This window comes from Thalassobacterium maritimum, from assembly GCF_031127805.1.
Classification (GTDB): Bacteria; Verrucomicrobiota; Verrucomicrobiia; order Opitutales; family Coraliomargaritaceae; genus Thalassobacterium; species Thalassobacterium maritimum.
The window spans coordinates 1-57671 of sequence record NZ_JARXHW010000022.1 but is presented as its reverse complement, the minus strand read 5'-3'; the positions used below and the strand labels follow the sequence as shown (position 1 = coordinate 57671).

48 protein-coding genes, 2 tRNA genes and 1 riboswitch (1 of these 51 running past the window's edge) are annotated in these 57671 nt (G+C 51.5%); of the genes, 27 read left to right on the top strand and 23 right to left on the bottom strand.

What is annotated here, in order from left to right; all coding sequences use genetic code 11:
- Positions 1-414 carry the 5' end (the start) of a glycoside hydrolase family 5 protein gene (locus QEH52_RS10725; protein WP_308950368.1) on the bottom strand. The gene continues 657 nt to the left of window position 1, outside the view, so only the first 414 of its 1071 coding nucleotides appear in the window; it begins with the start codon at positions 412-414; its stop codon lies off the left edge, out of view.
- Positions 415-683: 269 nt separating this feature from the next.
- Here QEH52_RS10725 and QEH52_RS10720 point away from each other — a divergent pair, with 269 nt between their 5' ends.
- Entirely contained in the window at positions 684-1265 is a 582-nt protein-coding gene (locus tag QEH52_RS10720; protein ID WP_308950366.1) for a hypothetical protein, read from the top strand.
- 61 nt (positions 1266-1326) lie between these two features.
- On the top strand, positions 1327-3558 hold the full coding sequence (locus QEH52_RS10715; RefSeq protein WP_308950364.1) for a glycoside hydrolase family 5 protein: 2232 nt from the start codon (positions 1327-1329) through the stop codon (positions 3556-3558).
- 201 nt (positions 3559-3759) lie between these two features.
- Here QEH52_RS10715 and QEH52_RS10710 read toward each other — a convergent pair whose 3' ends face one another.
- The 3 genes from QEH52_RS10710 to QEH52_RS10700 form a co-directional block, all read right to left on the bottom strand.
- Positions 3760-5295: an FAD-dependent oxidoreductase gene (locus QEH52_RS10710; protein ID WP_308950362.1), complete on the bottom strand. Its 1536-nt coding sequence runs from the start codon at positions 5293-5295 to the stop codon at positions 3760-3762.
- Between the two features lie 104 nt (positions 5296-5399).
- Positions 5400-8090, bottom strand: a complete 2691-nt coding sequence (locus QEH52_RS10705; RefSeq protein ID WP_308950360.1) for a golvesin C-terminal-like domain-containing protein — start codon at positions 8088-8090, stop codon at positions 5400-5402.
- Positions 8091-8245: 155 nt separating this feature from the next.
- Positions 8246-9115: a helix-turn-helix domain-containing protein gene (locus QEH52_RS10700; protein WP_308950358.1), complete on the bottom strand. Its 870-nt coding sequence runs from the start codon at positions 9113-9115 to the stop codon at positions 8246-8248.
- 116 nt (positions 9116-9231) lie between these two features.
- Between QEH52_RS10700 and QEH52_RS10695 the strand changes: the two genes are divergently transcribed.
- The gene (locus QEH52_RS10695; RefSeq protein ID WP_308950357.1) at positions 9232-10062 is read left to right on the top strand and encodes a LamG domain-containing protein; all 831 of its coding nucleotides are present in this window, start codon (positions 9232-9234) and stop codon (positions 10060-10062) included.
- 397 nt (positions 10063-10459) lie between these two features.
- On the opposite strand, the gene QEH52_RS10690 is transcribed toward QEH52_RS10695, so the two are convergent.
- Positions 10460-12241, bottom strand: a complete 1782-nt coding sequence (locus tag QEH52_RS10690) for an SGNH/GDSL hydrolase family protein (protein ID WP_308950355.1) — start codon at positions 12239-12241, stop codon at positions 10460-10462.
- 236 nt (positions 12242-12477) lie between these two features.
- Here QEH52_RS10690 and QEH52_RS10685 point away from each other — a divergent pair, with 236 nt between their 5' ends.
- The 7 genes from QEH52_RS10685 to QEH52_RS10655 all read left to right on the top strand — a co-directional run bounded on the left by QEH52_RS10685 (position 12478) and on the right by QEH52_RS10655 (position 20064).
- Positions 12478-13515, top strand: a complete 1038-nt coding sequence (locus QEH52_RS10685; RefSeq protein ID WP_308950353.1) for a hypothetical protein — start codon at positions 12478-12480, stop codon at positions 13513-13515.
- A gap of 177 nt (positions 13516-13692) precedes the next feature.
- The gene (locus QEH52_RS10680) at positions 13693-14805 is read left to right on the top strand and encodes a LacI family DNA-binding transcriptional regulator (protein ID WP_308950351.1); all 1113 of its coding nucleotides are present in this window, start codon (positions 13693-13695) and stop codon (positions 14803-14805) included.
- 136 nt (positions 14806-14941) lie between these two features.
- The gene (locus QEH52_RS10675) at positions 14942-15682 is read left to right on the top strand and encodes a MotA/TolQ/ExbB proton channel family protein (protein WP_308950350.1); all 741 of its coding nucleotides are present in this window, start codon (positions 14942-14944) and stop codon (positions 15680-15682) included.
- A 63-nt stretch (positions 15683-15745) separates the two neighbouring features.
- Entirely contained in the window at positions 15746-16258 is a 513-nt protein-coding gene (locus tag QEH52_RS10670; RefSeq protein WP_308950349.1) for an ExbD/TolR family protein, read from the top strand.
- On the top strand, positions 16258-16686 hold the full coding sequence (locus tag QEH52_RS10665) for an ExbD/TolR family protein (protein ID WP_308950348.1): 429 nt from the start codon (positions 16258-16260) through the stop codon (positions 16684-16686). Before QEH52_RS10670 ends, QEH52_RS10665 begins: the two co-directional genes overlap by 1 nt.
- Positions 16683-18728, top strand: a complete 2046-nt coding sequence (locus QEH52_RS10660; protein ID WP_308950347.1) for a hypothetical protein — start codon at positions 16683-16685, stop codon at positions 18726-18728. The genes QEH52_RS10665 and QEH52_RS10660 overlap by 4 nt, the downstream gene beginning before the upstream one ends.
- 133 nt (positions 18729-18861) lie before the next feature.
- Entirely contained in the window at positions 18862-20064 is a 1203-nt protein-coding gene (locus QEH52_RS10655; RefSeq protein ID WP_308950345.1) for a PEP-CTERM sorting domain-containing protein, read from the top strand.
- Between the two features lie 234 nt (positions 20065-20298).
- Here QEH52_RS10655 and QEH52_RS10650 read toward each other — a convergent pair whose 3' ends face one another.
- The 3 genes from QEH52_RS10650 to QEH52_RS10640 all read right to left on the bottom strand — a co-directional run bounded on the left by QEH52_RS10650 (position 20299) and on the right by QEH52_RS10640 (position 24570).
- Positions 20299-22398 (bottom strand): TonB-dependent receptor, encoded by a 2100-nt coding sequence (locus QEH52_RS10650; protein ID WP_308950344.1) that lies wholly within the window; start codon positions 22396-22398, stop codon positions 20299-20301.
- A gap of 66 nt (positions 22399-22464) precedes the next feature.
- Positions 22465-22578: riboswitch (TPP riboswitch) on the bottom strand.
- 145 nt (positions 22579-22723) lie between these two features.
- A complete protein-coding gene (locus QEH52_RS10645; RefSeq protein WP_308950342.1) occupies positions 22724-23071 on the bottom strand; it encodes a DUF779 domain-containing protein in 348 nt (115 codons plus the stop codon).
- Positions 23072-23073: 2 nt separating this feature from the next.
- Positions 23074-24570 (bottom strand): aldehyde dehydrogenase family protein, encoded by a 1497-nt coding sequence (locus QEH52_RS10640; RefSeq protein WP_308950341.1) that lies wholly within the window; start codon positions 24568-24570, stop codon positions 23074-23076.
- Positions 24571-24733: 163 nt separating this feature from the next.
- Between QEH52_RS10640 and QEH52_RS10635 the strand changes: the two genes are divergently transcribed.
- The 7 genes from QEH52_RS10635 (at position 24734) to QEH52_RS10605 (ending at position 29442) form a co-directional block, all read left to right on the top strand.
- A complete protein-coding gene (locus QEH52_RS10635; RefSeq protein ID WP_308950340.1) occupies positions 24734-25075 on the top strand; it encodes a zinc ribbon domain-containing protein YjdM in 342 nt (113 codons plus the stop codon).
- A 36-nt stretch (positions 25076-25111) separates the two neighbouring features.
- Positions 25112-25912: a nitrilase-related carbon-nitrogen hydrolase gene (locus QEH52_RS10630; RefSeq protein WP_308950339.1), complete on the top strand. Its 801-nt coding sequence runs from the start codon at positions 25112-25114 to the stop codon at positions 25910-25912.
- 165 nt (positions 25913-26077) lie between these two features.
- Entirely contained in the window at positions 26078-26533 is a 456-nt protein-coding gene (locus QEH52_RS10625; RefSeq protein ID WP_308950338.1) for a SecDF P1 head subdomain-containing protein, read from the top strand.
- A gap of 9 nt (positions 26534-26542) precedes the next feature.
- A complete protein-coding gene (locus QEH52_RS10620) occupies positions 26543-26950 on the top strand; it encodes a hypothetical protein (protein WP_308950337.1) in 408 nt (135 codons plus the stop codon).
- 134 nt (positions 26951-27084) lie between these two features.
- The gene (locus QEH52_RS10615; protein WP_308950336.1) at positions 27085-27501 is read left to right on the top strand and encodes an RrF2 family transcriptional regulator; all 417 of its coding nucleotides are present in this window, start codon (positions 27085-27087) and stop codon (positions 27499-27501) included.
- Between the two features lie 143 nt (positions 27502-27644).
- Positions 27645-28868, top strand: a complete 1224-nt coding sequence (locus QEH52_RS10610; protein ID WP_308950333.1) for an alginate export family protein — start codon at positions 27645-27647, stop codon at positions 28866-28868.
- Positions 28869-28944: 76 nt separating this feature from the next.
- Positions 28945-29442 (top strand): hypothetical protein, encoded by a 498-nt coding sequence (locus tag QEH52_RS10605; RefSeq protein ID WP_308950332.1) that lies wholly within the window; start codon positions 28945-28947, stop codon positions 29440-29442.
- Here the strand turns inward: QEH52_RS10605 and QEH52_RS10600 are convergent.
- From QEH52_RS10600 to QEH52_RS10590, 3 genes are read right to left on the bottom strand one after another with little or no spacing between them, the layout of a single operon-like run.
- On the bottom strand, positions 29439-30572 hold the full coding sequence (locus tag QEH52_RS10600) for a hemolysin family protein (RefSeq protein WP_308950331.1): 1134 nt from the start codon (positions 30570-30572) through the stop codon (positions 29439-29441). The genes QEH52_RS10605 and QEH52_RS10600 overlap by 4 nt on opposite strands.
- A 16-nt stretch (positions 30573-30588) precedes the next feature.
- A complete protein-coding gene (ispG, locus tag QEH52_RS10595) occupies positions 30589-32637 on the bottom strand; it encodes a (E)-4-hydroxy-3-methylbut-2-enyl-diphosphate synthase (protein WP_308950330.1) in 2049 nt (682 codons plus the stop codon).
- Positions 32638-32670: 33 nt separating this feature from the next.
- Entirely contained in the window at positions 32671-33291 is a 621-nt protein-coding gene (locus QEH52_RS10590; RefSeq protein ID WP_308950329.1) for a DUF445 domain-containing protein, read from the bottom strand.
- A 165-nt stretch (positions 33292-33456) separates the two neighbouring features.
- On the opposite strand from QEH52_RS10590, the gene QEH52_RS10585 reads away from it, so the two are divergent.
- The 3 genes from QEH52_RS10585 to cimA all read left to right on the top strand — a co-directional run bounded on the left by QEH52_RS10585 (position 33457) and on the right by cimA (position 35516).
- Positions 33457-33530, top strand: a tRNA-Gln gene (locus tag QEH52_RS10585).
- A 92-nt stretch (positions 33531-33622) separates the two neighbouring features.
- A tRNA-Gln gene (locus QEH52_RS10580) sits at positions 33623-33696 on the top strand.
- 242 nt (positions 33697-33938) lie between these two features.
- Positions 33939-35516 (top strand): citramalate synthase, encoded by a 1578-nt coding sequence (gene cimA, locus QEH52_RS10575; protein WP_308950328.1) that lies wholly within the window; start codon positions 33939-33941, stop codon positions 35514-35516.
- Positions 35517-35551: 35 nt separating this feature from the next.
- Here cimA and QEH52_RS10570 read toward each other — a convergent pair whose 3' ends face one another.
- The 7 genes from QEH52_RS10570 to QEH52_RS10540 all read right to left on the bottom strand — a co-directional run bounded on the left by QEH52_RS10570 (position 35552) and on the right by QEH52_RS10540 (position 45040).
- Positions 35552-36538, bottom strand: a complete 987-nt coding sequence (locus tag QEH52_RS10570; protein WP_308950326.1) for a fatty acid desaturase family protein — start codon at positions 36536-36538, stop codon at positions 35552-35554.
- 122 nt (positions 36539-36660) lie between these two features.
- Complete coding sequence (locus QEH52_RS10565; protein WP_308950324.1) at positions 36661-37047, bottom strand: VOC family protein; 387 nt, start codon at positions 37045-37047, stop codon at positions 36661-36663.
- A gap of 83 nt (positions 37048-37130) precedes the next feature.
- Positions 37131-37772, bottom strand: coding sequence for a transcriptional repressor LexA (gene lexA / locus QEH52_RS10560; protein ID WP_308950323.1), 642 nt, complete (start codon positions 37770-37772; stop codon positions 37131-37133).
- 57 nt (positions 37773-37829) lie between these two features.
- Positions 37830-39215: an MATE family efflux transporter gene (locus QEH52_RS10555; RefSeq protein ID WP_308950322.1), complete on the bottom strand. Its 1386-nt coding sequence runs from the start codon at positions 39213-39215 to the stop codon at positions 37830-37832.
- A gap of 7 nt (positions 39216-39222) precedes the next feature.
- Entirely contained in the window at positions 39223-40626 is a 1404-nt protein-coding gene (locus tag QEH52_RS10550) for an efflux transporter outer membrane subunit (protein WP_308950321.1), read from the bottom strand.
- 36 nt (positions 40627-40662) lie between these two features.
- Positions 40663-43794: an efflux RND transporter permease subunit gene (locus tag QEH52_RS10545; RefSeq protein ID WP_308950320.1), complete on the bottom strand. Its 3132-nt coding sequence runs from the start codon at positions 43792-43794 to the stop codon at positions 40663-40665.
- A 37-nt stretch (positions 43795-43831) separates the two neighbouring features.
- The gene (locus tag QEH52_RS10540; protein WP_308950319.1) at positions 43832-45040 is read right to left on the bottom strand and encodes an efflux RND transporter periplasmic adaptor subunit; all 1209 of its coding nucleotides are present in this window, start codon (positions 45038-45040) and stop codon (positions 43832-43834) included.
- 143 nt (positions 45041-45183) lie between these two features.
- Here QEH52_RS10540 and QEH52_RS10535 point away from each other — a divergent pair, with 143 nt between their 5' ends.
- On the top strand, positions 45184-46110 hold the full coding sequence (locus QEH52_RS10535) for a LysR family transcriptional regulator (protein ID WP_308950318.1): 927 nt from the start codon (positions 45184-45186) through the stop codon (positions 46108-46110).
- Positions 46111-46218: 108 nt separating this feature from the next.
- Positions 46219-46800 (top strand): hypothetical protein, encoded by a 582-nt coding sequence (locus QEH52_RS10530; protein WP_308950316.1) that lies wholly within the window; start codon positions 46219-46221, stop codon positions 46798-46800.
- A gap of 101 nt (positions 46801-46901) precedes the next feature.
- Here the strand turns inward: QEH52_RS10530 and QEH52_RS10525 are convergent, their stop codons facing one another.
- Positions 46902-48686 (bottom strand): L-fucose isomerase, encoded by a 1785-nt coding sequence (locus QEH52_RS10525; protein WP_308950314.1) that lies wholly within the window; start codon positions 48684-48686, stop codon positions 46902-46904.
- 190 nt (positions 48687-48876) lie between these two features.
- Here QEH52_RS10525 and QEH52_RS10520 point away from each other — a divergent pair, with 190 nt between their 5' ends.
- From QEH52_RS10520 to QEH52_RS10510, 3 genes are all read left to right on the top strand, one after another.
- Positions 48877-49743, top strand: a complete 867-nt coding sequence (locus QEH52_RS10520) for a helix-turn-helix domain-containing protein (RefSeq protein ID WP_308950313.1) — start codon at positions 48877-48879, stop codon at positions 49741-49743.
- 127 nt (positions 49744-49870) lie between these two features.
- A complete protein-coding gene (locus QEH52_RS10515; RefSeq protein WP_308950312.1) occupies positions 49871-50137 on the top strand; it encodes a DUF4212 domain-containing protein in 267 nt (88 codons plus the stop codon).
- Between the two features lie 17 nt (positions 50138-50154).
- The gene (locus tag QEH52_RS10510) at positions 50155-51987 is read left to right on the top strand and encodes a sodium:solute symporter family protein (RefSeq protein WP_308950311.1); all 1833 of its coding nucleotides are present in this window, start codon (positions 50155-50157) and stop codon (positions 51985-51987) included.
- 96 nt (positions 51988-52083) lie between these two features.
- Here QEH52_RS10510 and QEH52_RS10505 read toward each other — a convergent pair whose 3' ends face one another.
- The 4 genes from QEH52_RS10505 to QEH52_RS10490 all read right to left on the bottom strand — a co-directional run bounded on the left by QEH52_RS10505 (position 52084) and on the right by QEH52_RS10490 (position 55632).
- Positions 52084-52977, bottom strand: coding sequence for a hypothetical protein (locus QEH52_RS10505; RefSeq protein ID WP_308950310.1), 894 nt, complete (start codon positions 52975-52977; stop codon positions 52084-52086).
- Between the two features lie 56 nt (positions 52978-53033).
- Complete coding sequence (locus QEH52_RS10500) at positions 53034-53411, bottom strand: DUF983 domain-containing protein (RefSeq protein WP_308950309.1); 378 nt, start codon at positions 53409-53411, stop codon at positions 53034-53036.
- A 44-nt stretch (positions 53412-53455) separates the two neighbouring features.
- Positions 53456-53674 (bottom strand): hypothetical protein, encoded by a 219-nt coding sequence (locus QEH52_RS10495; protein ID WP_308950307.1) that lies wholly within the window; start codon positions 53672-53674, stop codon positions 53456-53458.
- A 92-nt stretch (positions 53675-53766) separates the two neighbouring features.
- Entirely contained in the window at positions 53767-55632 is a 1866-nt protein-coding gene (locus QEH52_RS10490) for an ATP-binding protein (protein WP_308950305.1), read from the bottom strand.
- Between the two features lie 320 nt (positions 55633-55952).
- On the opposite strand from QEH52_RS10490, the gene QEH52_RS20720 reads away from it, so the two are divergent.
- Together QEH52_RS20720 and QEH52_RS10480 are read left to right on the top strand one after the other, a co-directional pair.
- Positions 55953-56822: an FKBP-type peptidyl-prolyl cis-trans isomerase gene (locus tag QEH52_RS20720; protein WP_308950304.1), complete on the top strand. Its 870-nt coding sequence runs from the start codon at positions 55953-55955 to the stop codon at positions 56820-56822.
- Between the two features lie 37 nt (positions 56823-56859).
- Positions 56860-57501 carry a phosphoribosylanthranilate isomerase gene (locus tag QEH52_RS10480; RefSeq protein ID WP_308950303.1) on the top strand — a complete coding sequence of 214 codons (642 nt, stop codon included), beginning with the start codon at positions 56860-56862 and terminating at the stop codon, positions 57499-57501.
- Positions 57502-57671 lie beyond the last annotated feature (170 nt).

The window sequence follows — 57671 nt, the reverse complement described above, 5'->3', positions numbered from 1 at the left end:
TTGCCAGAAGGGGAGGTGTTCTGCTTTGACCGCACGAAAGCGGTGGTTGTCGAGCACGATATAGGCACCGCGATTGGCGACTGCGTTGACCGCCGCATCGATGGTGGCACGGTAGGCGAGTCCGCCGTCGCTTTGTCCTTTGCCGAGGCCATACCAGAACTCATCTTTAATGGCCAGACGCACCACATTGGCCTTCCACTCTTCGATCGCCACGATGGCTGAGTGAACTACACCATGACCGGCCGGCACGATTTCCAGTCCGGGGATCGCGACGCCTTGAAGCCAGACCTCTTCGCCGTTCGCATTGGTCAAGCGATTGCCGGAGACTTTGATGGGCGCGGGCCAGTTACCAGCTTTTGCGCTCTCGGTGGGTGGGTCGTTGGGGTAGTTGCGATCAATGTTGTCGGCGAACATAGATTGGACAGTGCTCCATGTGAGTGCGATTAAACATAGTAAAGTAAGTCGTGGTGACTGCTGCATTGGATAATGGGGCTTTAATAGTTGGGTGGGATCATTGAGGGATTTGAACGGTGATTCGAGCAATGTATCGTTCCTATTGCTGATACAATGCTGGCTCTGTGCAACTTATTGCGGAGAGCTTTGATTGTGGTTTAGATGATCTTATGTAGCGTTGTTTTATAGATCTTCGACGGTCTGTCTTTAACCTCATTATTCTTATTACAATGCGATACTCCACCTGTTTACTCTGTCTTCAATCTGTTCTGCTACTTGCGTGGACTGGTAGTTCTGCTGTTGCGCAAATGACCGCAGCGGCGGATTCACTTATTACGAATTCCGGCTTTGAGTTGGATGCGGACCTTGACCAATGGCCGGATCGTTGGCCGAAGGGCGAACACCTCCAGTGGGGGGAGGAAGCAGGAAATCGTTTTCTTCGGATTGAAGCAACGGCTCCAGGGAAACTGTTAATGGCTTATCGCGAAATTGGGGTGCCCGCCGATGCACGCGCTTTGAAATTTACGTGGAAGCAGCGCATTACCAATCTGCAACCAGGTGAGAAAATGTGGTTCAACGCACGCATCTTGATTGAGTTTATGGATGCAGGTCGCGCAAAGCTTACGCCGAGTCCGAAGCCATTTGCCTATGGTAAAAATCACCCCGAGTGGGAGGCGAAAGAAGCGAGTTTCTTGGTTCCTGAGGGGGCGCGAATTATTAAGTTCATGCCCTGCCTATTTAATGTTAATGCGGGCACTTACGATTTAGATGACCTGGTGATTACTCCGATCGACCCTGCATCTTTACTATAATTTACGCTTCATTTTAATCAGATCGTTTTTCAATTTTCTTCCTATCAATTAACTCAATCGTATGCGATTTTCTCTTCATCTTCTATGCCTTCAATCGATCTTCCTGCTTTGGGCAGGTAGCGTGTCGTCGGCCCAGGCTGCGTCACTGCAGGATTCTATATTATCCAACCCAGGCGTCGAACTCGATGCCAACATGGATCAATGGCCAGACGCTTGGCCCAAAGGCACGGGCATCCTGTGGGGCGAAGAAGGTGGGAACCGCTATCTGCGTATGCAATCTACCACGCCTGGAAAACTGGTCATGGCTTATCGTGAGATTGCGGTGCCTGAGGGGGTGCGCGCTTTGAAATTCAGCTGGAAGCAGCGCATTACGAATCTGCAACGCGGCGAGAAGGCGTGGTTCAATGCGCGTATCTTGTTTGAGTTTATGGATGGGGATCGCAAGAAGCTTACGCAGAGTCCGAAGCCATTTGCCTATGGCAAAGATCAACCCGAGTGGGTGACAAAAGAAGCGAGTTTCTTAGTTCCAGAGGGGGCGCGTATTATTAAGTTCATGCCTTGCTTGTTTAACGTAAAGGCGGGCACCTATGATTTAGATGATCTGGTACTGACACCGATTGATCCCACGGCATTACTCGAAGCGGCTGCATTAAAAGAATCGGAGCAGGCCTTACAGCAACAGTCTGATATTGAAAAACGACAGGCTAAAGCGAAGGCCTTGTTGGATGCGACAGGTTCGCTGATTTCTAATGGTAACTTTGAGTCGACTCAAAAGAATCCAGCATGGCCCGATCATTGGGGGCAGCTCAAGGAAAACGGTAGCTACGAGAACGAAGCGGGCGATCACTTTGTGCGCATGAAGTCGACCGAACCCGGGAAGTTGATTATGTTGTATCGTGAGATTGATTTGCCCAGCGATGTTAAGGCGCTGAAGTTGTCTTGGCGCTGGCGTGTGACGGATTTGAAGGTGGGGGAAAAGCCTTGGTTTGATGCGCGCGTCATCGCAGAGATTCTCGATGCCGATGGTAAGAAGTTGAAGCCGCAGCCAAGCCCATCCTATTCGCGTGGCACCGATGGGTGGGTGCATGTGAGCCGGGATTTTCTCGTGCCAGAAGGCGCTGTGAGTATTAAGTTAATGCCTGCATTGTTTAGTGTGGCGAGTGGCACCATGGATATTGATGATATCAAGTTGGAGCCGACCGACACACAAGCCTTAGAAGCTGCGGCTGCTAAACGAGCGGAAGAAGCACGTATGCGCTACGTGGCGCCTGAGGAGCCGCAAAAAGAAAATTGGCCCTTGGAACTACATACTGAAGGGAATCGTCTGGTGGATTCCAATGGCGAAGAAGTATGGTTGCAGGGCTTGAATGCCGGTAATCTGGAGACGCTGCCACACGATACACAGGTGATTAAGTCGGCCGTAGTTGGTATCGAAGAGTGGAATGCCAATGTCATTCGTCTACCAGTTAAAGAAGAGTTTTGGTATGGCACTAGCGTTTACCAGAAAGATGGTGGACAAGGCTATCGCGATACGATCGATCAGATCGTGACGCTCGTCGCCAATCGCGGGGCCTATCTTGTGTTGGATCTGCACCGTTATCGCGCACCAAAGCCGATCCACGCACAGTTCTGGGTCGATGCGGCGACACACTTCAAGAATCACCCCGCTGTCTTGTTTGATCTGATGAATGAGCCGCACGGAATCTCCTGGGAGGTCTGGCGCAATGGCGGCTGGGTCGGCACCAAGACAGGTGTAGATGAATCCGGTTTTTTAACTGATGCTGAGAAGAAAGCCAATCAAGGCTACGAGTCTGTAGGTATGCAGGGCCTGTTGGATGCGGTGCGCTCGACGGGGGCGAGAAACATCGTCGTTGTCGGTGGCATCGGATGGTCGGGAGACTTATCTGGTGTGGTCCAAGGCTATGCGCTTGATGAGCACGAAGGGGGCAATGGTATTATGTATTCATGGCATCAATACAACTGGCATACGGGATGGGCGAAGACTGTGCTTCCAGTGGCCGAGCAGTATCCGATCCTTGTCGGTGAAGTGGGGGCCGATACGAATAAAATGGACTTTATTCCGCATGAAATTCAGGAGTCGCCTTATACTTGGGTGCCGGATATGTTGGGCTTTATTCAAAAATACCGCCTCAACTGGACCGCCTGGTGCTTTCATCCCCGAGCGACGCCGGTGTTGATCAAAGACTGGACTTACGAGCCCACCGAGTTTTGGGGCGTGTTTGCCAAGGAGGCCTTGCATGGCAAGCAGTTTGAAATGAAGCGGATGCGCTAAAGGTAGGGACGCCTGCCCTCAGGCGTCGGAGGCTTCGTTTGTTCGGTAGAGCATAGCAAGCTTCGTGCGGCGGTCGCGTCTCGCGGACGGTTGGGGCAACAGTTCCTGCCTCAGGCGTCCGGGATATGTGCGAGGGGTGTTGTGAAATCGGCAAGCTAGGTTTGCCGGGCCGCGTGGTCGGTTAGAGGATGGCACGGTAATTTATTCAGTCTGTATATTTTCCAGAATCTGCCCATCAACGAGGAGTTGTTCACGTAGTTGCTCGTAGGAGATATTCTGAACTGTGTCTTTTGTCCGGAGGGCGATTACTGCGGCGGTGGCCGCGCTTTGTCCTAGTACCATGAAAGTCCATTCCAGACGAACGGCTCCGTAGCCGACATAGGAGGATGACAGGGCTGAGGGTACGAGTAGATTGGTACATTCATTTGCCTTGGGACGAATGGCCCGGTAGCTGATTCCAAAGGGGCGCCACTGGATGTCGCTACCGAAAACAAAGCCTTCGTTCCATACTTGCCCGTCTTTGACGATGCGGCGGGCATGATGCATGTCGGGAGGCCAAAAGGCGAGTGCGACCGGGTCCTCGGCGACTTTGGGATTCCCTTGTGTGAGATCTGCTTCGGTGATGATCCAGTCGCTGAGCATACGTCGTCCGTTGCGCACGTAGAGTTGATGCGGCCAGTGCTCATTGTCTTGAAACTCATCCGCAGGTAGGCCCCAGTTGGCCCATTTTTGGCGAATGCATATTGGCACGGAAGGATCGTTTTGCAGGAACCAGATGAGCCCGATCGTAAAGTCGCGATGCCTCTGGTAGATACTCTCTCGTTCTGCATAGTTGCCATCGGGCCAGCCGTGGCTGTATCCGTAGTGATTGGCCGAGAGGTCGTGCCAACTACCGATATCGGATTTCTGATTCGGGATGCGCGCATCGGGTGCAAAAAAGTTGTCACCCGCGCCCGCAGCAAAGTAGCGTCGATAGATCTCATATTGCTCCGCCTGATAATTGTCTGGCTGGGGGATTGGAATACGTATCTGTGAATTGCAAGTCAGACAGATGCGAAAGCAGAAAGCCATGCTGGCCCGGTCACCACTGCCGTTTTCCGCCAGCGGTTCCGCCTGGACGCTGGCGATGAGTCCCGAATCCGGATTTCCGGCTTCGATGTAAGGATCCACTTTAACTGTGAACTGGCGATAATTGGAATGGTGAACTACGCCGTTAAGCGTTTCGTCATATGCCGCATTCCCTTCGCGGCCATAGGTGTAGCGAACGCCGGCAAAGGCCATTAAATCACCTTCGACAGTGCCATCGATAAATTGACGGGCTAGAATGCTAGCTCCGTTTTCGAAGTGGATCGCGGTTATGCGATGTTGATGCATCGTAACACCACCATTTTCCCGCAGTCGTCGGTCAAAGAGGATGTCGACACCGGCCTCTTCGAGCAGGCTCAGGAAGATTGACTCTGCAACATGAGGTTCGAAGCGATAGCCTAAACCTCCGCCGTAGAAGTCTGCTATACGTTGATAAAACTCCCGGGCGATCCCGCCGACAGCAACTGAGTTTTTGAAGTTATGATTGTCCAGATCATTAGAACCCAGTCCATTGACGAGGATGCCTCCGACATGGTTACCCGGGACAGTTAATACTGTGCGAACGCCCATTCTCCCTCCCTGAGTCGCGGCCGCGATGGCGGATGGGGAGTCTCCGTAGACACAAAGATCGTATGTGGGTGTCGGGGGCATATTATTGGGAAAGCTCAAATATGGATTCTTATATCCAGGATATGGTTTGGCCTAGGGATAGGTCGAGTAGGCCGCTTAGCCATGTGAGCGATTGCACTGGACATTTATTGTTCGACGAGGCGCACAGCATCCACGATGACATAGCCGTTGGTGCCGTCGTTGCGGAAAGTGATGGTGCCTGCGGTTCCGGCGCTAAAACTGTAGCTGCCGAGGCTGATCCACTGGTTGTGATTCTGTTTTTGATCGATCGTGACGGTCGTGTTTCCGCCATTGTAGTTGATATCCACAGGGACATTGCTCGCGCGGTTTGTATAGGCAGTCCAGCGTGCGAATACTTCGTAGGTTGCCGCCTTGGCGAGGTTGGGTGTGAACTGAACCGATTTACTTCCTTTGCCGCTGTTAGTATCATGTAGGTAGTTGCTTCCGAAGTAGCCGGAAGTGCTGGTGCTGCTACTCCAACTTCCGTTTAGTGTGACGTAGGTGGATTCCGTATTGTCAATGATGTATTCAGTCGCAGTGTCGCGGATGAAGCGGACCGCATCTGCGATGACGTATCCGTTAGTGTTATTCGTGCGAATCAGGACGCTGTTGCCTGTGCCGGTACCTAACGGGTAGGTGCCGAGTGAGTGCCAGATGTCGCCATTTTGTTGTTGGTTAATCGTTACAGTCGTTGTTCCTGTTTGAGAGGAAATGATGTCGACCGGGACATTGCTTGCGCGATTAGGATGCGCGGTCCATCGTAGGAAGACTTCGTAATCGTCGGCAATGGATATGTCCGGTGTGAAGCGCATGCTCTTATTGCCTTTATCTGTGTTTTCATCGTGACGCGCATAGCCATTGTAGCCAGAACCAGAAGAGATACGCCAGTTTCCGACAGCATGTAATCCGTATGCATTACTGTTATCGATGATAATGTCGTCTGTGATTTTAACGAAGCGAACTGCATCTGCGACCACATAGCCATCGGTATTGGTGTTACCCATCAATAGGCTCGCGCTGGTTCCTGCGCCGAAAGGGAAGACACCGAGCGAAATCCAATCCCCGCCATTGATTTTTTGATCGATTTGATCGAACGCGGTACCGTGGCCATGGATAATATCGACGGGGACATTGCTGGCACGGTTGGCGCTGGCTGTCCAGCGAGCGAAGACTTCGTAGTCGCCATAGCTGGCCAGGTTTGGAGTAAAGCGAACACTCTTTTGTCCTTTATATGAATTATTGTCATGCAAGTAGTTACTGGCGTTGTAACCACTGGTTCCTGTGCTACTGAGCCATGTACCGACTGTATGGAGTCCGCTGCCATCGGCATTATCCACGATAACATCTTCGCCAGCGCTTGTATCGGCAATGCCATCGCCGGTATAGAATAGGAGGGCAGAGACGTTGCAATAAGCGCCATCGGGACCGACATAGCGAATGTAACGAAAAGTGTTGGTATTGTTGATTATTGCAGATGTGTAAATGAGGCCAGAGTCGTCTGGACTGTTGGTAATCGTGTAGAGTGTGGTGACGTCTGAACTGAAGTCGGCGGTGTTAGACGCTTCAAAAACACCGCCGACCATACGACTGCCGTAAGCTTCACGCGGCATGTATTCGATACGGGTGATGCGTTGGGGAGTAATCAGATCGAGTCCGGTCCAGGCTCCATCGGCGGTGGCCGCATCGAAGTAAGTACTGAATCCTCCGTTGAAAGGGGTGACTGCGCCATATTTCCAATCAGTTAGAACACCGGAGAGTGGTTCGGTTCGTGTGCCCGTTGTGCCGATGACGGTGCCACCTATGACGCGTTCGGCTGATGGATTCGAATTCGCGTGCATGTGGGCGATCGCCGCCGCTCCCCAGAAACTGGTCGGAGTGAAGTCCCAGCTGTTGATCATATTTGGGCTAGCGGTCGGGTGGAGTGACCAAGCTGTCCAGTGAAAGTTGTGCGAGTTCACCCAATCCATCGCTTGTGGTACCCAGCTGAATTCGTCATCGATGGAATAGCCGAGAAAGGAGGTACCACCCGGGTGGCCGATTTCACCTAGCAAAATTGGGTGCTCTTGTCCGATATTACCTACGCGCGATTGCCAATAGCTTTTTAAGGGGTAGAGGTGTGCGTCATAGACGACACCGTTTCCATTTGTTGTATCTGTGAGCACGTAGCCATCGAAGACACCGCTTAGATCATAGGCGTAGTCACTGCCGCCGACTAGAACGATGTTGTTGGCGCCCGTAGAACGAACGGTATCGAGTAAGTCTTGCATGCCCGGCTGATTGGTCGTGCCGTTGAGCCAGGCATCCCAACCACCGAGGTTGTTCGGTTCATTGAACAATCCGAACAAAACCGCAGGATTATTTTTGTAGCGATCGGCAGCATCTAGCCAAAAGGTGAGGTTCGTGTTGGTGGGCTTATGAAATTCATGTAAGTCGAAGATCACATACATGTTGTAGTCCGAAATTTGTTGAATGACATCGTCGACGATCTCGCGGTAGGTGACTTGATTGGGGCCTAGCCAATGACTTTGGCTGATGGGAAGTCGTATAATATTTGCTCGCCATTCCCAGTAGGCTGCATCGACGGATTCGCTTAGATATTCTCCGTTCCCCCAGCCGAGGCTCGGGATATTGACGCCGACCAGTCGGATGGGTTCACCGGTGGATTTGACTACGATTTGGTTCCCTTGTGTTTGGAGTTCCGGCGGTGCGGCTTCTACTGTGAGGCAGAGTAGGAGGGGGAGGCCAGTCAGAGCGCCGAGACGTTTAAACCAGTGATGTAAGCGCAGCGTAACAGATCGCGATATGTGTCGAATCATAATGTTTAGGGGTAGGAGTGGGTAAGATGGTCCCCAAATGGGAACTCGACCAGGGGTAGTCGATCTTAGGAGAACCCAATCTACGATTCTTCACAAGGTCCGCGAATTGCAATTGGTTGCACGTGGGCGGGAACGACTGCTCACTTGTTGAGCCGTCACTGCATGGCTTGTTGGCGAAAGGCCTTGGGGCTGTGTTTTGACTTTGAGTAGAACCAGTTAGTAAAGTTGGAGGGATTATTGAACCCGAGTTCGTAGCCAATTTGTTTGATGGGGGCGGGGGAGTTAATTAGCATTTGTTTGGCTTTGCGGTATTTTCGTTCGCTGTAGTATGCGGTGGGGGTGATCCCCATATCTTTGACGAAGATACGGTTGAGCTGCGCGACGCTAATACCGACTTTATCTGCGAGTATCTTTTCTCGAAATCTGGTGTTCAAGTCTATGGTATCGATGTAAGTTTTGGCCACATGAACACGTTCATCGGTGATTTTTACTCGATGGAATTGTGCGCCTATTTTTTGCATAGTTCGCAAGTATACCTCGATCCAATCCATGAAGCCCCGGTGTGTTTTAGTGTATTTGTAGATGTCGATCGACTGAAATTTCATCTCACTTCTATGATGTGTGAGGTGTGGGCCTGCTGTCTTGAGTAAAGATCGAGCGAGCCGTTCTAACCTTGGGAAATCCTTCGAGCTGCAAGTCAGTGGATTGGCTTCTTTAAAAAGTTCATGGTCGGCGCTCCAACTCGCTTCGAAGCGTAGGGAGAGTATTTCTAGGTCGTTGCTGAAAATGCGCTCATCTTTTTTGGCCGGTGGGAAGACCCAGTCACCTGCCTCTGCTTCGACTGAGTAAGTTTCACCGACCACTTTGATGCTGCCTTTGTTTATTAGCCATGCAGATAGTCCAGGGAAGCTGTGGTAGCTGCGGCAGCTTCTTTGGGCAGGCTTGCCTTCGTATATCCATTCCAGCGCAAAGTGCAGATTATTCCAGTCAATATAGCGCAGTTGATCTTTGTCCTCAGTGAGCATGCTGAAATCTAGTAATTTTTTGAGCAATTATGGCAACTAAATTGAATTGTCTCGATCTGAGGAATTAAAAGGCTAGGCGAGCACCTCAGTTTTCATTCTAACTAATTAATATTATTATGTACTCATTTCGATTTTTACCTCTATCTATCTTCACTAAAGCAGCTGTTTTACTTACTTTAGCCGCAACTGGATCTCAAGGGCAGACCTTGCTATCGCATTACACGATGGACAATAGTCTGGAAGATTCGGGTACGCTGGAGATCGATGGTGAATTAATTAACAGTGCAAGTTTTCAGGCCGGAGGTGCTGGGACTTTTGATTACGCTTTGTCGACTGCCGATGGTACGCAGGATTTTTTTAGAGCTGATACTTCCAATAATGCTGCGTTTGCTTTGAACGCGATTACCATTAGCATGTGGGTGAATGTGAGTGCTTTTGGTGATAGTGATCGTTTGATTTCGAATATTGGTGGTAGTGCCAGTGGTTTTGAAATGAATTTAAAAACAGGCGCGCTAACGGATGGTGACTACCGCATTTCTTTTGGTTTTAATAGTACTTCCGGGGCGGTGCAATCTTCCGATAATGTCGGCTATCAACTTGATGAATGGGTTTTTCTTGCTGTTACTTATGATAGTAGCATTGGCACTGGGGATAACGTCTCTTTCTATTTGGGGAGCGAAACAGACTCGGTCGTGATGAACGATTCGGATGCGAAGTCTGGAGCGATCGTTGCGAGCTCATCAGATCTTGAAATCGGTGGCACTCCGGCAACGAGCTCTGATCGTACGCCGACTGCATTGTTTAATGATGTTCGTATTTATAACGGAGTTTTGGATACTGCAGCATTGGAGTCGATTCGTGCTTCTGCGATTCCAGAGCCTGCTCATACTGGCGTGTTTGTTGGGGCTTTATTGATGGGATTAGTTGTGATCCGGCGCCGTTGCTAATTGAGTTTTCATCTACTCTTCAAATTTCATAGACATCAGGTGGGCTACGTTGTGTGGCCCACCTTTTTTTGTTTATTGTCGATCATCGGCGCTGCTGCTGATCATACGCCATGGCCCTGAAATGCGCAGTTGAAGCTTAACATCACTCCGGTTCAACCATGGCAATCTTACTATCTAGCGTTGCGCTGCTTTCACTGGCTCGACCGCTGACTGGAGTCATCCGAGTGCCAGCACGCCAAGGTGGTGATCGGCTCGGAAATGGATGTCTGTTTGATTGGTGGGTGTATGATGAATTTTTATACACTCATGGGAGTGCTCACGAAGAGAACTTGAGGGCAATAGACGATTGCCTCATTGAGAGCAGTTGAGCTCAGGCATACTATTGAGCCCAGGTATACTAGAGTGTGAGTTCCAATTTGAGGAAACGTTGCGTGTCTTCAGATGCGAGTTTGATGCGTAGCTTTTTGAGCACTGCGCTGCCGTCACCGTCGGGGTCGGGATCTATAGTTTCTTCGATGATTTCAATGTCGTCGGTGACCAGAGTGGACCAATTATCTTTTAGATTCGTGGTGGAGAGGTAGTTGAAAATGACATCCTCGGCGTTGACGTTTTGTCGAAAGATAAAGTTTAGCCATGGGCCATTCTCGCTCGTGCTGTCGTAGGTGGCGTAGGGCCTAGCAGATGCGGGGATGGTTGCCAATGGGGGGAGGTCGAGGGCATAAGCCATGGCATTGGGAATGCCGTCATGATTAGGGTCCGCTTCAGGGGAGTCATCTTCGCCGGCCCAATCGATCGCTTCGGCCCAGCTGCTATAGCGTGGGGCGTTCTCCTCGACGGTGAGTGAGAGTAAGGCCTCGCGTAGGATGACCGCAATAATGGCATTGGATGTGCCGTTTAGGTGGGTTCCATCCTTTGTCATGTAATCACCGGTGCCGTTGGTGAACCAATAGTGGTCGTCAGTGGGGTCCGCCAATGGCGTGAGTGTGTCGAGTAGCAGGTCGATGTCGCCGTTATTGAATGAGGTTTGCAGAGCGGCGTTGAGCGCGTCGCGCTTCCCGCTGTCTCCTTGACTGGCGTCGCCCCATCCTGTGTTGGGGGTTTGGTCTGCCAGGCTGACCCAGTTATAGGATGCCGAAACGGTTCGGGGCATGAGCTTGGTGCGAATGATTTTTTGAATGCCTTCATTGCGGCAGAGTGTCCAAATGTCTTCGAGTCGGCTTAGAATCTCGCTGACGTCCCCCGTCCCGTTGCTTCCCAGATCATTGGTGCCATATTCTTCCACTGCGACATTGGCATACTTCAGAAAGTGAGCCTGACGAGGATTGCTTGCTTTGAGCAGCGCGGTGGTGGTGGCTCCATGGCGGGTGAGGTTAAAAGTGGCGATGGTGTTTTTGCCGTCCTCATCGACCGCCGCACGGCAGAAGAAGCCGAAGCCGGAAATGGTGCTGTAGGAACTCGTGGCATCGCCTGAGCCGTCGAGAATACTATCGCCGATCCCGATCACGGAGGGATATCCTGGCTCGGTGAAGCGTCCGAGGAACATGGTGGGTAAGCCACGGGTGCGTGCGTATTGACCGGTGATCGACGGGACTGGACCTGTCGTGTCGTAGCTGCCGGGCCCGTTGGCTGGATCGTAGAGGATGAACTTGGAGCCGCTGTAGCCTGTTGGATTGCCTTGGCAAACTTTGCCGCTAGCGGGGATGCTGCCTTTGATATTGAGCCAAAAGACTTCGTCTCGTTGCGGAGTGCCGCTGGTCCATACACTGGAATCGATTGGGTCGGCCAGCCAGTAAGGTTCTGTATCGTTGGCCGGCATGACCAGACTGCGGGAACCGCTAAAGGTAATGGGGACGACTTGCCCATCGGAAGCGCGCTCCAACCAGGCGTATTCGATGGTGACTTCGCTGCTGTTGGCGGCTTCAACAGAATAGCTGAGTAACCAGTTCATGAAACCAATTTGCATTTCAGAAACCGGGCCCCCCAGTTGGTGAGGTGTGCGGTGCCAGTAGGCAGTTTTCTCGGTATCTGTGTTTTGGGTGTAGACGCCGATACGTGCTCCCGTCGCCACGTAGCGGATGGGCTCAAGGGCATGGCTTGAGATCGAGCCGATGAGGCCGGCAATGATGGTCAGGACTACGATATTCTTTCTGAAATACGAAGGGCATTGGGGAAGCAACATAGCATTAATTAAATATCTTTGGAGTCATCATTCGCAAGGTTGCCGCCACGCAATTAATTGCGTAGCTGTGGTGTGCTGTGATACCGCAGTCGTTCACCGCCAAGTTAAGCTAAGTCTCTTTTGTATGTGCAACTAATTGCGTGGAGGGGCTGTTGATCCACACCAAGCATTCGCCACATGTTAGTCGGAGTGGGCATGTTGCCCGTATTTATTTCTACAAACAACCCCTTCGTATAATGCAGATTGAAAACGATTTTATGCTTGGTGTCGCTGCGCGACTTCCTGAATTAACTAGTCAAGACTTGGAGATGATGCGGTCCGTCGGCATTCGCTGGTTACGCTTTGGGGACTTTCAATTTGATGCAGCTGCATTTATGAAGAATGAGCCACAGTCTTCAGGTTTTGAGGAAGCTTGTCAGCGGGTGCAGGATTTGAGAGATTCAGGATTTCAATTAATGGGACTGTCACCCGGGCCGCGCGAGATGGCTAAGCTTGGACTGACTCCCGGCAGTGATGAATACTATGAGGCTTATGCGGCGGTGAGTCGTTTTTTTGCTCTGAAGTTTGAAGGTTTAATCGAGTGGTGGCAGGTTGCGAATGAATTGGATATCTGGATCTTTCGCGATAACCTGGACATGGATCAATCGGTCGAGTTTCTGAAGGTAGGGATTCGTGCGATGAAGGAGGCAGTTCCCTCGTTGAAGGTGGGCATCAATATCACCTTGTTTCCTTCTTTACCCGGTGAGGTCGACGGGAATACGGATGCGCATGAGGGCTTGATTCTAGCGAAAGGCATTTATGGGGACCCCTCTTTGCCAGTCGATTATGCGGGGTTTGATAGTTATCCTGGGTCTTGGCGCAAAGGCGGCCCGGAAAGTTGGCACGAGTATTTGGACGGATTTTACGCACTCACAGGCAAGCCGATTTTTATTCAAGAGTTTGGCTATGCCTCTGCAGGCGGAAATATGACCCCAGCGGACATTGATGCAGGTGCCTATCCTTGCGATGTGAAGCGTTGGAAGTTCAACTGGAGAGGCGAGCATAGTGAGGCGGTGCAAGCTGAGTATATCAAAGAGTCGATGAAGATATTTCTCGAGAAGCCCTTTGTCATTGGAGCAACCTACTATAATTGGCGTGATGCTGCGAATTGCTGGCAATGTCAGGAGCCGGATTGCCCTGCAGAGACCGCATGGGGACTGCTTAATCAGCAGGGACTACCCAAGCCTTCATTTTATGCATTGGAATCCTGCGCGCGAGCGATTGAGTTGACTTAATCGCTTGCAGGCGCGTCGCAAACTTCAATATGTGTGATTGTCAAAGTGTGCGCAATAGATTGCGCTTAAGGGTTGATTTCTCAGCGATGTGAGCCAGTTTTGGGATGTTCGCCTTCATCATAATTCGTGGTAATTTATACAGCAATCTACGGATTTAACCCTTAAAATATTTTGCCTGTGTCGACTTCAACTAAGCATTCAATGGACGGTGGTCGTGTGACGATGAAGGAAGTGGCGGAGGCGGCTGGTGTGTCTGCGTCCACTGTTTGTCGCGCCTTAAATTCGAATCCACAAATCCCCGAAGCGACCCGTCAGCGTATTCAGGCGGTTGCGGATCAGTTAGGATATCGGCCCGATCCCTTGCTTTCTGCCTTTGCGGCACGCCGTCGTGGTAGCTCAACAGGTTCTAGTGTCACGACGATCGCCTATATTACCAACTTTAAGAGCCGTGACATCTGGCTGAAGAATCCGTTTTATCTGCGTTGCTATGAAGGGGCGAAAAGGAGATTGGAGGGGCAGGGGTATAAATTAGAGCACTTTTGGTTGGGGGAACCCAATATGACGCCGGGGCGCCTCAGTCGAATACTCTATGCCCGAGGTATTTTGGGGCTCTTTCTCGCGCCGACGCCGAATGTGCATAAACCACTCGATTTGGATTGGGAGAAATTCAGTTGTGCGACGGTTGGGTATTCGCACATGTCGCCTATATTGCATCGTAGCACGCCGCATCATTTTCACGCGATGCAGGAAGCGCTTAAACGCTTGTATTACTTGGGGTATAAGCGTGTAGGCTTGTGTGTGTTTACAGATACCAGTCGACGGGTGGATGAATTGTGGTTGTCAGCCGTGCTCTTGGCACAGTATGATCGGTTGAAGGGCATTGGTAAAAAGGATAGAGAGTTTAATATTAGCACTTTTCTATTTAACGATACGACATTGAAGGACACGCCAGCCTGGTGTCGTCAAGAAAAGCTGGATGTGGTGATTAGCGACAATTTGGAAGTGATGGAAGAGCTGACTGGTGCAGGTATCCATATGCCCGGTGAAGTGGACTTTGTCAGTTTAGGCTGGTTCGAAGGGCAGTCTGATATTGCTGGAGTGGATCAACGCCCTGCCGATATCGGCGCGGCCGCGACGGACTTGATTGTGGGGGCCTTGCAGCGTGGGGAACGCGGGGTGCCGGCCGTTCCTTTGACCACCATGGTGGAAGGTGTGTGGGTGGATGGTCCGAGTCTGACGAAAAAAATACCTACTAGCCCATCATTTGCTTCTCCGTTAGATACGCAATGATTGCGTGGTTGGGTACTTGTTTTGTGCGGCAATATTCTACTTATTGGAATCGTTTGGATTTCTTATAGGCACTGGCTGCGCTCCATGTCTTTAATTTCTCGAAATACTATTGTTTAAGATTGTCTATCCATATCATATGAAACGCCTCTCTCTAATCCTATTACCCTTCCTCTTCGTTCAGATATTAATGGCTCAACCCGCGTCCATTGAATTGGAATCCGATGCCGTGGGCACCATCGACTGGGTGGCCGAAGTGCTCAAGGGTGGGGCGACTTCGATCGTCCTCTTACTGGTGGGCTTTGTCGGGCTGGTCTTTTTTATCGAGCGTATGATCGTCGTGCGGCGTGCGAACTTTATTCCCAAGCACTTGGAGCTGCAATTGCGGGAGTGTGCGGAGCGCTCAGATTTTGATGGAATGAGTGCCGCTTGTAAGGGAAATATGAGTGTGCTTTCATCGGTGGGAAACTACATTGCCTCGCACAAACATATACCTTTTGAGATCTTGGCGTTAGGGGGATCCGATCTTATTTCCAGAGCGGTCAGCCGCCAGCAGTTGCGTAATTATCCTTTGGCAGTTGTTGCGACGATTTCGCCTTTGCTGGGCTTGTTGGGGACGATTATCGGGATGATTGAGTCTTTTCAAAAAGTGGCGCTGATGGGGGATACGGGGGATGCTTCGGTCTTGGCTGATTCGATTGGTAAAGCGCTCATTACGACCGCGCTCGGCTTGATTATTGCGATACCCTCGCTGGCTTCTTACCATTTCTTTAAGTCTAAAATCAACAGTTTCGGCATACGCCTGGAAGAGACCATGGACAGCCTGATGTCGCCCTGGCTGCATGCGGAGGATGCGCAAACCCCAGAGTCGAAAGAATGATCGAATGCCTCACGTGTCATTCCTTGCCCTCGTCTGATGTCTTCTAACACTCCAAAGTTGAGTTTGACTACTTCTTCCACCTCCCGGGTGGCGGTGATGCGGCGCTTGCGTAATCGGCCTCGAAAGGATGATAATGTGGAGGTCGATTTGTCGCCGCTGATCGATTGTGTGTTTTTGCTGCTCATTTTCTTTTTGGTGACCACCATGTTGAAGAAGTTGGAAAAGCAGATCCCGGTGGTTTTACCGGATTATACTTCCGCCTTGGCGCCGATTGCGGAATCGGAGGTGATTATTTATGCGATGGATGATAGTGGGGAAATCCTACGAGCCAATGGGGCATCACGCACCATGCAAGGGCTCAGTTATAGTCCGGTGGCATCCTTTATTGAGGATCTTAAGTCGGTTGCGCAAACACATGGAACCGGTGTCGGAATCCGCCTGGATGCGGACCGCGAAGTGCCCGTGCAGCGGGTGATCGATGCCCTGGATACTTTAGCCCTTCAGGGCTTTGAACAAGTGGGCGTGCGCTTGCGCTATCGCGGCTCGGAGGATTTTGAAATGAAAGGCTATCGCTAATGAGTCGCCGTGCTTATGAAGAGGAAGACGAGGATGTGGCACTTAGCATGTCGCCTCTAATTGACTGTGTCTTCTTGCTGCTGATTTTTTTCCTCGTGACCACGATGTTGAAAAAGGACCTCAAAGAGGTGGAGCACCTCAACTTGCCGATCTCGCGTTCGTCGCTGGAGGTGCCACCGGATGATAGCGTCGTGGCGATCGCAATCGATGCTGAGGGGGAGATCTACTATGAGGGAGAGTCGGTAACAATCATGGTATTGCTGGACGAGCTGCGGACCATTGAACAAGAGGACGCGGAACGTCGTATTCGCTTGGATACCGATGAAAATACACCGTTCTATCGTTTCGTCGAAGTGCTCGATGCGCTGAGCTTTCGAAATTTACGTAATGTAGGGGTGCGCACCTACCATGAGAAATACGACAAATGATAGGCTTGATACAGAAATTTCCGCTCCAGGCTGCGCTGCTGATTTCATTGCTGCTGGCTGCTGCGGCGTCACTTGCCTTGTATTTTAACGATGATTGGCGTCAGACCACATTTGCCATTCTGGAGGTGGAAGTCGACGAAGAGGGCGAGATCGTCAGGAAGGTCAAAGTGGAGCGACCTGAGCCAAACCGTGAGCAAGTGCGTGAAATTGCCCGCAATAAGGAGCTGAAGAAGAGGGAGGAGTTGAAGGAAAATGCCAGGAAATTGCGTAAGACTGTCTTGTCGCTCGAAGAGGTCGTCGAAGCCCGAAAGGAATCTTTGAGCACGCCGGACATTTGGGATGAATTGGCCGCCCAAAGTAGTCACCTGATGCAGCAAGCCGATGAAATGCGCTATTGGCAGACAAAGAGCCGCTTTCTTACGCAGCAAGAAGGTGTCGCGAAAAGTTTGATACAGTTGCGTAATTTGGCGGATACACATTCCAAACAAATGCGGGTGTTGGCTTTGCAAATTGAAGTTGAAAACGACTCCGCTTGGGCGGCTTTGGAACAGGCACGGGAGGTCGTTGTGCAGATTACACCCGCGCAAGCTTCGATCGTCAGTGCGTATGAGAGCGGGGTCGCCCTGCCAGCGGATCGGGAGCAGGAGAAAATTGTGCGTTTTATGACAGAACGCGTGGAGGCGATGAAGCAATTTGCTGAGGAGGCTAAGGCCTATTTGGCAGAGTTTGAAAGCTTTCTGATGCCAGCGCGTGCACTGCCGCCCATACCGACCGAGGATACGCCGGCTGAAACGTTGACGGAAACATCAGTGGATACTTTGCCAGAAGTGGAACCAGAGCTACCTGCATCGGAATCGGACTCAGCGGAGCGGGAAGCGGTGCCCAGTGAGGCTGATTTGGACCGCATGGAAACCGATGAACTCTATGAAACAATCCAAGCGATGACCGAGCGGCTGGACGAAGCGTTTGCGGAAAACAAAGCGGCCGAACTTGCCGAATTTAAGCAGATTCCGCTGGATCAGGCGAAAGAGCAGGTCTATGCACCCAAGACGGATCCGGGCCCGGATTTGGCTGAATCATTGAAGCAAAATCAGCCAAATTCTAGCGAAGAGTTTCAGGCTTTCAACGAAGCTCTCAACCAAGCCGTGCAGTCGAGTGAGCGTATCGCACGGCAGGCCGAGAATCGCTTGAGCTCGGCCAGTGGTGCTCAGAGTTCTGATGATAAGGCTTCTCAGACCGCGGACCAACTGAAGCAGGCACTGAGCAAGGCGGCCTCGCTGAAAGCAAAAATGGCGATGGCCGGCTCCAATATGGGGCGATCGAATGGAAATTTGCAGGACCTGCGCAGTTTGATGCAGCAAAGCTATGCCAATGCATCGCTCTCCGGTGGCGACGACGACACCGGGCAGGCGGGCTTAAGCGCTTCGTATGATAGCGAGTCTTTTCTTGGAGCAGATAAGAGTCAAAACAACCCATCAGGCATTCGCTTGGATAGCCGCAAGACATTTGCTCAAGCCTTACCGGGACGGCGCTTCGATCAGGAGTCCAGTCGCAAGGGTTGGATCTTTGTGGATACCTGGTATATCATCGGGCCTTGGGATTTACCTAAGGGGCCGGAGTTTGAGCAATCCTTCCCACCGGAAACAATGGTCGATCTGGATGCGAGCTATGAGGGCAAACGTCATCCCAGAACCAAAGAGGCCATGCAATTGCGCTGGCGTTTTGTTCAATCCGGTAGCCTGCGTATTAAGCCGCCCGACGAGTTGAGCTCGACTGTGTATTTTGCTTATACGGAGGTTTTCTGTGAGAGTGCGATGGATGTCGTTGTCGCAGTGGCCAGTGATGATCGGGCCAAGTTGTGGATCAATGATTTGGTCGTCTTTCAGGACGTGGGCCTCTCCGGTTGGCAACTCGATGAAGGCTTTCGCCGGGTGTTGTTGAAACCTGGATACAATAGCTTTCTCTTGCGCTTGGAGAATGGCCCCGCAGTCGCTAATTTCTCGGTGCTGATGTGTCCTGCGGATGCTGTTTTAGGCCAATAAATCTAAGTACATTTCAGTTCTTCGTGTCGCGTGCAATCAGTTGCGTGACGTGGCACTTGTCGCGTATTAGAAATTTTACATATTATAAATATATTAGTTATTTTATCCACTGCATAACCCCTAATCAAAAATAATGAAAATGAATATGTTAAAGAAGTTATCTACTGTCAGTGCTGCCTCGATTGCAATTTGCGGCGTGCTTCATGCCCAAGTATATTGGGATATTAACGGTGCCAACGCAGGTGCAACGGACTCCACAGATGCATCGGGCACTTGGGATATCGCGACGACTTCCAATTGGAATACCGCATCCGATGGCACCGCGGCGGTGACGACTTTTACGGATACGGATAGTGTGGTCTTTTCTGCCGGAAACAATGTGGCAACAGCAACAATTACTGCAACTGGCACACCTACCGCGACCAATCTGACCATAGAGGAAGGGACTTATACTTTCGATGGAAATTTAAAACTAGGCGCTGCGGCGACTTACACGGTATCCAGTGGGGCTTCGGCGACTTTTAATGATGCCGTATCACTTACAGATAACTCCGATTTCGTGATTGAGGGGACATCGAGCATGAAGCTTTCTGGAGCAGGTAAAACATTTACCAAGACGGGGAGCGGCACTCTCACGCTAACCGATTCGGCGAATAGCGACTATGCTATTAATGTGAATGAAGGTTTGGTTGTTATTAATCGCACTGCGACTAAGCAGCTGAAAAGTATTGTCGTGGGGGCTTCTGGAACATTGCAACTGTCTACCAGTGACCAACTCAATCCTTTAACTGTAAACGGCCTCTTCATAGTGGACGAGGGCGTTTCCGATTCGCTCGGGCAACTCTATGGGGCTGGTAGCATTCAAGCGGGAGATAACACATCGCTTAATATCGATAAGGGCAATTTTTCCGGGGATATTAGCGGTGATTTGGATATCTCCATTAGTAAGGCCAACGGTTTTTCGTTCAATGATGGTTCCTCCGTTGAGTTTGTCATCGGGGCAAATGGCGTGAGTAATTCCATCACCAGTGGCGATGCGAACATGAGCGAATTGAATCTGAATGGTGAATTAACATTCGACCTCACCGGTGCGGATCTGACTGAAGGTAACTCTTGGTTGATTGTGGATGTTGATGGATTGACCGTCGCCTACGGAGCGACATTCAGTGTGACTGATTTTACTGAGTCTGATGGTATTTGGACCTATGATTCCAATTCTTTGCTTCAGTTCTCAGAGGCGACTGGTTATTTGACTGTGGTGCCAGAGTCGTCCACCTATGCTTTGCTTGCAGGTTGCTTGGGCTTGACTTTCGTCATGCTGCGACGCCGGAAGTAGGCGAATTCAGTATGTCTTGAGTGACTAAAAATCCCGGCACTTATGTGCCGGGATTTTTTTGTGTGAAGTGCTTAGTCTTTGTTACTTTCGGGGATGATTGATCGCTATATCTTTAGTTGTTTTTAGGGTGGGCGTAATCATTTTTGGAGTGGGAAGTTAAAAGTGATAAGTGCATTTATTGGGATACAAAAAAGCCCCGCTTTTTGAAGCGGGGCTTGGTGATTATTTGAGGGTTTACCAGTTGTAGTTTGCGGTCACCCCGAATACGCGCGGATTGGCGGGCGACTCGTAGCGTTCATCGTTGTCATCGTATGTATTATCAAAGAAGAATACTCGCTCTTCATATTCTTCATCCAGTAAGTTTTTGGCCCAGACTGTGAAGGTCCAGTTCTTATAGCGGTAGCCAATTGTAGCATTAACGACTGCAAACGCATTACGCTTTTCTGTATGGCTGTTCGATTCATAATATTCGTCGCTGCCTACTAGTTCAATACTTCCGAATAAGGCTTCAGCTGAATTGTAATCTAAGCGAGCGCTATATGTGAAGTGAGGAGCATTTGCCACATCGCGCGAACTGACACTAACTCCTCCAGCGTTATATGTACTGCGCTCTGCCTCAAGTAGACCTAAAGTAGTACTCAAACTCCAATTCTCAGCGAAATACCAAGTTGCGTCACCTTCGAGTCCCCAATGCTTGGCAGTGTCTCCATTCGTTGTTACGTAATCAAAGAAGCTACCGGCTCCCTCCGAATCTCGGAACTGAGGGTCTTCGCGATATATATAGAAGAGAGTTACACTGGTGTCGACGGCGTTGTCGAAGAGACGAGCACGTAGTCCCGTTTCAACTGTCCAGAGTGTTTCGTTTTCGTATGTAATATTTGTTAAGCCCGTGAAGTTTGGTGTGCTGGCTCCACCTGCCTTGTATCCACGGCCTAGAGCAATATGAGCTTGCATGGCTTGCGATAAATCGTGCTCAAGTGTGATGTTTCCACCCCAAAGTGTTTCAGAGCTATCAAGCTCGTAATCAAAGGGGACTACGGGGGCCCACATGGCGTCAGGACCTATGCCATCTGCTGCAACTTCAACTGAGTAATGCTCGACGCGTAATTGAAGCGTGAGACGTGTAGTATTATTAAACTCATGAGTAGCTTGTCCGAAGAGTGCGAGTGTTTCAGAATTAAAGTCAGTGTTCCAAAGATACCCACTAGTTGTCCATGCGGCATTAGAGTCTTCGTTCAGGGATTGTCCGTAAACGCCAATTGTCCAGCGGTCGATCATGCCTAGGGCATTTGTCTGTGCCTTGGAATTTAGGCTGATTTCTTGGCTAAATACATTTCGAGAGCGGTCTAAGCTTAAAAAATCAGTGTATACGTAGAGTGGGTCCGTTGGGTTTGACCAGTCGCCGTCGTAGCTATAGGTGGAATTTGTTTTGGTGAAACTAGTGACGCCAATAATGTCAATTTCATCAAGGCCACTCCATCTCGTACGAAGGCTGGTGCCCATGCTCTCCTGTTCGTCGCGGCCTGGCTCGTCAGAGTATACTTGAGTGCGGTCGTTCGTAAGCGAGAATTCATCGAAGCCGTTGTCAGCATTTGCATAGAAGAAATTTGTGTCGAATTGCCAATCTTGATTGGCGAGCCAGCGGACTTTTAGACGTGTTGTCAGTTCGTCACGTCCGTTGCTGTCGTCTTTGTTTAGAAATTTATTCTCGCGAAAGCCATCTTGTTCCAATTGATGCACGGAAAGACGGAAAGTCAGTTGTTCGGGATTTGATTCGATGATTGGACCGCCCACAGCGATGCCGCCTGAACGAAGATTGTCATTCCCGACAGTGGCTTCGACTTGGCCTGTCCAATAGGAAGTGGGCTCGTTGCTGACTATACGAACGACGCCCCCCGCTGCATTGGCACCGAAAGCACCAGCTTGTGGGCCGCGTAGCACCTCAACTTGTTGCACGTCGAAAAGATTACCAACCGTGCCGACGCCTGTTAAGTCTAGGTCGTCAATTAAGAAACGCACTGAAGAATCAGGGGTCTCGCCTTCATACTGTGAGTTTTCGCCGATACCACGGATCTGAATATAACGAGGGCGGGAACTGCCGCCGGTCCAAGTTAGATTGGGGATGGCATTGATCACATCCTCGAAGTGCTGAACGCCATTATTTTCGAGAGCGGCTTGGTCGAGGACGGTGACGCTGGCAGTGGTGTTCTGGATGTCAGACTCCCAGAGTTCGCCAGTCACGACGGTGGTGGGCAGCATTTGGATGTCGTTTTCTTGTGCGAAAGCGACGCTGCTGATACTTATTAGCGCGATGGCGCTGATGTGTTGTTTCATGTTGGATCTCAATGTTAGTGTTGTTGAGATCCGGCCTTGGGCGATTGAAGGTGAACCGCCGAAAGGAGGGCGATCCATTCCTTTTCCTACGCCGGTGTCAACCGGATCAGGTTCAAAGGGATCGCTTACGCCATATTCGAAAGCATCTCAGACCATGTCAGGTCACCCCTAAGGAAGGTCGCTAGACAAACGGGCCTCGCGCATCCTTGTCAAGAGCTACCTTTTTCACCTACTGGGCTGCAACAGGAGACAACGGCTCTCGCCGTCGTTCTACATCGGAGGGATGCGTTTTTGAGCGGAATTATTAAATGCAGGCCCGAGGGGTTTACTTTGCAGGGGCATCTTTTGTTAGGAGTTCCGAGCGCATTAGAAAGCGTACGCCGAGTGGGATCTCTAAAGAGAAACTGGCGCCTCGGCCTGCTGTGACATCGATGGTAATTGCGGAGTTTTTATAATATTTATATGTGTCGGCGGCGATGTAAAAGGGACATGCTTCGATGTTGCCTATTTGTAGATCGCGTGAACCTAGTATGAAATCGCCTTCGGCGAAGCACATGGGCGCGGAGCCGTCGCAGCAGCCACCGCTTAGATGGAACATCAGTGGTCCGTGCGTTACTTTGAGCTGACGCACGATCTCTGCAGCGGCTTTTGTAATCTGAACTTGTTCAGGCATTCTTAGAAAAAACCGAGGGCGTCTTTGCTGTAGGAAGTCAGTACGTTCTTCGTGTGACGGTAGTGGTTGAGCATCATTTTATGATTTTCGCGTCCAATTCCAGATTTTTTATAACCACCAAAGGAGGCATGGGCGGGGTAATCGTGGTAGCAGTTACACCAGACTCGGCCTGCTTGGATGCCCCGTGAGAATTTTTGCATTTGGTGCACATCGCGCGTCCATACTCCAGCACCCAGGCCGTAAAGGGTGTCGTTGGCAATTTGCAGTGCTTCGTCTTCATCTTTAAAGGTCGTGACGCTGACCACAGGACCGAAGATCTCTTCTTGGAAGATACGCATATTGTTCGTTCCTTTAAAGACCGTAGGTTGTATGTAGTGGCCGGATGCATACGAAGGATTCTCAAAAGCCGCTCCACCTAGCAGCACTTCAGCACCTTCTTTTTTACCAATATCGATGTAGCTGAGGATTTTTTCGTATTGGTCGTGAGATGCCTGTGCGCCCATCATTGTGGAGTCGTCTAGCGGGTCGCCCATTTTGATGGCTTTAACGCGCTCGATACATTTGCTCATGAATTCTTCATAGATGTCTTCGTGTATGAGTGCGCGTGAAGGGCAAGTGCATACCTCTCCTTGGTTTAGGGCAAATAGAACAAAGCCTTCGATCGCTTTATTTAGGAAAGCATCATCTTCGGCTAGCACGCTTTTGTGAAATACATTAGGTGATTTGCCGCCTAGTTCGAGGGTGACAGGAATGATATTCTCTGAAGCATACTGCATTATGAGGCGTCCTGTGGTGGTTTCGCCAGTAAATGCGACTTTCTTGATGTCTGGGTGGGTGGCTAGCGGTTTGCCGGCTTCGGGGCCGAAGCCATTGATGATATTGAGTACGCCAGCGGGAAGTAAATCTTCAATCAGTTCCATCAGCACGAGTATGCTGACTGGTGTCTGTTCCGCAGGTTTAAGCACGATACAATTACCCGCAGCGAGGGCCGGGGCCACTTTCCAGGTCGCCATGAGCAGAGGGAAGTTCCAAGGGATGATTTGACCCACTACACCGAGTGGTTCGTGCACTTCCATTGAAACCGTGTTGGCGTTGATATCTGCGATGTCTCCTGACTCTGCTCGAATGACGCTTGCAAAATAGCGAAAGTGGTCGACTGCCAACGGAAGGTCCGCATTGAGCGTTTCTCGGATGGCCTTACCATTATCCCAAGTTTCAACAGCGGCGAGCATCGGTAGGTTTTCTTCGATTCGATCGGCTATTTTGTTTAATACTCGACTACGCTCCGCGGCTGAGGTTTGGGTCCATGTTTTAGCTGCCGACCAAGCTGCCTGCACGGCGAGATCGATGTCTTTCTCCCCACTGCGCGGGATTTTGCAAAAATTGGCTCCATCGACTGGAGATGGATTGTCAAAATACTGGCCGTCGACCGGGGGAGTCCATTGGCCTCCGATGAAGTTTTCGTAGCGCGTTTTAAAACTAGGTTTGGGGTATTTCATAATTGAGGTATTAGTGTTCTTATTGGGGTCTATATGTTTGGCTTATATGTCGTCGGATTGCAATGCTTATTCAGTGGGGCTCTGCGCTGCTGAGCGTGGTTCGAGGGGAAGGCTTTAGACTTTCAAAGCTTGCCTAGGCTTTGGGATTGGCTCAGCTAGATAGATGGCAGAATTACCAAATTGTCCTCAGTGCGACTCTGAATATACCTACGAAGATGGTAGCTTGATCGTGTGTCCCGATTGTGGGCATGAGTTTACGCTCGAATCTTTGGAGGAATCTAAGCAGGAAGTAGTTGAATTTCGCGATGCTTTTGGTACACCGCTGGAAGATGGCGACACTGTGACCGTGATTAAAGATCTTAAGGTTGGTGGGACTTCCTCGACACTAAAGATCGGAACTAAGGTGAAAAACATCCGACTCGTCGGTGGAGATCACGATATTGATTGCAAGATTAAGGGCTTTGGCGGCATGAAACTGAAGTCTGAATTTGTAAAGAAGGCTTAATGCGCTAAGTTCGGAGGGTTTCCATTCGAACTGTTTATGATGCAATTATCTCTCGCACAATTTGAAGTCGCTCGCGCGGATGCTGCTGCCAATTTGGCGCGGATCGCTGAACTGGCTGCCGAGGCGAGCGCCGCAGGTTCTGACCTGCTGTGCTTGCCCGAAATGTGCACCACCGGTTTTGACTGGGCCTATAATCGCGCTCACTTAGACGCCGCGGCCGATGATGCGGCAGCGGTTTCGGCTCTCGCGAAGGCGCATGGGATCGCGATTTGTGGCTCCATGCTCGAGCGGACCGACTCGGGCAATGCGGCGAATTGCTTCCATTACTTTGATGCTCGTGGGGAGCTGTGCGCACGTTACCGTAAGCTGCATCTGTTTACGCTGTTTCATGAGGAGCGGCATGTTGAAGCGGGGGAGCAGTGCGTGAGTTTTGAGACCGAGTTTGGTCGGATCGGAGCGGCGATCTGTTACGACCTGCGCTTTCCGGAGCTTTTCCGACGCAATACTGAAGCCGGTGCAATCTTGCAGGTCCTACCGGCTGCATTTCCGCATCCACGCTTAGACCACTGGCGCAGCTTGGTGCGTGCGCGTGCGATTGAGAATCAAAACTATTTCATCGCGATCAATCAATGCGGTGTCGAGGGGCACGGCAGCAGTGTGGGGGAAACTCAGTATTTTGGACACTCCATGGTCGTGGATCCATGGGGGGAAATTGTGGTCGAGGCCTCGGAGGAGGCATGTCTGTTGCAGGTGGAGATCGATCCTTCGCTGGTGAGCAAAGTTCGCTCTAAATTAAGTGCCTGGGAAGACCGCAGAGGCGATTTGTTTCATCTATAGTCGCTAGGACGGCAATCTGCTTTAATTAGCAAAAAGTCTGCAAGTTGTGCTGGGTTTGTGCGCCTATTGCCATTCGTTCAAACTCGGAAGATGAATTTTTTTGCTTATCATTCCTTTGAAATTTAGTTCGACTTTTGATTTGTTGAGGTTAAGTAATTTATTGTTATGAAAAGTCAGATGATTGTGGTGATGCTGCTCGCAGGCTTGGCGAGCTCTTTATGGGCACAGCTAGAGATACGAGATGCTTCGCGTGAGCCGCTTGAGAATTATACAGAATCCAGTTATTGGATAGGGGACGAGGAGAGGCCGATTTACTTGAGCCCTGAGATTTTGATGTCATCTGCAGATGTTGAAGATGCCTATGTTTCGAAGCAAGGGGATCACTATGCGGTCAATCTTGAGTTCTTTGATCCTGCGGCGCAGAGATTTAGGCAAATTACAGCAGCGAGGATTCGGCAAGAGCTAGTTTTCCTTGTGGATGGCAAGGTCTTTACTGTGGCGACCGTCATGAATCCTCTTTCTAAGCGGGCAATGATTGTGGGGACCTTGACTCGGTCCGAGGCGGAGCAACTGGCGCGGACGATCTTGAATCGGCCGGCAGCTTCTGAACTGTCTCAGTAGCTAGAAAAAATGAAAAAAGGTAAAATATTTGCATTGGTCGGGGCCTGCTTACAATTAGGCCCCTTATTCGGTATTTTGGTGTCGATTCTCGCGATGATTGGTGGGGTGATTCACATGAGTGACTTTGATAACTTGGGAGGAGTTTCTGAAAGCTCGCTTGAATTCAGTATGGTGGTGGCTTTGTATGCGCCTCTGCTTGGTCTTCTTGGGAATATGATTGGCTATATTTGTTTGCTCTTCGCGCTCTTTGTCAGCCGCTATCGGGCGCCTTGGTTCTTTTGGTTCATGACCATCTACTCGGCGTTGATTTTGTTGCTAGCTCCAGTCGGGACGGTATTAGGTATCGTAGTCTTAGTTTATATCATACCACGTAAGGAGGAGTTTTACGGCAGGCGCTCTCACTTATCTGCTGCTTAGTTGCTGAAGAATGAGAAAGTCGACCTCTGCATACTTGCTCAGTTGCCGGATTGACGTGGCATGATTCATTCTTTGGCAATCCGTATTGCCATCATGATTTTTTCAAGCGAAGCTGCTTTTCGAATAAGATACACATGCTTAAATACGGAAAGATGGCACAAAATGCGATTTCGGCCATGAGTTATTTGGCCGAAGTTTACGATGGCGGCACGACTAAACTCAGTTCGGGCGATATCGCTAAACGGCGTAATTTGCCGCAAACCTTAGTGGCTAAGATTCTAGTTGTGCTCTCGCAGGCACAATTGGTTGATGGTTCTCGAGGCCCTGGTGGAGGCTATTGGTTGGCTCAACCGCCCGCAGAAATCACATTGCACGCGATCGTTGTGCAGTTCGAGAAATCGGATGATCGTTTGCAATGCCCCTTTGGCCCCGGATGGTGCGGTCATGGAGCCCCGTGCCCCTTGCATGACAAATTGTTCGAGCTGGATGCTCAAATGTGTGATTTCTTGGAGAGCACCACTTTGGATGTTTTTAGCGAGCAAGCGTCCTGAGGCAGAACTTTACACTTAGAAAGTTTTTTCACTGAATGCATGAATTTTGATCATGTTCAATTCGGTTTTTTATGAAAATATGGCATGGTTACTGGTGCTGTAGATTCTGTGTTTAAACACAAAATCTAACAACAAAACTGACCATGAAATCCGTATACCAAGTCTCTTCGCTCGCCGTTTTACTTACTGTGAGTGCTACTAGCGCCAACTCAGTTGAATCTTATTTAGATACGACTTTTAAAGAACTTGAAGCCAGTATGCCTGGGAAATTTAATCTCGATGTGCGTTGGCGCTACGAAGCTTTCGACTTGCAAAATGGAGTCGCTGCAAACGATCGTGAGGGGAACTCGCTGCGCGTTCGCTATGGCTATACCACACCCAATTTTAGTGGTTTTACTGCGATGGTAGAGGGCGAAACCCTGACTCGAGTCGGGGGCGAGGTGAACGACATTCATCCGCTCGACGAAGCTGGTGATGGCACGGACCTGAATCAACTGTGGCTGCAGTACCAAGATGTCGACTACGGACGTATCAAGCTAGGGCGGCAGATTTATGCTTTGGATGATCATCGTTTCATCGGTCACGTAGGTTGGCGTCAGAATATTCAAACGTTTGATGCCATTACTGCTGAATACACGGGCATCGAACAGCTGAAGGTCAAACCTTTCTATCTGGCAGAGCAGCACAGTGTAAACGGCCTTCATAACGAGCTGAATGCATACGGTGTCAATATCGCCTATACCTTCTCCAAAGAGTTTACACTGACTGCCTTTTATTATGATATCGAGGGGGATGACAGCATGAATGCCGATGCTAGCAATACCAGCCTTGGCCTACGCGCGACAGGTACTCTGATGTTTGATGAGTTGCCAGTTCACTACGCAGCCAGCCTTGCGGATCAAAGTGATAGCGGGCCTTCTAGCATAGATTACGATGCGTCTTATTTTGCAGCAGATGTTTCGACTACGATTGAAGCCATCACCCTCGGTGCCGGCTTTGAGATATTGGAACCAGGCTTTCGCACGCCCTTAGCCACTGTGCACAAGTTCAACGGCTTTGCGGACGCGCTCTTACCGACTGCTGGTTTCACGAATGGATTAGAAGACTATTATGTGTATGCTGGCTACACACTGCCGATCGCAAATGGTATTAAAGTTAAAGCGATCTATCATTGGTTCGATTCCGAGTCGGCCGGTGCATCAGGACAAAATGGCGGAGAGGAAATCGACCTCGTCGCAGCCTATAAGATTAATAAGTATGCTTCCTTGCTCGCCAAGTATGGTGATTATTCGAGCGACGGTGGAGTCGGGAATGCCGGAGCGGTCGATAAGAAAATGTTTAGCTGCGAATTGAATTTGAAGTACTAGCGAAGGGCAGTGTAAGCGTTTGCGATGAGGCCTGCCTTTATTTGACCTTTTGGGGAAACTAGTAAAGCTTTGCTGGATGTCTACTCGGTTAAAAACTAGTGCGATTGTCTTCGGCGTATTACTGCTGCTGTGCGGCTACTTCTATTTTCAGGTGGATTGGGAGGTGCGAGCGATTCGTAAGCAGTTAAAGCAGGTGGCGGAATTGGTCGAAAAGGAGGGCTCTGTCTCGACCTTTGAGTCGCTTGCGCGGAGTCGTCAGCTCTCGAACTGCTTTACTGAGCATGCCAAAGTGGAATATTTGGCGGGCCGCGCCTTCGCCGGAGGACCAGACGAGTTGGGACGTGCCTTTTTGGCGGTCTGGAATCAGGTAGACTCGGCTTCAGTTGCTATTTTACGACACGATGTCGAGCTGAGTGAGCAGCATCCAGAAGCGAAGTCGCGTGTGACTGTGAATGCTCGTGTAATTCTAGCAGGTAACGATGCCATGCGTGACTCCGTTCAATATCAAATCTATTGGCGTAAGTTGGATGGGGATTGGTTGATCCACGAAGTCGTCACAGTAGGGGCGCCTTAGAATTCTTCGGTGTTTAGACCCATCGACTTGGCGCGATTTTGCCATCGCTTGCGAGCGAGGGCTCGCATGTCGACGACGTCGTCGGTTTCATCGATGATTTCGATACCGATCAAGGTTTCGACCAGGTCTTCTAAGGTGACGAGACCTTTACTGCCGCCGTATTCGTCGAGTACGATGGCAATGTGGGCACGCTCCTTTAAAAAAACATCGAAGAGCTCTGTCAGTAATACGGAGTCTTGCACTTTTAAGATATCGCGCCTGATTTGTGCGAGTGTGGTCTCTCCTTGACCGCGAGCATTGGCCATTAATACATCATCTCGAAGTACGAAGCCACTAATATGATCTTTATCTTCTTGGTAGGTGGGGATGCGTGAGAAAGGGCGCTCCGTGACAGTGCTGAGCGCCTGCGCGAGTGTTTCAGTTTCCGGCATCGCTGCAATCACGGTGCGTGGAGTCATGATATCCTGCGCACAGAGCGTCTCTAGGCGAAATAAATTCTTTAGGATGCGTGATTCGCTCTTGGGCATGTGTCCAGAGGCTTCTCCGATACGGGTCATGGAGATCAGCTCGTCGCGACTGAAGGCATGCGCTTTTTTGTCACCTGATAAAAATTTGGTTAGATGCTCGGAGAGCCACACGATGGGGTAGAGTAGCCAGATCAGGCTTTGGACAAAGAATGCCGTTGGCTTAACCAGCTGTTTCCAATACAGCGCGCCTAGGGTTTTGGGCACGATTTCGGATAGAAAGAGGATCATTAAAGTCATGATCGCTGAAAATACGCCGAACCATGCGCTGCCAAAGACAACGGTGGCTTTGGCGCCTGATAGAATTGCCCCGACTGTGTGGGCAATGGTGTTGAGTGTCAGGATGGCGGCTAGCGAGCGATCTACGTTCTCGAGTTTGAGCTTCCGTAGGCGTTGTGCTCGCTTGGGTTGTTTTGTGCGCAGGCTCTCGATATAGGAGGGCGTGACGCTGAGTAATACCGCCTCGGCGATCGAGCATAGGAAGGAAAAGCCTAGCGCTAAGAATATGGATCCGACCAATATGATGACGTCCCATTGAGTTGCCTCACCGACAGCTGCGGGGGAGGCAGTTGCGATGCCTAAGTCAATAAATGTAGTGTAGGGCATAGATGAATACAGGGAGTTAGCTCGGCTCGACCCATTTGTCGTGTTCTTTGATCAGGTCGATGAGGCGGTCGAGTGCTTCTTCGGCAGGCACATTATATTTTACACATTCCTTGCCCACGTAGAGATTGATCTTTGCGGGGGCGCCACCCACATAGCCAAAGTCAGCGTCGGCCATTTCGCCTGGGCCGTTAACGATGCAGCCCATGATCGCGATGGTGACTCCTTTTAAGTGGTCTGTGCGCGCCCGAATTTTTTGTGTGACGCTTTGTAGGTCGAATAGTGTGCGGCCACAACTGGGGCATGCAACAAACTCGGTCTTACTGATGCGGGCGCGGGCGCCTTGTAAAATATTATAGGCAAGCGTGGTGCCTTTCTCCAAGAGTGGCTCGGTTTCGATACTGATCAGGTCGCCGATGCCATCGCAGAGCAGCGCGCCAGTGAAAATACTGTTTTCCAGTAAGCGGTCCGTAAAGTAATCTTGCGCGGCCAGTGTATTGAAAAGAGAATTACGCAGCCAGATCGGTGCATCGGGCACGCAGCCCTCGGCAGCTTCGGCGAGCGCGCGGTAGTTGCCGACCGGATGCAGGCCCTCGGTGGGTGCGCTACTTGTGAGGATCAGTGCTTCGCTGCCCATGGGCTTGAGCTGTGGTGCGATTTCTTCGCGCAAGGCTTCGGCACTGGTGTCGAGTGCGAATACGAAGCCTTGGTCGCGGCAAAATTGTAATAGGTTGGCTGCGTAGTAGGCATCCTCACGGCTGATCTGTTGCACTAAAATGGTGCCTGAAAGGCCCTCGGGCCAATCGACCGCTTGCAGGTGCTCGATGTCGATGGCGTCGGAGAGTTCCAGCACGAAGGCTTGCACCACACTGTGCAGTGCTTCGTGCAGAGCGGTAAAGTGTTGAAAATCCTCTGGCGTTTCAATGCTGAGCTGCAGGCCTTCGAGTTTGCTGTCTTTGAGTGTGGTTTGCGTGCGACAGACATCTTGCACGATCGCCGCCACTTCGCTGATTGCGTGCTGCGTCTTCACGACGACTGCGGGCACACACTCGCCACCCAGTGTGCACTGTTCACTCAAAGTGATGGGGCGGGTGGCACGTTTGCGGAAATCGAAAGGATCGACGCGGTCCTTAGTCAGCTCTGGCAGGGGGCTGTCTGCCTGCTGTTGCCAGAGTGCCATCGCCTTGGCGGCAAGATCGCGAGCGACGGGCACTTCGTAGATCGGGTCTTCTGTGAGTGAGACGCGGATCGTGTCGCCGAGGCCGTCGTTGAGCAGGGCGCCGATACCGATGGAGCTTTTTACCCGGGCGTCTTCGCCATCGCCAGCTTCAGTGACTCCGAGGTGGAGTGGGTAGTTCATGCCTTCTTGTTTCATACGAGCAACCGCGAGGCGGTAGGCCTCGATCATAACTTTCGGGTTGCTGGACTTCATCGAAAGACAGATGTCGTAGTAATTATGGCTTTCCGCGATGCGGATAAATTCCAGAGCACTCTCCACCATGCCGAGCGGGGAGTCCCCATAGCGGTTCATCAGGCGATCCGAGAGCGAACCATGGTTAGTGCCGATGCGCATGGCGCGACCGAGTTCCTTGCAACGCAATACGATCGGACTAAAAGATTCATGTAGACGCTCGAGCTCTTCCTGGTAGTCCGCATCACTGTATTCGAGCACCGCAAACTTCTTTTTGTCGGCATAGTTGCCTGGGTTGATGCGCACTTTTTCGACATGCTTGGCGGCCTCCATGGCGGCTGCTGGGAGAAAGTGAATGTCGGCGACGAGCGGGACATCGCATTTAGCGGCACGTAATTTCTTAGAAATTTCGCCCAATGCGGCTGCGGCTTGCTTATTGGGAGCGGTGATGCGGACGATCTCGCAGCCTGCCTCAGCCAGTGCCAGGGTCTGGGCCACGGTCGCGTCGACATCTTGCGTGTTGGTGGTCGTCATTGATTGGACGCGGATCGGTTGATCGCCACCAATTTTGACGCCGCCGACGTCGATGACGCGAGAAACGCGGCGTTTGGCCTGATAGCGTGAGTCGCAGTAAAGAAGCTTAGAACTGTCTAGCATGGTCGAGAGAAAATCTGTGAGGAAATTGAGTTTTTATAGTGTAACTGTGCCAGTCGCCCAGAAGAGCGCGACTTGTATGCAACCAATTATAAAACCGAGCACTGCGCCCAGGCGTTCAATGGTTTTAAACTCTCGTTGGGCGACCTGGTTGACGATGCCCTCCAGGCGGTCGAGATCGAAGGCTGCAATGTTGTCTTCGATCATTTGACGTAAATTGACTGAGGCTTCAAATTGGGTGGCGACTTTTTCCATCAGTGGCCCCGCTTCCTCTTTCATGGAGGCCGCCGCAATCACTTCAAACTTTGCCAGCGTGCCGTCGTTAATAAAGCTGCCGAGCAGTGGAATCGCTTTGAGTTGTGGGCCAATGCGCTCCCAGACGACCTTATGGGCCGCTTCTTCTAAGTAAGGACCCAGCTCAATTTTGCGAATTTCGTGCAAAATCATGTGTTGTTGTAGAATTTCGCGCTCAATAATTTCAGCCGATTCCGCGGCTAATTGCTGTTGACGGCGTGGGATGAGTCCCTGCCATTTCCAAAAAAACACCCGCATCGGTACGCGCGGATGGAAGAGCATTTGGATCGCGACCCAGTTCGTGAGCCAGCCGATACCAGCTGTAATGAATGGAGTGAGAATGAGTAAAATCGTTGTATTCATGATTAATTAGGCGCTGGCGCCTAGTGCTATGCAATGGGCTAGACTCTGGCGATGTCATAAATAGGTCAACATCAAGTCCATTTTCGAGGCTTAGAAACTGTCTTAAAAAAAATGAATAGAGGGCTTGACGAGTGCAATTTGATTTCTACTCTCCCGGTCTTCATTAGGCTCATGGTGTAATGGTAGCACAACGGTTTTTGGTACCGTTTGTCGGGGTTCAAATCCCTGTGAGCCTGCCACTTTTATTTAACTCTGTATTCGCGGAGTGCTGTTTATTGATTTGCGTTGCAAGTCTCGCAGCGTAGTTCATCGTTCACAGTATATTTTCATTAGGCTCATGGTGTAATGGTAGCACAACGGTTTTTGGTACCGTTTGTCGGGGTTCAAATCCCTGTGAGCCTGCCACTTTAAAAGCGCTTCGTTCATTCGAAGCGCTTTTTTTGCATCTACATAGCTAGCCGCGCTTGGTTCATCTGTAATTGCTTGCTTGCAGGCAGTTCGAGAGGGCTCCCTTCGGGGGCAGATTGCGTATTTCACTGCTTGCTGCGTGAGGCTTGGAGTGCTTTGTCGACGGAGATGTCATTTTTTGGTTTGCGCCGCATGGCCAGAAGCATTGTTTTTCTCCGCTTTCCAATTCTGCTAGCATTATGACACAAGCGATTAAAATTTACGATACCACACTCCGCGACGGCACACAGGGCGAGGGTGTTTCTTTTACTGTGGCCGGGAAGATCCGTGTTGCGGAGAAACTGGATCAGTTTGGTATCGATTATATCGAAGGTGGCTGGCCAGGCTCGAACCCGCGCGATATGGCATTCTTTGAAGAAGCGCAGAAGCTGACGCTGAAGCATGCTAAAATCTCGGCCTTCGGCTCGACACGCCGTGCGAGCTTGAGTGCAGAGGAGGACCCGCAACTGAAGCTGCTGTTGGATGCGAAGACGCCAGTAGTGACTATTTTTGGTAAGACTTGGTTACTGCATGTGGAAGAAATTCTGCGGACCACTGCAGAGGAGAATCTTAAAATGATCGAAGATTCGGTCCGCTTCCTGACAGAAAATGGGCGCGAGGTGATTTACGATGCGGAGCACTTCTTCGACGGTTTCTGCGATAATCCCGAATATGCTCTCAAAACTTTGGAAGCTGCCAAGCGCGGCGGGGCGGTCAATTTGACGCTCTGTGATACGAATGGCGGCAAACTCGTCTCTGAGGTGAACGACATCGTGAGCCGGGTCGTGGCGCACTTCCCAGAAACTCCGATTGGCGTGCATTGTCACAATGATTCGGGGCTAGGCGTCGCAGTATCACTCGCGGGTGTCGAGTCAGGCGCCGCCTTAGTGCAAGGAACGATCAATGGGGTCGGTGAACGCAATGGGAATGGCAATCTGACAACCATCATGCCGAATCTGATTTTAAAGATGGGCAAGGAACTGAATTGTGCGGCCAACCTGCATCAGTTGAGAGATCTTTCGCTTTTTGTGGATGAGATGGCGAATCGTGCATCGGATAACTCTGCACCTTTTGTGGGGCCTGCTGCTTTTGCACATAAGGGGGGCGTGCACGCCGATGCGGCTGCTAAGGTGAAGCACAGCTACGAGCACATCGAACCTGAATTGGTGGGTAATCGCACTCGTGTATTAGTATCGGACATGTCCGGCCGTAGTAGTGTGATGATGAAGGCGAAAGAAATCGGCGTAGACTTGGATGCCCGCTCGCCGGAGTTGAAGGACTTTCTGGCCGAGCTTAAAGAGCTCGAGTTCCGGGGATACGGCTATGAGGCTGCCGATGCATCATTTAAGCTCTTACTGAAGCGCTTCCTTAAGGGAAAGAAGGACGAATTAGAGTTGATCGGTTACCGTGTCATGGTGGGGCATCAATCCGCTTTGAACCGCACGGTCTCGGAAGCCACTGTGCAGGTGAAAATCGGCGAGGAGATACATCACACTGTGGCGGAGGCCAGTGGGCCGGTGGGCGCACTGGACGATGCTTTACGTAAGGCGATTGCACCTGTCTTTCCAGAGATCATGGAAGTTGAGCTGATCGACTTTAAGGTGCGCATTCTCGATAGCCAGCATGGCGCGGATGCGATTACTCGTGTGCAGATTGAGTCTACAGATGGTAAAGAAATCTGGGGTACTGTGGGCGCCAGCGATAACATCATCGAAGCAACTTGGGAAGCGTTGGTCGACTCGATGGAATACAAAATCCTACTTGAGTCTGGGGAGTAATTGATTGCTTGTTGGCAATCGACTATTGCGAACTATTAGTTGGCAAGTGCCTCTTTTAGTGGCAGCAATTTTTGCTGCTCAACATCCCAAACTTTCAAGCTCAAGCAGCGTAGGACTTCCTGCGGGCTTAGGCTGGTGGTGCGATGGGTCTGTAGCTCGGGCATCTTTGCATACGCTTCAGGTAGGCGGTAGAAGGGAATCTTCGCATTCAAATGGTGAATGTGATGGTAGCCGATATTGCCTGTCATGTAATTCATGAAAGGGCCCATCTTGCAGTAGCTCGAAGAATCCAGAGCTGCACCTTCATAAGACCAGCCTTCTTTTTCGCGAAAGATGACTTGGGGAAAGTTGTGCTGCGCGTAAAAGAGGTAGGAGCCCAGAGCACTTGCGATGAAGAAGGGCAAAAATAGCGCAAAAAATGCCATCTGCCAGCCAAGTGTGACAGTCACGATGGCATAGAGTAGGGCATGGAATATGAGGGCCAGTAGAGAGTCTTTGTTGGCTTTGATGTTTTCTAGCATCGGCACAATGCACATGCCGAGGATGAAGACAGTGAAGTAACCCAGTAGAATCGTGACCGGGTGGCGCATCATTAAGTACTTTTTGCGCTCCTGTTGAGACGAGTTTTTGTAACGCTCTGTCGTCATCACAGGATAAGAGCCGATGTGGGTGCTGCGCAGCTTGGAGTTGTGATTGTGGTGATGGTTGTGTGAGTGTTGCCAGATGCAGCTCGGCGTCATTGCAAAGATGCCCCAAGCGCGCATGATCACTTTTGCCAGTTTGGAACGTGGTAAAATCGCGTGGTGCTGGTGGTCGTGATAGATCACAAACATACGCACCATCAGTAGCCCGAGTAGCAATGAGATGGGCAGCTGTAAAAACCACCAGTTCGCAAACAAGAGGATCGCGCAGGTCGCTGCCAGCATGAGCAGGGCGGTCGATACAATCGCCGTCCAACTCTTGGCTGTGTTATCCTGGGCAAACTCGCGCGTCGCCAATATTAAATCTTTTCCTGTTCGCATGATATCCTAAGTATCGGATCCATCATCAAACTAGGTATGATTATCTGCGGCGCAGAGCGGTGATTCGTTGAATCTGGAAACCTTTGCCTGCTTTTGGGCGGTTTCGCTACGGCTGGCGAGAATTAATGTTCCAAAATCTCGACCTCGTAACCGTCGGGGTCGGTGATAAAGGCCATCTTTTTGCCATCTTTAAATTTTTCGCGCCAGTTTTCGGGCCAGAGATCGAGTGTGAGGTCCAAGCCTTCCAGCATGCTGCAGTATTCGACAATGTCATCTACGCGGATGCAGGTGTGGACTAAGTCTTCGGGCACCTTGACTTCGTAGTCGGGCGAGTGAGTGAGCTCTAAATTATGTGCACTACCTGGGATCTGTAGGTGTGCCAGCTGATTGCCACTGGGGGATTTATCGGTGCGCTTGAGCACTTCGAAGCCGCAGGTCTGGCAGTACCAGTCGATCGACTTTTCAAGGTTGGAAACGCGAATGCGGGTGTGGTCAAATGTAACGGGCATGCTATGTCTAGGTAGAGTTCTATGAGTTTTAGAAATGAAGGTGGTAGTATACAACGATACGACTGATAAGTCCAGAGCGGCAACTATAGATTTCGCACCACCGCCTTAGCCACGCCCTGCACGGTCAATTCATTGACGGGGTAGAGCTCTGGGTAGAATTTGTTTTCAGCTTTGAGGTAGGGGTGCTCATTGCCTTTCTGCATATAGCGCTTGAGGGTGGTTTCGCCGTCGATCAGGGCGGCGACGATGTCGCCATCGCGCGGGTCGCGAGGCTCAATGACCACCATGTCACCCTCGTAGATCTCGGCGTCGACCATGCTGTCGCCACGCACTTGAAGTGCAAAGCTGCGGCGGCGACTGGAAAAGCCCGCACTGGCGATGTCCACTTGCAGTCGGCCGATCTCACCCGCGGGTTCGACACGATCGGGGTACCCTGCTGCGATGTCGCCCATCACAGGGATGTCGACGACCTCGGTTGCATCTTCTGGGATTTCGTTCAAGTCCGGCGCATCGGGGCGGTTGATGCGGAAGGTGCGCGCTTGGCCTGGTATGCGCTCGATGCAGTCTTTTCGCTCCAATGCGCGCAGATGGCCCATGACTGCGTTGGTGCTCTTGAAGTTGAACTTTTCTTGGATTTCCCGAATGCTTGGCCAGTAGCCATTTCTCCATTCGTAGTGCTCAATAAAAGTTAGGATTTCTTGTTGGCGCGTAGTTAGGTCTTTCATGGTGAGCACTTGTTTAGGTGAACAAGTGTCCATTGTCAAGTTTTGCAATGAAGCAGATTATTTAGCGACTGGAATCTCATCGTTCTGGGAGTGCAGGATTAGGTTATTCAATACGCGGTGCGACCAGATCATCCCCACGACTCCAGAAATGAGATCGCATGCAATGCGGCCCCAAAAGAGACCGCTTAGACCATAATAGTGACTGCCCGCGACTGTGAGTGGTATCAGTAAAACCAGGATGCGGGTTACATTGACTCCCGTGGAATGGAGTGGCTTCTTGATGGCATTCAGAAAGAAGCCGCTGTAGCGGTGCAGTTCCATCAGGCCGTAACCGATCGGGACGATTGTCAGATACTGCGTTAAGATTGAGAGCACTTCTTGATCGTCGCTAAACAATTGAGCTAAGTTGCGAGCGAATAGGCCGAAACATATTGCCACCAGGATGCCGAAACAGACGGCAAAGGCATAGCTGATCCGTTGCGCTTCTTTGACTCGATCCAGGCGTTTGGCGCCGAAATTTTGCCCGACGAAGGGCACTAGCGTGACGCCGAGCGCCATCGGAATCATAAAGGCAAACATTTCGATCCGACTGGCGGCGCCGCAAGCGGCCACTGCTTCTTCGCCGTATTGAGCAACCATGTAGGTAATGACAGCGCCTGAAATGGGAATCAATACACTACTCAGGCTACTGGGCAGCCCGATTTTAAGCACTTCTTTCCAAGACTGCCACATTGAATGCCACTTAGGAATTTGGAGCGCTAACAGTTGGTATCGATGGTGCAAGCACCAGAGTACTACGACGCCTGCGACTGCGCGTGCGATCAAGGTGGCCAGCGCGGCTCCGCGAATACCCATGCTGGGAAAGCCCATCCAACCAAAAATCATGATTGGGTCCAGGATCATATTGAGCACCGAGCTGAGTATCATGATCATGCTGGGCAGCACTGTATCGCCCGTAGCGCGTATGATGTTGTTGGCGATCATCGGCACCACCATAAACACTACGCCCAAATACCAGATCGTCATATACTCATGGATCATTGGTAAGACACTGTCGTTGGCTCCAATCAATCGGAACAGCGGGTCAATCGTTAGCAGGCCGACGGTGGATACACATGCGACAATGCAGACGCTCAGTATCAGGGCATGAGTGGTGATGCGTTTGGCCAGTGCATGGTCGCTACTGCCAAGTGCATGCGAGACCACGGCGGTGGCTCCCGTGCCTAGGCCAAAAGTGATGCTGACCAGGAACATGACTACCGGAAAGCTAAAGCCCATTGCAGCCAGCGGTAGGGTGCCTAGTTGCGCAACAAACCAAGTGTCTGTTAGATTAAACGCATTGAGTGCAAAAGTGCCGCCCAGCATGGGCAGAGCCATGCGCAACAGGGTGGTGGCGACTGGCTTACGAGTTAGTTTCGGACCGCTGGGCGTGTCGGTGGACATTCTGGTCCTAAAAATTCGACTTTAAGCCGCCGCCGAGTGCGGCAAAGAGTGCGGACTGATTATTGAGTTTAGTCAACTTTGCTTGCACGAGGTCTCGCTGTGCGCTGAAGAGTTCCTGCTGTGCCAGTAGTACCGGCAGGTAGCTGTCGACGCCGGCATCAAATCGTTGATTGGAAAGGGTACTGCGGCGCTGCGCGGCGGCGACTCGAGCACTTTGCGCATCGATACGTTGATCGATCGTGCGACTGACCGCGAGGGCATCCGCGACTTCGCGAAAGGCGGTTTGAATGGCTCTCTCGTATTGCGCCAGTTCGATGCGCTGCTCCACGTTCGCGACTTCTAAGTTTGCTTTGTTACGCCCCCCGGTGAAGATCGGCAAAGTGATCTGCGGGGTGAAACTCCATTGGGCTGAGCCGGATTTAAATAGATCAGAGAGTTCCGCACTGGCAGTGCCGCCGAAGGCTGTGAGTCGAACTGAGGGAAAGAAGGCCGCGCGTGCGGCACCGATATTTGCATTCGCAGCCTTGAGTGTGTGTTCCGCTGCGCGGATATCAGGACGCCGGGTCAGCAATTCCGAGGGCAGCCCGACGGGTAAATCCACCGGCGCGTGCTCGCGCTGGAGCAAAGAACTGTCTGCAGCCAGTGTCGGTAATTCGCTTCCGACCAGCCAAACCAGGGCGTTCTGAGCTTGGTTCACTTGGTCGAGGTAAGCTAGTTGGCTGGCGCGATAGGCTTGATATTGTGCTTCGGCGGTTTTTAAGTCGAGTTCAGTGCCGACGCCTGCGTCGAAGCTATCTTGATTAATGTCGTAGGCGCGCTTGGCGCTGGTCATCGCCTCCCCCGCGAGCTTGGCTTGTTCTTTGAGTGCGACGAGTTGATGGTATTGATTGGCAACCGCAGCAACGAGGCTGATTTCCGCGCTGCGTTCTGCCTCTTCGGTGGCGAGGTATTGCTGCAGTGCTTGATCCTTTAAGCTTAGGATGCGACCGAAGAAGTCGAGTTCGTAGGCGGGCATTTGTAGTCCGACGGCGTAGGTGTCGCTGATCCCCGATTCGCCGGTATAACTTAAGTCGGCAGGCGTGCGTGCGCGTGTGTCGGATGCGGTAGCATTGAGCGTGGGCAGGCGTGCTGCATTTTGTATCCGATAGTAGGCGCGAACACGTTCGGTATTGAGTTCGGACACGCGCAGGTCGCGGTTATGTTGCAAGGCCAGTTGGATCAAGTGCTGTAGCTCTTGATGGGGGTAAAAGCTACGCCACTGGGGGAGAGCTTCGCTGCCTGTCTCCGCTTGCGGTGATGCGTCCGGATAGCTGCTGGCAACCGGAGATGCGGGACGTTGATACTCAGGTGCCATGGAGCAGCCGGCCAGTAAGCTGAGTCCGAGGACTGCTGGATAAATCGCTTTGAACATAGATTTTAGATCTTTGAATGATGTTGTGTGTCCGCACTAAGCGTTCGTGTTTTCAGCCATTTGCTTGGGTTTGACGCGGAACCAAGTTAAGATGATGACAAAGAAGATGGGAACAAAAATGACGCCCAACAGGGTCGCGCTGATGGTGCCGCCGATAACGCCGGTTCCAATTGCATTCTGACTCCCCGAGCCGGCGCCGTTGCTGATCGCGAGCGGTAGCACGCCGCAGCCAAAGGCCAGCGAAGTCATCAAAATGGGTCTCAAGCGCAGGCGGGCCGCGGTGGCGGCCGCTTTAAACATATCGCTGCCATTATCGTAGGCCTCTTTGGCAAACTCAATGATCAGGATGGCATTTTTACAGGATAATCCGACGATGGTTAGCAATCCAACCTGGAAGTAGACATCGTTTGACATGTCGCGCAACATGGCGGCGGCGAGAGTGCCGAGCACACCCAGAGGCACGATTAAAATGACAGCCGCAGGCACGGCCCAACTTTCATACAGCGCAGCCAAGCAAAGGAAGACGACTAAGAGTGATATGCCATAGAGTAAGGCGCCCTGCGAGCCTGCCAGTCGCTCTTCATAGGAAAGTCCGGCCCATTCCAATCCAATGCCTGTTGGTAACTGCTCCATCATTTGGGTCAGAGTGTTCATCGCTTCGCCGGAGCTCACGCCGGCCGCAGGCTCCCCTGCAATCGATACCGAAGAGTCGCCGTTGAAGCGCTCGAGTTTAGGCGAACCCATCGTCCAGTGAGCGCTAGAGAAACTGGTGAAGGGCACCATCTCGCCCACATTGTTGCGAACATACCAATTATTGAGATCTTCGGGCACCATGCGGTATTGTGCGTCCGCTTGTAGGTAGACGCGTTTGACGCGTCCGCGGTCGATGAAGTCGTTCACGTAGGAGGAGCCCCATGCGGTGGATAGGGTGGCGTTGATATCGGCAATCGAAAGCCCGAGGGCAGAGGCCTTTTCCTGGTCGATATCGATATTGAATTGAGGCGTATCATCGAGCCCGTCGGGGCGCACATTTTTGAGTTTGGGATCCGCTGCGGCAAGTCCGAGTAATTGGTTGCGCGCCTGCATGAGTGCCTCGTGCCCGAGGGCTGCTTTGTCGGTCAAGCGCAAGTCGAAGCCTGTCGCCGTGCCGAGTTCCAGCACCGCGGGGGGCGCGAAGGCATACGCGAAGGAGTCATCAAAGCTCATAAATTTGGCCATCGCACGCCCTTGAATGGCTTTAATCGATTGGTCGGGGCGGCTGCGCTCCTCCCAATCTTTCAAGCGTATGAAGGCGAAGGCTTGGTTCTGTCCGCTTCCGGAAAAGCTAAAGCCGGTAACGCCAAACATGCCTTCGACGTTTTCTTCTTCGTCCACTAAAAAGTGCTCCTCCATGCGTTTAAGCACTTCCAGAGTTTGTTCTTTAGTGGAGCCCGGGGGCAATTGCACCTGTCCGAAAAGAATGCCTTGGTCCTCGTCGGGCAGGAAGCCCGTGGGCACTTCTTTATACATCCAGACCAGTCCGCAGAGGATGAGCGCATAAATGAAGAAAGCTTTCACTTTATGGTGTAATAGATAATGCAAGGTGCTTTCGTAGCGATCTGCATTGGACTCGAAAGTTCGATTGAACCAGCCAAAGAAGCCACGCTTGCCATGTTTGTGGCCCGCTTCGACTGGTTTCAGCATAGTGGCACAGAGGGCCGGTGTGAGCACGATGGCGACCAGCACCGAGAGGGCCATGGCCGATACGATGGTAATTGAGAACTGGCGATAAATGACACCTGTGGAGCCACTGAAAAAGGCCATCGGGATGAACACTGCCGAGAGCACCATGCCGATGCCCACCAAGGCGCTGGTGATTTGGCGCATCGATTTCTTGGTGGCTTCCTTGGGAGGCAAGCCTTCTTCGCTCATGACGCGTTCCACATTCTCGACCACAACGATCGCGTCGTCGACCAGTAGGCCGATCGCCAATACCACCCCAAACATCGTGAGCGTATTAATACTGAAGCCGGCTGCGGCCATCACGCCGAAGGTGCCCAGTAGCACGACGGGCACTGCAATTGTAGGGATGAGCGTGGCACGAAAGTTCTGCAAAAATAGATACATCACGAGGAAAACTAAGATCACAGCTTCGACCAATGTCTTAACGACTTCATGAATCGAGAGACGCACGAAAGGTGTCGTATCGAGTGGATACACCACTTCCAAGCTGGCTGGGAAGAAGGGTTGCAACTCGGCTATTTTTGCGCGAATCAGTTCAACTGTTTCAAGTGCGTTCGCGCCCGTCGCTGGCCGGATCGCCATGCCCGATGCCGGGGCTTGGTTAAAGCGAGAGGCTGTTATATAGCTCTCACTAGCCAGCTCTACGCGGGCGACGTCTTTGATGCGAATTTGTGAGCCGTCCGGATTGACGCGCAGCAGTATATCTTCGAATTGTTCTGGAGTTTCTAAGCGAGTCTGTGAAGTGATGGTGGCATTGAGAAGTTGTCCTTCGACGGCAGGATTGCTGCCAAGTTCGCCCGCAGAGACTTGCGCGTTTTGGATGCTGACTGCTGCGGCTACGTCAGAAGGCATTAGGCGGTAGTTGTTGAGGGCATCTGGATTGAGCCAAATGCGCATGGCGTATTGTGTGCCAAAGGCCTGGACTTCGCCCACGCCCTGCACCCGACTGAGCGGCTCTTTAATATTGCTAATTACGTAGTCGCCGATGTCGGCTGCGCTCAGGCTGCCATCACTCGAGCGAAAGCCGATTACCATTAGGAAATTACGCACCGATTTAGTCACACTCATGCCAAGTTGTTGTACCTCCTGCGGCAGCAGCGGCGTGGCTAACGAGAGTTTGTTTTGCACCTGAACCTGGGCGATGTCGGGGTCGGCCTCGGAGTTGAAGGTCAATGTGATCTCAAAACTGCCGGTCGAACTACTGGAGGATTCGATATAGCGTAAGTGGTCTAGACCACTCATATTTTGCTCGATCACTTGAGTGACAGTATCTTCCAGAGTTTTAGCCGATGCGCCTGGATAGCTACCCTGAATACTGATTGCTGGGGGCGCTATGCTAGGGTATTGCGCAATTGGAAGAGAGGTGATGGATAGCACACCTGCGACCATAATAATGATCGCAATCACCCATGCAAACACGGGACGGTCGATGAAGAAACGGGCCATAATGATGTTCTGTTAAATATAAAAGTCGGCGTGTGAATTATGCCGTAGGTGCCTCATCGTTGGATGCGTCACTGCTCGTTGCCGCTTGGGGCTGCACCGCCATGCCAGGACGAATCTTTTGTAGATTGTTGCTGATAATACGTTCGCCCGCTTGCAGGCCGTCGGTGATTAGCCATGCATTGCCTATTGAACGATCTGTTTCCACGATGCGTACTTCGACAGTGTTCTGCTCGTTGACTAAGTATACAGTGGCTTGCCCCTTGCTGTTGCGGCCGACCAAGGAGTGGGGCACTAGTATGGCGTCGGGATCGATACCTTCGATCAAGCGAGCGCGTAGAAACATGCCAGGCAATAGCTTGGCATCCGGGTTTGGAAGGGTGGCGCGTAGTTTGACTGTACCAGTGGTGGTGTTCACGCTGACGTCGGAAAACTGCAGTGAGCCAAGTTCCGGGTAGAGGCTGCCATCGGCTAAAATGACTTCGATGGACGCATTTTCTTTATTTGAATTTTCGAGTTTTCCAGTGGCTAAGTCCTCTTGTAGTTGGAGTACTTCTTCAGCAGATTCATTGAGGTCCAAATATAAGGTGTCGAGTTGTTGAATCGTACTGAGCAGGGTGGCGCTGGCTTGCTGAACATAGGCACCTTCGGTCACTTCGGATTGACCGATGCGTCCTGTGATGGGAGCGGTCACACGTGTATAGCCTAGGTTGATTTCTGCGACTCTCAGGCTTGCTTTAGCCGCTGCGATTTCGGCTTTTAGAGCGAGTGCGGCCGCGTTGGCGTCGTCGTAGTTTTGGCGTGAAACGGCGTTGGTTTCGACCAAGGTTTTGTAGCGTTCCGCTTGTTGCTGCGCCGAGGCATAGCTCGCTTCAACGCGCTCAAGGTTCGCCTGCGCGGCATCCAGCTGGGCCTGATAGGGCGCTGGATCGATTTGGTAGAGTAGTTCGCCTGCCTGCACCATTGCACCTTCTACGAAATGGCGCTTTTCTATAATGCCATTCACCCGTGCCCGAACCTCTGCGATACGCAGGGGGGAGGTGCGGCCTGAGAGCTCGCGCTTGAGCGTGACGGGCTCGGTTTCTACCTGGTGCACACTGACGGGCAGCGCTGGGGCAGCTGATGCCTGGCTGCTGGTATTCGTATCCGCGTCTTGGTTACAGGCGCTCAGCACCAGCAACTGGCCGACTAGCGCGAGTGAGACCGCGATGCGCGTGAAGGGACGGAAGGAGGATGGCTGTGTTTTCATTTTCTATAAAATAAGAGCCCTCCGAGAGCCGAGGCTGTCGAAGGGAACTAGTGCAGCGCGATCAGGATCGCTGTGAATTGTGTGCAGCCGCATAACATACAGCTTATTTGGAAAAATGATCTTACTTTGTTGTTTGCAGATTGATGCCGTTTAGGTATCAGTTGTGGATGGAGTTGCGACATTTGAAGTATTTTATAGCAGTCGCGGAGACGCTGAATTTCCGTCGAGCCGCTGAGCGACTGAACGTTGCGCAGCCTGCCTTGAGTCGGCAGATCAAGGATTTGGAGTCGTCAATTAGTGTGAAGCTGCTAGATCGAGACACTGGTGGCACGCGTTTGACAGAGGCGGGGGTGGTATTGTTGGAAGAGGCGCGCGACATTATGGAGCGCATTGATATGGCACGTGAAATGGCGCGTGATGCGCAAGCGGGGCGTCGTGGGCACTTACAAATTGCGGGTTTGGGCAGTATGTCGCTGGGCTTACTTTCAGACACCTTATCCAGGTTTCGGGTCGCATATCCGAAGGTGGATGTGAGTCTGCACGACATCGGCTACCGCGATCTAATGAGTGAGCTACGTGCGGGCAGCGTGCACTTGGGCTTTTCCTTCGATCCTAATTTGCGGGAGACGCGTGAGTTTAAATCTGTGCAGGTGGTGAAGTCGCGTGCGCGGATCGCGATGAGTGTGCAGCATCCACTGGCGAAGCAAGATCTAGTGAGCTTAAAGGACTTTGATGAGGATCATATTTTCTGCATCGGTAAAGCCGGCATGTATGACCTGCACCGACGTGTCACGCAGAGCATTCTATCGGAGCGAAACATTTATCATAAGCCGCTCAAGTTCGTGGCGAACTTAGAACTAATGATGACTATGTTGGCAGGTAATTATGGTGTGTCGCTGGTCTTTCCCCGGTTTTTTGGAGACATTCCGCAGGTAGTGATAAAGCCGATCCTAGAAGATGGGGACGACTTGGAGATCTTTTTATCTGCCGTCTGGCGGCGCAATTTACAGTCTACCTTGGTCAATAATTTCGTGGAAATATTGCACAGCGTGGACCTTGATCAGCGCTGATTGTGGGGGCGAAAAACAGGTTTGTGAATTATTTGTAAAACCTTTTTTCGGCGAAGGTTACTTAATTGCTAGGGCTTCTTATTTGTGACATAAACGCTGCTAATGCGTATGCTATCCAAAACACTAATCGCTTCAGTTTCTTTGTCCGCAACAGTCTCTCATGCGATAAATCTAACGATTGATATTAGCGATCTTTCAAATATTTTATTGATCAGTGAAACGGACCATTCATTGATTAATGCGACAGGGGATGTTGGCTTTGCTGTGGGTATCTCTTTGGAGGATTTTTTCACGTCACCCCAAGATTTGACTGATTCAGTCAGTATTGGTGGCGACCTGACTGCCCGTGGCACAACATTATCTTATAATGAAACTGTTAGCTTTGCTTTTGGCGATGGCGCCGTGGTGGTGGGTGATGATCTAAGTATTTATAGTACGGTTGGTGGGGAGAATCAGGAATTTGTCACGAGTGCGCCTGCGTTTACTGGTGTGGGGACGATTAACTTATCTGCTTTCGCTGCAGCAATTCCGAGCATTGGTGCAACTGGATTGATCAATAATGGTTATCAGCCTTCTCAGGGAGGGGCCATTGGCACTTGGAGCGTGATTCCTGAGCCCAGCAGTTTTGCGTTGATTACTGGTATGATGGGGCTTGTTGCGGTCGGTGCGCGTCGTTTTCCCCGTAAATAGTAGTGCTTTGTAGTCTCGGTTCTTTGAACCAGGGGCGGTATACAAAATATCCGCATGGCAGTGATGCCATGCGGATATTGAAAAACGTCTATCGGTTCAGACTATTTGTAGAGTGGGCCGTAGGACTGGCAGGCGCGGAAGTCGGCACCTTCTAGGTCGGCGGTGCCAAAGGCGCGCCATGCACTGGGGCGGAAGACACGCTCTTCTTCGATGTTGTGCATGTATACTGGGATACGTAGCATCGATGCCAAGGTGATGTAGAGGTCACCCACGTGACCAGCAGTCATCACACAGTGGTTGGCGCCCCAGTTGTTCATGACTTCGTAGGCGGAGCTGAATGCACCCTTGCCTGTGAGGCGAGGTGCGAACCATGTGGTCGGCCAGCTTGGGTTCGTGCGCTCGTCCAGTGCGTCGTGCACGTTTTCAGGCAGCTCGACTGTCCAGCCTTCAGCGATTTGTAGGCAAGGGCCGAGGCCTGCAGCGAGGTTGAGGCGAATCATGGTCGCCTTCATGCCGCCCTTGGTCTTGAAGCGCGTGCTCATGCCGCCACCAGGGAAATACTCGGTGATCGAGGGGTGCCAAGTGGTGTTCTTGAGGCTGGCTTCGGCTTCCTCGTCGGTGATCTCCCAAAAGGGCTTCATCGTAGGTTTGCCGTCCGCATCGGTCTGATCGCCGGTGCCATCAAGTGCTGCGGGGCCAGAGTTGATTAAGTGGAGTAGGCCGTCGGCAGCTTTGCCTTCGAGCTGATATCCGTCGGCTACGCGAGCCACCGCATCGGGGCTCCAGTAGGTGCGGAGGTCTGCAAAGATCTGTGCGCTGTTAGTCAATAGTTGACCGAAGAGCATGCCTGCGCCGTTGAGCGCGTCGTTCTCGGTGGCGACGATGTAAGGGGGGCGCTTGCCATTCCAGTCGAAGGAAGTGTTGAGAATTGCCTCCATGAAATCACCATTTGGGAAGTGGTCGGTCCATTGGCGTTGGCCTTGGAAGCCTGCGGCGATCGCGTAGTGGCCTTGCGCTTGTTCACCATAGCCCGCTTCGACTAGATTGTCGTTGCCGACCATGAGGTCGCGAGCGATGAGTGCCATCTTGACCGAATCTTCCCATTCGCTATCGAGTTGCTCGCGACTGCGCTTGGTTTCTTCGCTGTTGTAGTCCTTGCCTTCGGGGCAATTTTCTTTCACCCAAGCAAGGGCTTTCTCATATTCGGCTTGGTCGTAAGTGCCTTTGCGCATGCGGCCTGCAAATTCTGACATGTCGATGGCTTCCACTCGCATGCCTAGGTTGCCTTCCCAGAAAGAGGAATCGACGACCGAGCCAGCGATCCCCATGGAGGTGCCGCCCATGGAGAGGTAGGCTTTGCCACGCATGTAAGCGACTGCGAGACCGGCACGTGCGAAGGTCAAAAGCTTGATAACGACGTCTTCGGGCATGCTGTCATCGCCTGCGTCTTGCACATCTTTGCCATAAATACCAAATGCGGGGATGCCCTTTTGTGTGTGACCAGCCAAGGCGGCAGCCAGGTAAACCGCACCCGGACGCTCAGTGCCGTTGAAACCCCAGATTGCTTTGGGACGATGTGGATCCATGTCCATGGTCTCCGAGCCATAGCACCAGCAAGGCGTGACTGTGAGGCTGAGCCCGACACCTTCACGCTGAAATTTTTCTTCGCAAGCGGCCGCTTCACGCACGCCACCAATTGTGCTGTCGGCAATCACGCATTCGACTGCGCTGCCGTCCAGGTTGCGTAGTTCATCTGAAAACAGCTTCGCGACACGCTTGGCCATGTTCATGGTGATGTCTTCCAAAGACTCACGAACGCCGCCACGGCGACCGTCGATTGTAGGGCGAATGCCAATTTTAGGAAATGGGAATGGGTGCTTACTCATAGTGTGTATGTATTATTTTGAGGTGAATGTGTCATCAGACCGCGTAGACTCGGGGATATTATATGATAACGCTCGAGTCGTCAGTCTTTATTGAGTCACGAAGGTGAACTATCACATATTTTGAGCTTTTATGCTAGGGGGATTGCTGACAAGATATGGATATTATTGATCAAATTATTTGAATGTCTGCATGATGGAAGAATTTCCCTTAGAATTGTCCTCCCAAGTCGAGAAGGGGCGCTACGCCAACTTGCCACGGCCCTCCGATGGCAATGAGCGCGCCTTTATTTTAGGCTATGAGGAGTGTACGCCTGATTATACCATCGAGCGCAATGAGTTCCCCTTTTGGACGCTGGAGTTTGTGGTCGGCGGACATGGGTTTTATCGGGAAGGGGCGCAGGTGAGGGAGTTGCGATTTGGCGATGTGTATACCTACGGCCCCGGGGTGCCGCAGTATTTCGGAAATGATCAGGATCGCCCCTTTCGCAAATACTTTCTGGTGCGCAGCGGGCAGGTGTATCCCGACTTGTGGCGGGAGGCTGGCTTGACGCCAGGGCGACTGTACCCATTGGGCAATCCGACCTCTGTGGTCCCGATTTTTGACCAATTATTAGATCAAGGCCAGCGCAGCGATGCCCATACTTCAAAAATTGTTTCTAGCTTGGAGGAGGTGTTGATGGCTTTGATTGCTCGACACTTGGGCCTATCGCAAGGGGACCGTTCGCGCTCGCGCAAGGTGTATGAGTTGTCGTTGCAGATCTTACAGCGAGAGTATAAAAGCTTACACACGCTGGCTGATTTGGCTGAGCGGTCTGGATATACGAGTGAGTATCTGTGTCGTATTTTTAAGAAGTATCATGGAGAGTCGCCTTATCAGGTGTTATTGCACCGAAAAATGAGTGCGGCTTGGTTGCTTTTGCACGATGGACAATTGCAGGTGGGAGCGGTTGGGCACGAGTTGGGCTATGAAGACCCCTTGCACTTTTCGCGTGTTTTTAGAAAAGTGATGGGCTGTGCGCCCAGTTCCGTGATGTCAAATCAGTCGGATACTCCATAGGCCAGCGGTAATTATAGAGGCGGCAGCTTTCTTGACTTGTATGCCGATTATAAAAGCTAACTTTACTCTTGGAAGTGGGACAGAATATCGCAGTATTTGCACTTTTCCTAATACCCCTTATAAGAATATGGAAGTGGATCACCCCCGCGCACATCGTCGTGCCTGTCTAAAAATTACTCTCTGTCTGCTCGCTGTCTGGTTTTCGATCAGTTTTGGCGCGGGCATTTTACTGCGCGATTGGTTGGATGCGCATGCGCCGATGGTGGGGGGCGCGCCCTTTGGCTTTTGGATGGCACAGCAAGGCTCAATTCTCGGATTTGTGCTCATCTTAATTATCTTTGCATGCTTAATGAATCGTTTGGATCGTAAGCATGGCTACTCTGAAGAGAGCTAATTTCTCCACTTTTCCCCATGTCACAAGATACCCTTAATTTCATTTTCATTGGGCTGAGCTTTGCCCTTTATATCACGATTGCAGTTCGTTCGCGGGCAGCATCGACTAAAGAATATTACACAGCAGGTGGGGGTGTTTCGCCCTTTGCCAATGGTATGGCGACCGCGGCCGATTGGATGTCGGCGGCCACTTTTATTTCGATGGCGGGCACAGTTGCGATCAGCGGTTACGATGCTTCGCGTTTCTTGATGGGCTGGACCGGGGGCTTCGTCTTGTTGACCGTGTTGATGGTGCCGTATTTGCGTAAGTTTGGTAAGGCTACGGTGCCGGATTTTATCGGTGACCGTTATTACTCCAAGCTCGCACGGGGTGTGGCGGTGGTGTGCGCGATCTTTATTTGTATGACCTACATCATGGGGCAAATGCGTGGTGTAGGCGTGGTGTTTTCGCAGTTGTTCGGCATTAGCATCCCCTTTGGTGTGATCATCGGCGCGGCGATCGTGTTTGCCTATGCGGGGCTCGGCGGGATGAAGGGCATCACGTATACTCAGGTGGCTCAGTATTGTGTGATGGCCTTTGCGTATACGATTCCAGCAATCTACATTGCAATGGCTTTAACGGGTAATGTCATTCCGCAATTGGGACTGATTGGCGATTATACCGCCAGCGAGCCGGTGGTGCCCTTTTTACAGAAGCTCAACAATATTAATACCGAGCTTGGCTTTCGGGAATATACCTCGGGCAACATATCCACCATCAATATGTTTTGTATCACTGCAGCACTGATGTGTGGCACGGCCGGTTTGCCACATGTGATTGTGCGCTTCTTTACGGTTAAAAATGTGCGTTCGGTGCGTCGCTCGGCGGCATGGACGCTTAGCTTTATCGCCGTGATTTACCTGACCGCACCTACGATTGGCGCCTTTTCGCGAGTGAACTTGATCGAGAAGCTGAACGGCACCGCCTATACCGAAGCGCCCGCATGGTTTTATGATTTCGAAGCCACGGGGCAAATGGCGTGGGTGGATAAAAATGGGGATGGTCGGATTCAATATTCAGGCCCCGGCAAATCGGAGGCGGGCACGTTTACTGTGTTTCAAAGTAAAAGCCCCGTCTATCCCAGCTATGATGCGCCCGAAAATCAGCGCATCGGCTTGCATGGCGAGCGCTTACTGGCAAGTAAAGCGGATGACTCGAATCCCAACGAACTTTGGTTTGGTAATGACATCATGGTGATGGCCAATCCCTATATGGCTGGCTTGCCGATGTGGGTGATCGCACTGCTGATGGCGGGCTGTATCGCGGCCGCCTTGTCGACGGCGGCAGGCCTGTTATTGGTGCTCTCGACTTCGATTTCGCACGATTTGATGAAGAAGATCGTGAAGCCCGACTTGAGCGATCGCGAGGAGGTCAATTACGCGCGCGCGGCTTCTTTCATTGCACTCGGGGTGGCTGCTTACTTTGGGATCAATCCGCCTTCGGCCTTCATCGCCAAGACCGTGGCTTTCGCATTTGGCCTCGCTGCTTCTTCGTTTTTTCCAACTTTGTTGATCGGTATCTTTTCTAAGAAGATGAATAAGGTCGGTGCGATTTCGGGCATGCTGGCGGGCATTAGTTTCACGATCGGTTACATCGTATACTTCCAATTCTTAGGTGGGCATGATGAACAACTGCTCTTCGGTATCACGCCTGAGGGCATCGGCTTCGTCGGTATGTTGCTCAACTTTGCAGTCGCCTTTAGTGTGAAAGCATTCACCGGGGATGCCCCGCAACATGTTCAAGATATGGTGGCCGAAATCCATATCCCCAGTGGTGCCGGCGAGGCGAAGGATCACGATTTCGAGATCTAGCGATCGGAGTGAATCTGGCTACACTGCCTCATCTTCAGGCCCGCCGTATTGCTTGAATATAAAATCACTGTGCTGCGACAGCGCAGCTTGATCGAGCTACGATTCTGTTTGCAGCACTGCTTGTAGCCGCGCGATGAGTTCATCTCGCAAGGGCTGTGCGGCCTCACTCAGGGCGCGCTGGCGGCGCTCGTATTCGAGTTTGCCGCTGGGGGTTTCCACTTTGACGGGTTCAAAGCCGAGTGAGCTACAGTCATAAGGACTGGCTTGCATGTCCAACTGGCGCGCGCCGACAGCAAAATGGAAGCACTGCCACAGCAACTCTGACCCGATCCAGGGCATACACTGAGCCGCCAGTTTATACAGGTCCATGTTGGTGTGCAGACAGCCACATTGCTCGTTTTCTATGCGACTGTCTTTACTCGGTTGGATGCGATTAAATGCTTTCGCACCGGGGCTGAAAAAACGGAAGGCATCGAAGTGAGTACATTGGATCGGCCGACTGCGGACGTAGGCATCCGTTGCCTGTTGCGAGAGGCGCAAGGGCAAGCGCTCGCCATGGCGAACTTCGCCGTCGGCATCTCCTTGGTAAACCATGGCCCATTCGTGCATGCCAAAGCAGCCAAAGGCGGGCGGCCGTTCTTTGACTGCCTGACAGAGGCGCTCTACCATCTCCATGCGGTGGCGCGTCGAATCAGTCATCAGCGTCGGATCCAAGCGTGTGATCCCATTCCGGCAGCTGTAGTGCTTTGACTTATACGTATCGCCGAGCGGCGCCTCTTGCAAACCGATGCCTAGGCCCGGGTGCCAGGCCTCGAGTTGGGAGGGCTTGTTGCGATAGTAGATGAATAGAAAGTCATAGATTGGGTGCATCTGCCGTGCGGCCCGTCGTGCACGGTAGGGGGTCGTCCATTTTTCAGCGCGTTGGCGGTGCTGCTCCGCAATCGCCTGCCATGCTTGGGCCGGCAATAGTGTGTTTTCTGCTTCTTTCACACATGTTGGGACAGGTGGGGCACCTGTCTTACGATGTTTAAACTGAACTGGCATACTTACTTTTTCTGGTTTTCGGGCAGCTCTTCTGCTTGGACCACATAGTAGAGCATGATCACCCAGCAGAGCATGATCGGGTAGAGCAGGGTGCACAACAAGGTCGAGCCTAGGATCGCGATGGCGACGCCCAGCCACATGTTGAGCATGTCCATGACGACGAGTATGCAAACGGGGATAATCACTATGACAATCGCCAGCACGTAGCCGATCGAGGTGGTTCCAAAATAAAATCCGGACTCCTCTTTTTCTAGCTCCATCTCGCAACTGGGGCAGCGCTTGTTGAGTCGAAACCAATTTTTGAAAATTCCAAAATGCCCACAGTTCGGGCAACGCCCGGTCATGGTTCGGGTGAAAATCTCTCCACGTTGGATCTGCATTCTGAAGTCTGACTAAAAACGTTTAAAGTAGTCGCGCTCAGTGTTTACAGCTCATCGCTGACCAGTTCGGCATTCTTAATCAAGCGACAAAAGATCTTCTTTGTGGTGTCTTTGTGCGTGCCGTCTTTAGTGTTGGGCTCGAGCATTTCTTTATACGTCACCGCGAGACGTTCCAATTTTACGATGCGTAGGTAGACCGCATCGCCGCCATGGCTATGTACGTCCGGTGAGGTCTTCCAAATTTGTCCTTGTGCTAGCTTCATCGGGGGCACGATAGCTTGCCCGCATGCCGCTGGCAATGTTGTATATGCGGGGCGATACAAATATCTGCCGCCTCTGTGGTCATCAGCGAGAGTTAGCTCAAAACTTGCCCTGCTGCTGTATGATATTTGAGCAACATATCTTGTAATTGCTGTATTTTAAGCGGCTTGATTAGGAAATCTGTCATGTGCGGGTAGTCTTCTGAAAAACGATCCTCATCAATGACATTGGCCGTGAACACGATGATCGGTAGTTTACTCGCTGTGAGTTGTTGCTGCGTGGGGGATGTCAGTTGTTCCCATGCGCGAAGCTTTTGGGCCGCTTGCGGGCCATCCATGATCGGCATGTGGTGATCCATCAAGATTAGATCAAAATTGGCATCCTGAGTCAGCGCTTCCAGCGCTTCGGCACCGTTGCCTACTATTTGGCATGTGCAGCCGAGAGATTCGAGTTGGCGCCGGATGATGAATTGATTGGCCGGGTTATCTTCGGCGACTAAAATGTGCTGTTCAAAATGGCTATAGTTGGCGCTCGAGTTGCCGCTTGAAGGGGACACGGCCACCGGGGCCTGTGGAATGACAGGAAAGCTGAGCTGGAATGCAAAAGTGGAGCCTTGGCCGAGTTGACTCTTTACGGATAATTGGCCTCCCATCATTTGGACTAATTGATAACAGATCGCGAGCCCTAGGCCGGTGCCGCCATATTGCCGGGTGGTGGAGCTGTTCGCTTGTGTAAAGCGGTTAAAGATCGTGTCTTGCGCACTTGCGACCATGCCGATGCCAGTATCCTCGACTGAAAAATTGACCTGTGCTTGATTGGATTTTAGCTCTGCTAGCTGAGCGTTTAAAGTGACTGATCCACCTTCCGCTGTGAATTTAATGGCGTTGCTCAAGAGGTTTAAGAGCACTTGTTTGAGTCGCATGCTATCGCCTGACAAAAATAACTCTTCTTGCGCATGGGTGGAGTCAGAGAGCGACAATTTTTTTTGTGTCGCGTTGGGCGTGACAGAATCGAGGCAGTCTTGTATGAGCTGCTGGAGGGAGAAGGTGTGCGCTTCCAGCTTGAGCTGGTTGGCTTCGATCTTAGAAAAGTCCAAGACGTCATTAATCAGACTGAGTAGGAGGTCGCTGGAGTTGGCGATTGCATTGATATCTTTTATGTTTTCCTCTGAGAAATTATGATTCTTATCTTTGAGCAGTTCCGCATGTGCAATGATGCCAAAGAGTGGAGTGCGGATTTCATGACTCATGGTCGCTAGAAATTCGCTCTTGGCCTGTGTGGCTGCGTGAGCTTTTTTGCTAGCTGCTTCCAGTTCCTGGGTGCGCTCTTGGACACGGGTCTCCAGCTGTTCATTCATGGACTCCACCGCTGCGAGTGCTTTTTCACTGCGCTTCGCAGTCGCTTGCAAAATGGCGACCAGCATCACGCCTGCGACAAAGAAAAATACGAAAGCAAGCATGCCATCGCGCGCTAAGCTGTGAGCGGCAAAGTTTAAGCTGCCGGCGATTGGCTCACTCTGCAGGGTTTTATAATAGAGGTTGATATTACCCAGTAAAATAAAGACGAAGCAGACCACTGCACTGCGTTTGTGTGCGAAAATTAATGTTAGAAACAATAGAAAGATATCGAACACAAAGAGCTGAAAAGCAGCCCCCAAGGGCTCTTGGAACAGGTTTGCCGGCATCATTAGCAGGATCGTGTGTATGGGCAGCACCAATGTGAGCGCTAGAATCGATCCTGCGAATTTTAATCGTCCTCGCGATGCGATGCCGACTGCAATCAAGCTGGCAACTAGAATCATCAGATTGAAGCCGATCCGTATGCCCAACTGTGGTGGTTGAAACCAAAAAAATCGACTTAGGTTGAGTACCGCGAGTGCGATGAGTAGGCAATTGAGCCCTAGGAATAGCCGCGCCTGAAGCCGAATAAAGGGATTCGCGTCGGCATAAACCTTAGTCAAGCGTTTGAAACGGGGTAGTCGGGCGCTCAACATTCTGAAGGGGGTGTCTTTCTGTGCATAGCAGATGTTAAGGACGTGAGGTTTTGTGCAATTTGTATCGTCTTGTAGGCATTGCGTTTACACATTCTGAGTAATCAGTATTTTCGATGCGAGTCTATCAGAAAGATTCGAATCGTTTGAAATCGATTGGTATCGTCCCATCGCTGAGTGGGGCGGGGCGCTGATTAAAAAGAATCTATGTAATATTTTTCGCATACATTTGCCATTGAGTCAGACTCACACAATGGTGCTGTTTTTTATTCACCGCATCCATTCTATTTATGAAGCCTACAAAGAACCGCCTCTTCTTATTCAACGCGACGCTACTGGGCGTCTTTTGCGCCTTTTACGCTTTTCCGTTGACCTCTAGCGCGTCCGAAAACGATACCTATTCTATGTTAGAAACTCCTAAAGACGTAAACTCCGTTCCATCCGACGCAGAAGTCACCGCTTCTGGTCTCGCTTCGCGTGTATTGACAGCAGGCTCCGGCGCTGAATCACCTGCAGCGGCCGATACTGTGACCGTGCACTACAGCGGTTGGACTACCGACGGCCAAATGTTCGATAGTTCTGTAAAGCGCGGTTCACCCACTAGCTTCCCGCTCAATCGCGTGATCAAGGGTTGGACCGAAGGTCTGCAGCTGATGGTTGTCGGTGAGAAACGCCGCTTCTGGATTCCCGCAGAGCTCGCTTATGGCGAAAACCCAGGTGGCGGCCGTCCAGGCGGTTTACTTGTATTTGATGTCGAGCTGCTCGGTATTGAAAAAGCACCAGAGCCCCCCAAGGTGCCTGAAGATGTCGCATCCGTGCCTGCCAACGCCGAAGTTCGTGAAAGCGGCCTCGCTTCGCGTGTGCTCTCTGCCGGCACAGGTAGCCAGCACCCAAGCAAGCAAGATATGGTGACCGTGCACTACAGTGGTTGGACTACCGACGGTCAAATGTTCGACAGCTCCGTCATGCGTGGCTCTCCAGCGACCTTTGGTCTATACCAAGTGATCCCCGGTTGGACAGAAGGGGTGCAACTTATGGTTGAAGGCGAAAAACGCCGTTTTTGGATTCCCGGTAAGCTCGCTTATGGCGACCAGCCACAAGGCGGTGCACCTGCAGGCACCTTAGTCTTCGATGTCGAGCTGATTAAGATCGGTCAGTAAGTCTCGCTCCGAGAGACGCTTATTTTAACAAGAATACATGGCGCGCACGCTCCAAATTAAAGTCTGTGGTCTGACCCGAGAGGAAGACGTCGATTTGACGCTTTCGCTCGGGGCAGATTACTGCGGCTTTATCATGTATTCGAAATCACCGCGCGGGCTTAGTCTTGAGCGCGCGCGTGAACTCGCATCGCGCGTGCCGGTGGGCAAGCGGGTGATGGTCGACGTCGCCACCGATCCAGCGGATTTGGCACGCTATCGCGATGCCGGTTTCGATTATTTTCAGATTCACTGTCCCGTTGATACAGACACGGCAACGCTTCGCGCATGGTCGCAGTTGGTCGGGCGTGAGCGACTCTGGTTGGCACCTCGCATGGCGCCGGAAGATTGCTTCCCCGTCGCGATGTTAGACTATGCCGACAGCATTTTGATCGACACCTTCGCAAAGAATCAAGTCGGAGGCACTGGAAAAGTAGGCGATTGGGCACGCTTCAATCAGCTCCAAGCAGCCCACCCGCAGACGCATTGGGTGCTCGCTGGCGGCTTGTCGCCTGACAACGTCAGCTCCGCAGTGGCCTCGACGACGGCCGAGCATCTCGATATCAACAGCGGCGTCGAGAGCCAGCCCGGCATCAAAGACCCCGCCAAGCTGCGCGAGGTCTTTCGCTTGTTACGTGATTAGCGCTAGCGGAGCACCTGGGTCGATCGGTAGGGGCGCGACTGGTCACGCCCGCCGATCCGCAGAAGCCATCACAACGCGGGCGTGACAAGTCGCAATGCCATTGCATAATTCAAAGTGCCCTCTCTAGGACCGTAATTAGAACTGGTTCTCTGGATTCGCTTCTTATCCTG

Excerpts from the sequence above, each read along its gene's own strand:
- QEH52_RS10720 (WP_308950366.1), top strand. The coding sequence starts at position 684 with ATGCGATACTCCACCTGTTTACTCTGTCTTCAATCTGTTCTGCTACTT.
- QEH52_RS10715 (WP_308950364.1), top strand. The coding sequence starts at position 1,327 with ATGCGATTTTCTCTTCATCTTCTATGCCTTCAATCGATCTTCCTGCTT.
- QEH52_RS10710 (WP_308950362.1), bottom strand. The coding sequence starts at position 5,295 with ATGCCCCCGACACCCACATACGATCTTTGTGTCTACGGAGACTCCCCA.
- QEH52_RS10705 (WP_308950360.1), bottom strand. The coding sequence starts at position 8,090 with ATGATTCGACACATATCGCGATCTGTTACGCTGCGCTTACATCACTGG.
- QEH52_RS10700 (WP_308950358.1), bottom strand. The coding sequence starts at position 9,115 with ATGCTCACTGAGGACAAAGATCAACTGCGCTATATTGACTGGAATAAT.
- QEH52_RS10695 (WP_308950357.1), top strand. The coding sequence starts at position 9,232 with ATGTACTCATTTCGATTTTTACCTCTATCTATCTTCACTAAAGCAGCT.
- QEH52_RS10690 (WP_308950355.1), bottom strand. The coding sequence starts at position 12,241 with ATGTTGCTTCCCCAATGCCCTTCGTATTTCAGAAAGAATATCGTAGTC.
- QEH52_RS10685 (WP_308950353.1), top strand. The coding sequence starts at position 12,478 with ATGCAGATTGAAAACGATTTTATGCTTGGTGTCGCTGCGCGACTTCCT.
- QEH52_RS10675 (WP_308950350.1), top strand. The coding sequence starts at position 14,942 with ATGAAACGCCTCTCTCTAATCCTATTACCCTTCCTCTTCGTTCAGATA.
- QEH52_RS10665 (WP_308950348.1), top strand. The coding sequence starts at position 16,258 with ATGAGTCGCCGTGCTTATGAAGAGGAAGACGAGGATGTGGCACTTAGC.
- QEH52_RS10660 (WP_308950347.1), top strand. The coding sequence starts at position 16,683 with ATGATAGGCTTGATACAGAAATTTCCGCTCCAGGCTGCGCTGCTGATT.
- QEH52_RS10655 (WP_308950345.1), top strand. The coding sequence starts at position 18,862 with ATGAAAATGAATATGTTAAAGAAGTTATCTACTGTCAGTGCTGCCTCG.
- QEH52_RS10650 (WP_308950344.1), bottom strand. The coding sequence starts at position 22,398 with ATGAAACAACACATCAGCGCCATCGCGCTAATAAGTATCAGCAGCGTC.
- QEH52_RS10645 (WP_308950342.1), bottom strand. The coding sequence starts at position 23,071 with ATGCCTGAACAAGTTCAGATTACAAAAGCCGCTGCAGAGATCGTGCGT.
- QEH52_RS10640 (WP_308950341.1), bottom strand. The coding sequence starts at position 24,570 with ATGAAATACCCCAAACCTAGTTTTAAAACGCGCTACGAAAACTTCATC.
- QEH52_RS10635 (WP_308950340.1), top strand. The coding sequence starts at position 24,734 with ATGGCAGAATTACCAAATTGTCCTCAGTGCGACTCTGAATATACCTAC.
- QEH52_RS10630 (WP_308950339.1), top strand. The coding sequence starts at position 25,112 with ATGATGCAATTATCTCTCGCACAATTTGAAGTCGCTCGCGCGGATGCT.
- QEH52_RS10625 (WP_308950338.1), top strand. The coding sequence starts at position 26,078 with ATGAAAAGTCAGATGATTGTGGTGATGCTGCTCGCAGGCTTGGCGAGC.
- QEH52_RS10620 (WP_308950337.1), top strand. The coding sequence starts at position 26,543 with ATGAAAAAAGGTAAAATATTTGCATTGGTCGGGGCCTGCTTACAATTA.
- QEH52_RS10615 (WP_308950336.1), top strand. The coding sequence starts at position 27,085 with ATGCTTAAATACGGAAAGATGGCACAAAATGCGATTTCGGCCATGAGT.
- QEH52_RS10610 (WP_308950333.1), top strand. The coding sequence starts at position 27,645 with ATGAAATCCGTATACCAAGTCTCTTCGCTCGCCGTTTTACTTACTGTG.
- QEH52_RS10605 (WP_308950332.1), top strand. The coding sequence starts at position 28,945 with ATGTCTACTCGGTTAAAAACTAGTGCGATTGTCTTCGGCGTATTACTG.
- QEH52_RS10600 (WP_308950331.1), bottom strand. The coding sequence starts at position 30,572 with ATGCCCTACACTACATTTATTGACTTAGGCATCGCAACTGCCTCCCCC.
- ispG (WP_308950330.1), bottom strand. The coding sequence starts at position 32,637 with ATGCTAGACAGTTCTAAGCTTCTTTACTGCGACTCACGCTATCAGGCC.
- QEH52_RS10590 (WP_308950329.1), bottom strand. The coding sequence starts at position 33,291 with ATGAATACAACGATTTTACTCATTCTCACTCCATTCATTACAGCTGGT.
- cimA (WP_308950328.1), top strand. The coding sequence starts at position 33,939 with ATGACACAAGCGATTAAAATTTACGATACCACACTCCGCGACGGCACA.
- QEH52_RS10570 (WP_308950326.1), bottom strand. The coding sequence starts at position 36,538 with ATGCGAACAGGAAAAGATTTAATATTGGCGACGCGCGAGTTTGCCCAG.
- QEH52_RS10565 (WP_308950324.1), bottom strand. The coding sequence starts at position 37,047 with ATGCCCGTTACATTTGACCACACCCGCATTCGCGTTTCCAACCTTGAA.
- lexA (WP_308950323.1), bottom strand. The coding sequence starts at position 37,772 with ATGAAAGACCTAACTACGCGCCAACAAGAAATCCTAACTTTTATTGAG.
- QEH52_RS10555 (WP_308950322.1), bottom strand. The coding sequence starts at position 39,215 with ATGTCCACCGACACGCCCAGCGGTCCGAAACTAACTCGTAAGCCAGTC.
- QEH52_RS10550 (WP_308950321.1), bottom strand. The coding sequence starts at position 40,626 with ATGTTCAAAGCGATTTATCCAGCAGTCCTCGGACTCAGCTTACTGGCC.
- QEH52_RS10545 (WP_308950320.1), bottom strand. The coding sequence starts at position 43,794 with ATGGCCCGTTTCTTCATCGACCGTCCCGTGTTTGCATGGGTGATTGCG.
- QEH52_RS10540 (WP_308950319.1), bottom strand. The coding sequence starts at position 45,040 with ATGAAAACACAGCCATCCTCCTTCCGTCCCTTCACGCGCATCGCGGTC.
- QEH52_RS10535 (WP_308950318.1), top strand. The coding sequence starts at position 45,184 with ATGCCGTTTAGGTATCAGTTGTGGATGGAGTTGCGACATTTGAAGTAT.
- QEH52_RS10530 (WP_308950316.1), top strand. The coding sequence starts at position 46,219 with ATGCTATCCAAAACACTAATCGCTTCAGTTTCTTTGTCCGCAACAGTC.
- QEH52_RS10525 (WP_308950314.1), bottom strand. The coding sequence starts at position 48,686 with ATGAGTAAGCACCCATTCCCATTTCCTAAAATTGGCATTCGCCCTACA.
- QEH52_RS10520 (WP_308950313.1), top strand. The coding sequence starts at position 48,877 with ATGATGGAAGAATTTCCCTTAGAATTGTCCTCCCAAGTCGAGAAGGGG.
- QEH52_RS10515 (WP_308950312.1), top strand. The coding sequence starts at position 49,871 with ATGGAAGTGGATCACCCCCGCGCACATCGTCGTGCCTGTCTAAAAATT.
- QEH52_RS10510 (WP_308950311.1), top strand. The coding sequence starts at position 50,155 with ATGTCACAAGATACCCTTAATTTCATTTTCATTGGGCTGAGCTTTGCC.
- QEH52_RS10500 (WP_308950309.1), bottom strand. The coding sequence starts at position 53,411 with ATGCAGATCCAACGTGGAGAGATTTTCACCCGAACCATGACCGGGCGT.
- QEH52_RS10495 (WP_308950307.1), bottom strand. The coding sequence starts at position 53,674 with ATGAAGCTAGCACAAGGACAAATTTGGAAGACCTCACCGGACGTACAT.
- QEH52_RS20720 (WP_308950304.1), top strand. The coding sequence starts at position 55,953 with ATGAAGCCTACAAAGAACCGCCTCTTCTTATTCAACGCGACGCTACTG.
- QEH52_RS10480 (WP_308950303.1), top strand. The coding sequence starts at position 56,860 with ATGGCGCGCACGCTCCAAATTAAAGTCTGTGGTCTGACCCGAGAGGAA.